54 protein-coding genes, 2 pseudogenes and 1 riboswitch (1 of these 57 only partly in view) are annotated in these 55,842 nt (G+C 64.9%); of the genes and pseudogenes, 37 read left to right on the forward strand and 19 right to left on the reverse strand.

The annotated features are described in order from the left end of the window. Nucleotides 1-690: 690 nt before the first annotated feature. The 7 genes from cheW to flhD form a co-directional block, all read right to left on the reverse strand. A complete protein-coding gene (gene cheW / locus BG61_RS24980) occupies nt 691-1,215 on the reverse strand; it encodes a chemotaxis protein CheW (RefSeq protein WP_051672779.1) in 525 nt (174 codons plus the stop codon). A 27-nt stretch (nt 1,216-1,242) separates the two neighbouring features. After that, nucleotides 1,243-3,567, reverse strand: coding sequence for a chemotaxis protein CheA (gene cheA / locus BG61_RS24985; protein ID WP_035942284.1), 2,325 nt, complete (start codon nt 3,565-3,567; stop codon nt 1,243-1,245). Between the two features lie 73 nt (nt 3,568-3,640). Further along, nucleotides 3,641-4,033 (reverse strand): response regulator, encoded by a 393-nt coding sequence (locus tag BG61_RS24990; protein ID WP_035942285.1) that lies wholly within the window; start codon nt 4,031-4,033, stop codon nt 3,641-3,643. 26 nt (nt 4,034-4,059) lie between these two features. After that, nucleotides 4,060-5,163 (reverse strand): flagellar motor protein MotB, encoded by a 1,104-nt coding sequence (gene motB, locus BG61_RS24995; protein ID WP_081868183.1) that lies wholly within the window; start codon nt 5,161-5,163, stop codon nt 4,060-4,062. Between the two features lie 40 nt (nt 5,164-5,203). Then, complete coding sequence (gene motA / locus BG61_RS25000; protein ID WP_035942287.1) at nt 5,204-6,064, reverse strand: flagellar motor stator protein MotA; 861 nt, start codon at nt 6,062-6,064, stop codon at nt 5,204-5,206. Between the two features lie 171 nt (nt 6,065-6,235). Then, on the reverse strand, nt 6,236-6,820 hold the full coding sequence (gene flhC, locus BG61_RS25005) for a flagellar transcriptional regulator FlhC (RefSeq protein WP_051672780.1): 585 nt from the start codon (nt 6,818-6,820) through the stop codon (nt 6,236-6,238). Nucleotides 6,821-6,840: 20 nt separating this feature from the next. After that, nucleotides 6,841-7,164: a flagellar transcriptional regulator FlhD gene (gene flhD, locus BG61_RS25010; protein ID WP_035942288.1), complete on the reverse strand. Its 324-nt coding sequence runs from the start codon at nt 7,162-7,164 to the stop codon at nt 6,841-6,843. A 624-nt stretch (nt 7,165-7,788) separates the two neighbouring features. Between flhD and BG61_RS25015 the strand changes: the two genes are divergently transcribed. After that, nucleotides 7,789-8,853, forward strand: coding sequence for a glycosyltransferase family 4 protein (locus BG61_RS25015; RefSeq protein WP_035942289.1), 1,065 nt, complete (start codon nt 7,789-7,791; stop codon nt 8,851-8,853). A 123-nt stretch (nt 8,854-8,976) separates the two neighbouring features. On the opposite strand, the pseudogene BG61_RS40345 reads toward BG61_RS25015, so the two are convergent. Then, a pseudogene (locus BG61_RS40345) lies at nt 8,977-9,277 on the reverse strand (H-NS histone family protein). 310 nt (nt 9,278-9,587) lie between these two features. Here BG61_RS40345 and aqpZ point away from each other — a divergent pair. Continuing rightward, nucleotides 9,588-10,284: pseudogene (aqpZ, locus tag BG61_RS25020) on the forward strand (aquaporin Z). Between the two features lie 326 nt (nt 10,285-10,610). Further along, nucleotides 10,611-10,919, forward strand: coding sequence for a PXPV repeat protein (locus BG61_RS25025; RefSeq protein ID WP_035942290.1), 309 nt, complete (start codon nt 10,611-10,613; stop codon nt 10,917-10,919). 91 nt (nt 10,920-11,010) lie between these two features. On the opposite strand, the gene BG61_RS25030 is transcribed toward BG61_RS25025, so the two are convergent. Together BG61_RS25030 and BG61_RS25035 are read right to left on the reverse strand one after the other, a co-directional pair. After that, nucleotides 11,011-11,850 carry a Cof-type HAD-IIB family hydrolase gene (locus tag BG61_RS25030; RefSeq protein ID WP_035942291.1) on the reverse strand — a complete coding sequence of 280 codons (840 nt, stop codon included), beginning with the start codon at nt 11,848-11,850 and terminating at the stop codon, nt 11,011-11,013. Nucleotides 11,851-11,895: 45 nt separating this feature from the next. Beyond that, on the reverse strand, nt 11,896-12,819 hold the full coding sequence (locus BG61_RS25035; RefSeq protein ID WP_129572366.1) for a glucosamine kinase nucleotide-binding domain-containing protein: 924 nt from the start codon (nt 12,817-12,819) through the stop codon (nt 11,896-11,898). A 112-nt stretch (nt 12,820-12,931) separates the two neighbouring features. On the opposite strand from BG61_RS25035, the gene BG61_RS25040 reads away from it, so the two are divergent. The 3 genes from BG61_RS25040 (at nt 12,932) to BG61_RS25050 (ending at nt 14,858) form a co-directional block, all read left to right on the forward strand. Then, nucleotides 12,932-13,573 (forward strand): DNA-3-methyladenine glycosylase I, encoded by a 642-nt coding sequence (locus BG61_RS25040; RefSeq protein WP_232256456.1) that lies wholly within the window; start codon nt 12,932-12,934, stop codon nt 13,571-13,573. A 483-nt stretch (nt 13,574-14,056) separates the two neighbouring features. Then, the gene (locus BG61_RS25045) at nt 14,057-14,482 is read left to right on the forward strand and encodes a hypothetical protein (protein WP_035942293.1); all 426 of its coding nucleotides are present in this window, start codon (nt 14,057-14,059) and stop codon (nt 14,480-14,482) included. Between the two features lie 16 nt (nt 14,483-14,498). Continuing rightward, nucleotides 14,499-14,858: a phospholipase D-like domain-containing protein gene (locus BG61_RS25050; RefSeq protein ID WP_035942295.1), complete on the forward strand. Its 360-nt coding sequence runs from the start codon at nt 14,499-14,501 to the stop codon at nt 14,856-14,858. A 114-nt stretch (nt 14,859-14,972) separates the two neighbouring features. On the opposite strand, the gene rpsU is transcribed toward BG61_RS25050, so the two are convergent. Beyond that, nucleotides 14,973-15,185, reverse strand: coding sequence for a 30S ribosomal protein S21 (rpsU, locus tag BG61_RS25055; protein ID WP_035942296.1), 213 nt, complete (start codon nt 15,183-15,185; stop codon nt 14,973-14,975). A 316-nt stretch (nt 15,186-15,501) separates the two neighbouring features. Beyond that, nucleotides 15,502-16,452 carry an aldo/keto reductase gene (locus tag BG61_RS25060; protein WP_035942299.1) on the reverse strand — a complete coding sequence of 317 codons (951 nt, stop codon included), beginning with the start codon at nt 16,450-16,452 and terminating at the stop codon, nt 15,502-15,504. Nucleotides 16,453-16,671: 219 nt separating this feature from the next. Here BG61_RS25060 and BG61_RS25065 point away from each other — a divergent pair, with 219 nt between their 5' ends. The 3 genes from BG61_RS25065 (at nt 16,672) to BG61_RS25075 (ending at nt 20,185) form a co-directional block, all read left to right on the forward strand. Continuing rightward, nucleotides 16,672-18,192, forward strand: coding sequence for a flagellin N-terminal helical domain-containing protein (locus BG61_RS25065; RefSeq protein ID WP_035942301.1), 1,521 nt, complete (start codon nt 16,672-16,674; stop codon nt 18,190-18,192). Nucleotides 18,193-18,340: 148 nt separating this feature from the next. After that, entirely contained in the window at nt 18,341-19,867 is a 1,527-nt protein-coding gene (fliD, locus tag BG61_RS25070; RefSeq protein WP_035942303.1) for a flagellar filament capping protein FliD, read from the forward strand. Nucleotides 19,868-19,885: 18 nt separating this feature from the next. Then, nucleotides 19,886-20,185 (forward strand): hypothetical protein, encoded by a 300-nt coding sequence (locus BG61_RS25075; RefSeq protein ID WP_035942306.1) that lies wholly within the window; start codon nt 19,886-19,888, stop codon nt 20,183-20,185. A gap of 129 nt (nt 20,186-20,314) precedes the next feature. Here the strand turns inward: BG61_RS25075 and BG61_RS25080 are convergent, their stop codons facing one another. After that, nucleotides 20,315-21,325: a sodium:calcium antiporter gene (locus BG61_RS25080; protein WP_035942308.1), complete on the reverse strand. Its 1,011-nt coding sequence runs from the start codon at nt 21,323-21,325 to the stop codon at nt 20,315-20,317. 89 nt (nt 21,326-21,414) lie between these two features. Then, nucleotides 21,415-21,584, reverse strand: a riboswitch (yybP-ykoY riboswitch). Between the two features lie 183 nt (nt 21,585-21,767). Here BG61_RS25080 and BG61_RS25090 point away from each other — a divergent pair. Continuing rightward, a complete protein-coding gene (locus tag BG61_RS25090; protein WP_035942314.1) occupies nt 21,768-23,354 on the forward strand; it encodes an ABC transporter substrate-binding protein in 1,587 nt (528 codons plus the stop codon). A 31-nt stretch (nt 23,355-23,385) separates the two neighbouring features. On the opposite strand, the gene BG61_RS25095 is transcribed toward BG61_RS25090, so the two are convergent. Then, nucleotides 23,386-24,459: an MBL fold metallo-hydrolase gene (locus tag BG61_RS25095; RefSeq protein ID WP_035942316.1), complete on the reverse strand. Its 1,074-nt coding sequence runs from the start codon at nt 24,457-24,459 to the stop codon at nt 23,386-23,388. Between the two features lie 99 nt (nt 24,460-24,558). On the opposite strand from BG61_RS25095, the gene BG61_RS25100 reads away from it, so the two are divergent. From BG61_RS25100 to bioB, 13 genes are all read left to right on the forward strand, one after another. Beyond that, entirely contained in the window at nt 24,559-24,981 is a 423-nt protein-coding gene (locus tag BG61_RS25100; RefSeq protein ID WP_035942319.1) for a MerR family transcriptional regulator, read from the forward strand. Nucleotides 24,982-25,070: 89 nt separating this feature from the next. Further along, nucleotides 25,071-26,885 (forward strand): bifunctional isocitrate dehydrogenase kinase/phosphatase, encoded by a 1,815-nt coding sequence (gene aceK, locus BG61_RS25105; RefSeq protein ID WP_035942322.1) that lies wholly within the window; start codon nt 25,071-25,073, stop codon nt 26,883-26,885. Nucleotides 26,886-26,909: 24 nt separating this feature from the next. Then, nucleotides 26,910-27,692 carry a carbonate dehydratase gene (gene can, locus BG61_RS25110; RefSeq protein WP_035942324.1) on the forward strand — a complete coding sequence of 261 codons (783 nt, stop codon included), beginning with the start codon at nt 26,910-26,912 and terminating at the stop codon, nt 27,690-27,692. Beyond that, nucleotides 27,685-28,878, forward strand: coding sequence for an acetyl-CoA C-acetyltransferase (locus tag BG61_RS25115; RefSeq protein ID WP_035942326.1), 1,194 nt, complete (start codon nt 27,685-27,687; stop codon nt 28,876-28,878). Before can ends, BG61_RS25115 begins: the two co-directional genes overlap by 8 nt. A gap of 63 nt (nt 28,879-28,941) precedes the next feature. Then, nucleotides 28,942-29,619: an SDR family oxidoreductase gene (locus BG61_RS25120; protein ID WP_035942327.1), complete on the forward strand. Its 678-nt coding sequence runs from the start codon at nt 28,942-28,944 to the stop codon at nt 29,617-29,619. 29 nt (nt 29,620-29,648) lie between these two features. Next, complete coding sequence (locus tag BG61_RS25125; RefSeq protein ID WP_035942329.1) at nt 29,649-30,257, forward strand: glutathione S-transferase family protein; 609 nt, start codon at nt 29,649-29,651, stop codon at nt 30,255-30,257. Further along, nucleotides 30,254-30,676, forward strand: a complete 423-nt coding sequence (locus BG61_RS25130) for a YchJ family protein (RefSeq protein WP_035942331.1) — start codon at nt 30,254-30,256, stop codon at nt 30,674-30,676. Before BG61_RS25125 ends, BG61_RS25130 begins: the two co-directional genes overlap by 4 nt. 296 nt (nt 30,677-30,972) lie before the next feature. Beyond that, complete coding sequence (locus tag BG61_RS25135; protein ID WP_035942332.1) at nt 30,973-32,211, forward strand: dienelactone hydrolase family protein; 1,239 nt, start codon at nt 30,973-30,975, stop codon at nt 32,209-32,211. 227 nt (nt 32,212-32,438) lie between these two features. Next, on the forward strand, nt 32,439-33,236 hold the full coding sequence (locus tag BG61_RS25140) for an enoyl-CoA hydratase/isomerase family protein (protein ID WP_035942334.1): 798 nt from the start codon (nt 32,439-32,441) through the stop codon (nt 33,234-33,236). Between the two features lie 40 nt (nt 33,237-33,276). Beyond that, entirely contained in the window at nt 33,277-34,605 is a 1,329-nt protein-coding gene (gene bioA, locus BG61_RS25145) for an adenosylmethionine--8-amino-7-oxononanoate transaminase (RefSeq protein WP_035942336.1), read from the forward strand. Beyond that, on the forward strand, nt 34,602-35,807 hold the full coding sequence (bioF, locus tag BG61_RS25150; protein WP_035942337.1) for an 8-amino-7-oxononanoate synthase: 1,206 nt from the start codon (nt 34,602-34,604) through the stop codon (nt 35,805-35,807). The genes bioA and bioF overlap by 4 nt, the downstream gene beginning before the upstream one ends. Further along, nucleotides 35,804-36,529, forward strand: coding sequence for a dethiobiotin synthase (bioD, locus tag BG61_RS25155; protein WP_035942339.1), 726 nt, complete (start codon nt 35,804-35,806; stop codon nt 36,527-36,529). The genes bioF and bioD overlap by 4 nt, the downstream gene beginning before the upstream one ends. A 26-nt stretch (nt 36,530-36,555) precedes the next feature. Continuing rightward, nucleotides 36,556-37,614 carry a biotin synthase BioB gene (gene bioB, locus BG61_RS25160; RefSeq protein WP_035942341.1) on the forward strand — a complete coding sequence of 353 codons (1,059 nt, stop codon included), beginning with the start codon at nt 36,556-36,558 and terminating at the stop codon, nt 37,612-37,614. 75 nt (nt 37,615-37,689) lie between these two features. Here bioB and BG61_RS25165 read toward each other — a convergent pair whose 3' ends face one another. Together BG61_RS25165 and BG61_RS25170 are read right to left on the reverse strand one after the other, a co-directional pair. After that, entirely contained in the window at nt 37,690-38,724 is a 1,035-nt protein-coding gene (locus BG61_RS25165; protein WP_035942342.1) for a sulfate ABC transporter substrate-binding protein, read from the reverse strand. A gap of 95 nt (nt 38,725-38,819) precedes the next feature. Continuing rightward, nucleotides 38,820-39,428 (reverse strand): RBBP9/YdeN family alpha/beta hydrolase, encoded by a 609-nt coding sequence (locus tag BG61_RS25170; protein WP_035942370.1) that lies wholly within the window; start codon nt 39,426-39,428, stop codon nt 38,820-38,822. A gap of 334 nt (nt 39,429-39,762) precedes the next feature. Here BG61_RS25170 and BG61_RS25175 point away from each other — a divergent pair, with 334 nt between their 5' ends. Genes BG61_RS25175 through BG61_RS25195 form a run of 5 tightly spaced genes read left to right on the forward strand, consistent with a single transcriptional unit; the run spans nt 39,763 to nt 43,706 of the window. Beyond that, entirely contained in the window at nt 39,763-40,704 is a 942-nt protein-coding gene (locus BG61_RS25175; RefSeq protein WP_035942343.1) for a 2-hydroxyacid dehydrogenase, read from the forward strand. 33 nt (nt 40,705-40,737) lie between these two features. Beyond that, the gene (locus BG61_RS25180; protein ID WP_035942344.1) at nt 40,738-41,661 is read left to right on the forward strand and encodes a hydroxymethylglutaryl-CoA lyase; all 924 of its coding nucleotides are present in this window, start codon (nt 40,738-40,740) and stop codon (nt 41,659-41,661) included. Nucleotides 41,662-41,683: 22 nt separating this feature from the next. Then, a complete protein-coding gene (locus tag BG61_RS25185) occupies nt 41,684-42,190 on the forward strand; it encodes a YbaK/EbsC family protein (protein ID WP_035942345.1) in 507 nt (168 codons plus the stop codon). Between the two features lie 2 nt (nt 42,191-42,192). Further along, nucleotides 42,193-42,798, forward strand: coding sequence for a DUF1289 domain-containing protein (locus tag BG61_RS25190; RefSeq protein WP_075584224.1), 606 nt, complete (start codon nt 42,193-42,195; stop codon nt 42,796-42,798). Next, the gene (locus BG61_RS25195) at nt 42,795-43,706 is read left to right on the forward strand and encodes an MBL fold metallo-hydrolase (protein ID WP_035942346.1); all 912 of its coding nucleotides are present in this window, start codon (nt 42,795-42,797) and stop codon (nt 43,704-43,706) included. The genes BG61_RS25190 and BG61_RS25195 overlap by 4 nt, the downstream gene beginning before the upstream one ends. 164 nt (nt 43,707-43,870) lie before the next feature. On the opposite strand, the gene BG61_RS25200 is transcribed toward BG61_RS25195, so the two are convergent. Then, the gene (locus tag BG61_RS25200) at nt 43,871-44,761 is read right to left on the reverse strand and encodes an alpha/beta fold hydrolase (RefSeq protein ID WP_035942373.1); all 891 of its coding nucleotides are present in this window, start codon (nt 44,759-44,761) and stop codon (nt 43,871-43,873) included. Nucleotides 44,762-45,044: 283 nt separating this feature from the next. Between BG61_RS25200 and BG61_RS25205 the strand changes: the two genes are divergently transcribed. Beyond that, nucleotides 45,045-46,007, forward strand: a complete 963-nt coding sequence (locus BG61_RS25205; protein WP_035942347.1) for an NAD(P)H-dependent flavin oxidoreductase — start codon at nt 45,045-45,047, stop codon at nt 46,005-46,007. Between the two features lie 102 nt (nt 46,008-46,109). Here BG61_RS25205 and BG61_RS25210 read toward each other — a convergent pair whose 3' ends face one another. After that, entirely contained in the window at nt 46,110-47,192 is a 1,083-nt protein-coding gene (locus BG61_RS25210; protein WP_035942349.1) for a porin, read from the reverse strand. A gap of 491 nt (nt 47,193-47,683) precedes the next feature. Continuing rightward, entirely contained in the window at nt 47,684-48,070 is a 387-nt protein-coding gene (locus BG61_RS25215) for a hypothetical protein (RefSeq protein ID WP_035942351.1), read from the reverse strand. A gap of 500 nt (nt 48,071-48,570) precedes the next feature. Here BG61_RS25215 and BG61_RS25220 point away from each other — a divergent pair, with 500 nt between their 5' ends. The 8 genes from BG61_RS25220 to BG61_RS25255 form a co-directional block, all read left to right on the forward strand. After that, nucleotides 48,571-49,587, forward strand: a complete 1,017-nt coding sequence (locus BG61_RS25220; RefSeq protein ID WP_035942352.1) for a bile acid:sodium symporter family protein — start codon at nt 48,571-48,573, stop codon at nt 49,585-49,587. A gap of 343 nt (nt 49,588-49,930) precedes the next feature. Further along, entirely contained in the window at nt 49,931-50,977 is a 1,047-nt protein-coding gene (locus BG61_RS25225) for an acyl-CoA dehydrogenase family protein (RefSeq protein ID WP_232256457.1), read from the forward strand. Beyond that, nucleotides 50,965-51,741, forward strand: a complete 777-nt coding sequence (locus BG61_RS25230; RefSeq protein WP_035942354.1) for a PIG-L deacetylase family protein — start codon at nt 50,965-50,967, stop codon at nt 51,739-51,741. Before BG61_RS25225 ends, BG61_RS25230 begins: the two co-directional genes overlap by 13 nt. Then, nucleotides 51,738-52,343, forward strand: coding sequence for a class I SAM-dependent DNA methyltransferase (locus BG61_RS25235; protein WP_035942355.1), 606 nt, complete (start codon nt 51,738-51,740; stop codon nt 52,341-52,343). The genes BG61_RS25230 and BG61_RS25235 overlap by 4 nt, the downstream gene beginning before the upstream one ends. 201 nt (nt 52,344-52,544) lie before the next feature. Then, on the forward strand, nt 52,545-53,552 hold the full coding sequence (locus BG61_RS25240; protein ID WP_035942357.1) for a LacI family DNA-binding transcriptional regulator: 1,008 nt from the start codon (nt 52,545-52,547) through the stop codon (nt 53,550-53,552). After that, the gene (locus BG61_RS25245; RefSeq protein WP_035942359.1) at nt 53,549-54,793 is read left to right on the forward strand and encodes an AGE family epimerase/isomerase; all 1,245 of its coding nucleotides are present in this window, start codon (nt 53,549-53,551) and stop codon (nt 54,791-54,793) included. Before BG61_RS25240 ends, BG61_RS25245 begins: the two co-directional genes overlap by 4 nt. A 5-nt stretch (nt 54,794-54,798) precedes the next feature. Then, a complete protein-coding gene (locus tag BG61_RS25250) occupies nt 54,799-55,710 on the forward strand; it encodes a carbohydrate kinase family protein (protein WP_035942360.1) in 912 nt (303 codons plus the stop codon). A 96-nt stretch (nt 55,711-55,806) separates the two neighbouring features. Next, nucleotides 55,807-55,842, forward strand: partial view of a hypothetical protein gene (locus tag BG61_RS25255; RefSeq protein WP_035942377.1) — the beginning only. 186 nt of this gene lie beyond the right edge of the window; 36 of the gene's 222 nt are visible here — the first part of the coding sequence; it begins with the start codon at nt 55,807-55,809; its stop codon lies beyond the right edge, outside the window.

A 55,842-nucleotide genomic window follows, 5' to 3' on the forward strand; every position in this document is an offset into this window, starting at 1 on the left:
ATCATACGGTGTTAGGACGTGACCACGTTTGATTCATTCAGAGTGGACCGACCGCGGGAGTGTCCGCCTCTGTATTTCACTCTGATAGGTACGCAGACCGACTGTGCCATCGCGCCCTTAAACGAAGTGACAAGGCAATCATTCCTCCGTCCTCGCTTCGCTCCGACGCAAGGTATGCCACAACCAATCGCTTCGCTCGTCTCGCATGTATCCAAGCCCTTTGCCCTGACCCTACCCCTCCGATCTACCTTTCGTCGGGCACGCAGTGCCGAGACGGATGAATGACTGCCTTACCACTTCGTTCGAGGGCGCGAGGGCGCAGTGGGTCCGCGTACCAAGCCCGGTGACATTCAGAGGTGGACACTCCTGCGGTCGGGCCACTCTGAAAAACTCGAACGTGGTCACGTCCTAACACCGCTGACCCAATAGCTGCTTTCTTTGGTTACTTTCTTTGCAGCAGCAAAGAAAGTAACTGCCGCCCCGCACAGGGGCGAGCTAATAGACCGCGAACAAATCAAGCTTCCTAGAAGCACAAGCGCATCAAACGGTTCTGACAAGCATCAACGCCAAACCGTGCGCCAGTGACTTCCGCCCCGCACTAGGGGCAAACCAGCCGGACTAGTGACAAAAACAAGCTCCATGCGGGCGCTAGCGCATCAAACGGTGTACACCTCACCCGCGGAACAGACCTCAAGCCGCAACCGCATCAATGAGCTCCATCTCCCGACTGGTCATGAGCTTCTCGATATCCATGAGAATGAGCATGCGCCCGTCGACGGTGCCGAGCCCGGTCAGGTATTCGGTCGTAAGCGTCGCGCCGAACTCGGGCGCCGGCATGACCTGTTCCGGCGTGAGCGTGAGCACATCCGACACGCCATCCACGACCATCCCCACCACGCGATGCGCGACGTTCAGAATGATCACGACCGTCTGGTTGTCATACTCGACGCGCCCCAGATTGAACTTGATGCGCATGTCGACGATCGGCACGATGATGCCGCGCAGATTGATCACGCCCTTGATGAACGCAGGCGCATTGGCGATACGTGTAACGTTGTCGTAGCCGCGAATTTCCTGAACCTTCAGGATGTCGATGCCGTACTCTTCCGCGCCGAGCGTGAAGACGAGAAACTCCTGTCCGGCCGCTTCGGCATGTTGCGCGTCGCGGCGTTGCGACTGAGCGGCGGTCTGGATGGATTGAATGTCTGCTGCCACGTGAGCCCCCAAGATATCGGCCGGGTGTTATGAAAGTGAGTGCGAGCCGTGCTGCGCGCGGCTTTCGCGATTCAGTGCTGCGACGTCGACGATCAGCGCGACACTGCCGTCGCCCAGGATGGTCGCGGCGGAAATGCCGTGCACCTTGCGGTAATTCGTTTCGAGGTTCTTCACCACGACCTGCTGCTGGCCGACCAGCTCGTCGATCAGCATCGCGAAGCGGCGTCCCTCGGCCTGCATGATCGTGACGATGCCCTGCGTGGGTTCGGTGCGCGCGCCGTCCACCGAGAAGACGTTGTGCAGCGCGACGAGCGGCAGATATTCGCCGCGCACGCGCACGACACGCTCGCCGTTCGCGACCGTATAGATGTCCTCGGCCACCGGCTGCAGCGACTCCATCACGAAGTTGAGCGGCAGGATGAAGATCTCGTTGCCGACCTTGACCGACATGCCATCGAGGATCGCGAGCGTGAGCGGCAGCACGATCTTCGTCGTCGTGCCCTTCCCCTCGCGCGACATGATCTCGACATGCCCGCCCATCGACTGGATGTTGCGCTTGACCACGTCCATGCCGACGCCGCGCCCGGAGATATCCGTCACCTGCTCGGCGGTGGAGAAGCCCGGCATGAAGATGAGCTGCCACACTTCCTCGTCGCTCATCGACTCGCTCACCTGCATGCCCTGCTTCTGCGCCTTCGCGATAATCTTGTCGCGGCGCAGGCCCGCGCCGTCGTCGCTCACTTCGATGACGATGTTGCCGCCGTGATGCGCCGCCGAGAGCACGAGCTGCCCGGTCGGCGACTTGCCCGCGGCACGCCGCGCATCCATGGTTTCGATGCCGTGATCGAGCGAGTTGCGCACGAGGTGCGTGAGCGGATCGATGATGCGCTCGATCAGGCTCTTGTCGAGTTCGGTCGCCTGACCGAACGTGACGAGCTCCACTTCCTTGCCGAGCTTGCCCGCGATGTCGCGCACGAGCCGCGGGAAGCGGCTGAAGACGTAATCCATCGGCATCATGCGGATCGACATCACGGCTTCCTGCAGGTCGCGCGCGTTGCGCTCGAGCTGCGCCATGCCGTTGAAAAGCCGGTCGTGCAGTGCCGGATCGAACGTGCTGGTGGTCTCGGCCAGCATCGCCTGCGTAATCACCAGTTCGCCGACGAGGTTGATCAACTGGTCGACCTTCTCCACGCCGACGCGAATCGAGCTGCCTTCCGCTGATGCCGCCGCAGCGGGGCGAGCCTTCTTTTCGGCATCCGCGGCGGGAGCGGCCACCTTCGCCGGCGCCTCCGCCGACGCGCCTGGAAACGCCTCTGCCTGGCGGATGCCGGCGGCGGCCTGCGCCGCCGCCGGTGCCGCTTCTTCTCCCTTGGGCGCTGGTGCCGCGGCCTCTTGTGCCTGCTCATGCCCTGCCACTGCGACCTGCGCCGCCGGCGCGCTGCTCCGAGCCGCGTCGGCCGCGTCGCCGCGCCCGACGGTGATCTGTGACTCGTCGATCACGAAACAGCACACGGCGATGATGTCGTCGGAAGACACATCGGAGTCGAGCCACAACACGAGGTCGCCGCCAGACTTCTTCTCGCCGACGACACTGCCCAGATTCCCGAGCTCCTCGGTCAGCAGTGCCTGGTCCTTCTCGCCCACCCCCCGTAGCGTAATTTTCAGGTGGGGTCCATCTTCCGCGGACGCCGCGCCGGTGTGTCCCGGCGTCGTGCTTTCCACGGACCCTGCATCCAGTGCCGAGTCGGCCGATTCAGCCGTTTCAGCCGCATCGAAAGCGCCGTCCCAGCCGCCTGCGTCCTCGATCGCGTCCCGCGCCTCTGCGATCACATGCGCGGGCGGTGCGTTCGGGCCGTCGGCGAAATAGGGCTCTTCCGCTGCGTCATCCGCGGCCGCGAACTGCAGTTCGAGTTCGGCTGCGGCTTCGTCTACGGCTTCGAGCGCGGGCGCCGCCATGAGCGCGTCCTCGTTCTTCAGGCGCTCCAGCTTCGCGCAGATCGCGGCGGCCGCGGCGGCGTCCGGCTCGGCGCTCGCGCGATACGCGGCGAGCTGGTCCGAGAGCACGTCCTTTGTCGCGAGGAAGGTGTCGATCATGTCGCGGCGCAGGACGAGTTCGTTGTTGCGCGCGCGGTCGAGCAGCGATTCCAGGATGTGCGTGGTCTCGGTGAGCGCGGTGAAGCCGAAGGTCGCGGCGCCGCCCTTGATCGAGTGCGCGGCGCGGAAGATCGCCGCGAGATCCTCGGGATCGGGATTCGCGATGTCGAGAACGAGCAGCAACTGCTCCATTTGCGCGAGCAGTTCATCGGCCTCGTCGAAGAAGGTTTGATAGAACTGGGTAATGTCGAGTGTCATGCTTGATTCATCGCAGAAATGCTGTTCAGTCGGCGCCGCTGTGCGCTCCGGTGTCGTGTTCGCTACTTCGTTTTCAGTCGAATGCCTGCCCGTGCTGCTGCGCGTCCGAAAGCGCCGCGACGAGTTCCGTCAGCAGTTCCGGGTCGAGCGGCTTTTCGATCCAGCCGGTCGCGCCGGCAGCGCGCGCCGCATCCTTGAACGGCTCGCCGTCTTCGGTCGTGAGGACGAGTATCGGCGTCGCCCTGTACGCAGGATTGCCGCGCAGCGCGACGATCAGTTCCAGCCCGTTCCTGCCCGGCATGTGCTGATCGGTCAGCACGAGATCGAACGGCTGCGCGAGCGCCGATTCGAGCCCTTCGATGCCATCCGCCGCGACGGTCACGTCGTAGCCGGCAGTGATCAGCGTCGCCGAGAGGATCTGCCGCATGGCGGCGGAATCGTCGATTGCCAGAATGCTCTTGATCATGAAAATCTCTTGCCTGTTATGTGCCGTCACTGATCGGCGGCAGGTGCCGGCACGGAGACGCGCTGCGCCACAGCCGACTCGTCCTCAGCCATCGCGGCGGGCGCGAGCGCGGCCTGCGGCGAGGGTTTCGGCGCGACCGTCACGGCGGGCGCCAGCTTGTCGAGGAGCGGCCTTGCACCCGCGCGAGGCGCGTCGCCCGTGGCGCCGGCGGCGTTGTCGAAGAGCGTCGTCGCCGAGGTGTCGTCGCGTGTCATCGCTTCCTCCGACTTGCGGTTGAGCACGATAATGCTGATGCGGCGGTTCTCCGGATCGAGCGCGTCCTTCTTGTTCAGGTTCTGCGTGGAGGCGAGGCCGAGCACGCGCAGCACCTTCGCTTCATCCATGCCGCCCGAGATCAGCTCGCGCCGCGACGCATTCGCACGGTCCGCCGACAGCTCCCAGTTGCTGTAGCCCTTCTCGCCGCCCGCGTACTGCACGGCGTCGGTGTGTCCCTGCACGACGATGCGGTTCGGCACGTCGTTCAGCGTCTTGCCGATCTCGCGCAGGATGTCGCGCATGTACGGCTGCACGTTGTCGCTGGAGAGCGCGAACATCGGCCGCTTCTGCGTATCGACGATCTCGATGCGCAGACCGGTCAGCGTCGAATCGATGCGGATCTGCTGCTTGAACTGCCGCAGCGTCGGATTCGCCTCGATCGCCGCCATCAGCTTCACCTGCAGGTCGTGCAGGCGCACCTGCTCGCGCCGCTCGAGTTCGCCCTGCGCGTCCTTCAGCGCCTGCTCGTCGGTCTTCGTGGAGGCGCGCTTGCCCCAGGTCAGCGTGCCGTCGCTCATGCGCGTCGTGGCCGGATCGGGGCTGGAGATGTCGCGTCCGCCGCCCTTCAGGATGGTCGAATCCATGCCGGTGCTCGGCCCGCCGAGAATCGCGGCCTTGAGCGGCATGTTGAAATACTCCGCGATACCGCGCCGCTGCACCGGCGACACCGAGCTCAGCAGCCACATCAGCAGGAAGAAGGCCATCATCGCGGTCATGAAGTCGGCGTAGGCGAGCTTCCACGCGCCGCCGTGATGCGCCTTCTTGCCGGAAACGACGCGCTTGACGAAGATCGGACGGTCTTTTTCGTTACTCATCGCGGTGCCCCTCTCGTGACGTGCGGCGCGCGTGCGCCCGTCACTTCGCCTTCACCCGGCGCACGTGCTCCTCCAGTTCGGAGAACGACGGACGCTCGGTGGAGAACAGCACCTTGCGGCCGAACTCGACCGCAATGGCGGGCGCGTAGCCGTTCAGGCTCGCGAGGATCGTCACCTTGATGCACTGGAACATCTTCGTCGACTCGGCGACGCGCTGTTCCGCCACGCTCGCGAGCGGGCCGATCAGGCCGTAGGAAAGCAGAATGCCGAGGAACGTGCCGACGAGCGCCTGCGCGATCATCTCGCCGAGCACCGCGGGCGGCTGGTCGGCGGAAGCCATCGTATGCACGACGCCCATCACCGCCGCGACGATGCCGAACGCCGGCATCGCGTCGCCCACCTTGTGCAGCGCCTGTGCCGGGCCTTCGCCCTCGGCGTGATGCGTTTCGATTTCCTCGTCCATGAGACTTTCGATTTCAAACGCATTCATGTTGCCGCCCACCATCAGGCGCAGGTAGTCGGTCAGGAACTCGACGATGTGCTTGTCGGCCAGGATTTTCGGGTACTGGTTGAAGATCGGGCTTTTCTCGGGATCGTCGATGTCGGCTTCGAGCGTGAGCGTCCCTTCCTTGCGCGCCTTCGCGAGCAGGACGTAGAGGAGCGCCATCAGCTCCATGTACACGTCCTTGTTGTACTTGGAGCCCTTGAAGAGCGTCGGAATGACTTTCAGCGTCGCCTTGATCGTCTTCGCGCCGTTGCCGAGAATGAATGCACCCACGCCCGCGCCCGCGATCATCAGGATTTCGACCGGTTGCACGAGCGCGCCCAGATGCCCGCCTTCGAGCGCATAACCGCCGAAGACCGACAACAGTGTCACGAGTGTTCCCACGAAAATCAGCACAGTCGAGTCCTCACGTTTCGATGCGGCAAGACCGCCGTTAAGTGGTTTACGGCACTCGATGCGAAAACTTTGGGGAAAAAAATCGGACGGGCAAACGGTAAACCCCGCACGGGGCGGGGCTCTCGCTTCTGACGAATGACGCGCCGGCCAGACGGCCCGGCGCCGCTTGCGCTAGGCAGCCAGTTCGGCGTCGCGGTCCGCCTGTCCGGCGGCCCCGGCGGCTTCGGCGCGCACGGCGCTCGCCTTGCGCGTCTTGCCCGCGCGCGACGGCGGCTGGCACAGCCCGCACACGAAGCCGTGCCTCGGGTCGTAGGCATGTGCGACAAAATGCCCCGTACAGCGGGTGCAGGTGGTGAGCTGCAGCATGCCCGAGTCGAAGAAGCGCACCAGCGTCCAGGCGCGCGTGAGACTCAGAACCGGCTCGTCGCCGTGCAGCTCCGTATGTTCGAGATAGAGGCGGTAGCTCTTCACGATCGACTGGATGTTCTCGCAGCCGCCGTGCTGGCTCATGAACCGGTAGATGTTGTAGAACAGCGACGAATGAATGTTCGGCTGCCACGTGATGAACCAGTCGGTGGAAAACGGCAGCATGCCTTTCGGCGGCGAGACGCCTTTCAGCTCCTTGTAGAGCTTGATCAGGCGATCGCGCGAAAGACTGGTTTCCGCCTCGAGCAGTTGCAGCCGGGCGCCGAGCTCGACCAGCTCGATCGCCAGGGTGATTTCGCGGACTTCCGCGACTACGCTTTTCGTCGCCATGTTCGCCGCCCCGAGTCCGCTCAGCCGATCTGAGCGGCGGGCTGGCCCGCCATCAGGATCGCCGAATGCGTCTGGGCGAGCGCGGCGTTCTTTTCCTTGTCGGCGAGCGACGAGAGGATCGCGTGGTCGTCGAAACGGAAGCGGCAGAGCAGCTGGCTCGATCCGGCAATCTTCACCACCTGCGGCAGACTGAGCGAAGACAGGACGTCGGCAAGCTGCTCCGAAATGCCCATCCGGAACATCGCGGATGGCCGGTCTTCCCGCAGAAGGCGCTGCGCGAGCAGCAAATACGACAGATTCACCTCGCGGATCTCCGCGAGCGTGCTGGTATTACTGGTCGTCATCTTTTCCCCGTCGATACTCGTGGCTGGTCAGGCCATTGCGGAAACGTTTGCTCGAATTCACGCATGAAAAGGCGAATCCGGCCGCGCTCCATAGTGTTGGAGCCGATTGTCGGTGAATGTAAGGCGCGGTGATATCGGACAAACGTGCCGATTTATCGGCAGAAAAACACGTAATCCCGTGTAGGAATAATTCCTACACGGGATTAATGTCGGGTTACCGTGGATTAATTCTGATTAACGGCACCGATCCCAATTACTGAAGCGCTCCGGCTTTCAACGTCCGCGTTGTGCGCAAAACGGGGCAGGCTCAAAAACTGCTCCCTGATCTCACGTCCGATCGACGAGAGGCTTTTGGAATTCGCCCGCGAAGCCGTGTTTGCTGGCTTTCGCCTGAATTTTGATCTTCGTAACAGGCGGTGTTTCGTCCTGTAACAAGGTTAAGCGATTGAAAAATGACTCGAAAACCTCGGCCCGATACCGATAATGAGCGTAAGGGATAACCCGGCTGATGTCCGGGCCGATCTTCGGACGGCGGCAAACACGTTGTCCGTCCGACAGGCATTCGCTTGGCGCTCGACAGGGGCGCGACCGTGCGATGCCCTCACGAAACAGGAGAGTCACGTTATGCGAATCGCCCAAATTGCACCGTTGCACGAAGCAGTCCCCCCGAAATTCTACGGCGGCACTGAGCGCGTGGTGTCCTACCTCACCGACGCGCTCGTCGACCTCGGCCACGATGTGACGCTTTTCGCAAGCGGCGATTCGCAGACGAAGGCAACGCTCGAAGCGGCGTGGCCGCGCGCGTTGCGCCTCGATCCGTCGATCCGCGACGCCCTCGCGCCGCACATGCTGCTGCTGGAGAGCGTCCGTCAGCGCGCGCACGAGTTCGACGTGCTGCACTTTCACCTCGACTACATGCCGTTTTCGCTGTTTTCCCAGCTCGACACGCCGTTCGTCACCACGCTGCACGGCCGCCTCGACCTGCCGGAACTACAGCCGATCTTCAACACGTTCACGAAGGCGCCGGTGATTTCGATCTCCGATTCGCAGCGCCTGCCGCTGCCGCAAGCCGCGTGGCTGAACACGATTTACCACGGTCTCCCGGAAAACCTCCTGACGCCCCAGACGCACAAGGAACCGGAATATCTCGCGTTTCTCGGCCGCATTTGTCCGGAAAAACGCGCCGATCTCGCCATCAAGATCGCTGCGCAAAGCGGTCTGCCGCTGAAGATCGCCGCCAAGGTGGACAAGGTCGACCAGGAATACTTCAAGACGACGATCGAGCCGCTGCTCTCGCAGGCGCACGTGGAGTTCGTCGGCGAGATCAACGAGGCGCAGAAGCCGGAGTTCCTCTCGGGTGCGAAGGCGCTGCTGTTCCCGATCGACTGGTCCGAGCCGTTCGGCCTCGTGATGATCGAGGCGATGGCGTGCGGCACGCCGGTGATCGCGTTCAACCGCGGTTCCGTGCCGGAAGTGATCGACCACGGCGTGACCGGCTTCATCTGCGAGGACGTGCAGGGCGCGGTGGGCGCACTGCAGCGCCTCGACGAACTGTCGCGCCCGGAAATCCGCGCGCAATTCGAACGCCGCTTCAGCGCGCGGACGATGGCGCAGAATTACGTCGAAAGCTATACGACGATGCTGCAGGCAGCAAAGCGTCCGGTGCTGCGCCAGGTCGCCGTGGGGTAATCCTGAAACGGCTTGCCGCTTCGGCAGCCGTTGCGCCAGCTGCGCGCCATATCGTCCGACAATACCGCCCGATTTCGGGCGGTATTTTTTTGCGCGGATATTTGCTGCCCGCGCCATGTGAATCTAGGCGCGGTCGATCAGAAACCGGTCGCGATTCTTCCCCGCGATCCAGCGGGGGCGGCTTGCCCCGCCCATTCCACGTCACGCCGGTTTTCGGGTCCTGATAGACGGGCGGCAGCGGTTCCTTTTTCGGCGGACGGCCGCGCCGTGCAAGGCCGAAACCCAGATCCCGCGCGGTGAGTCCGTATTCGACGATCTTCCGGCGAATGTCCGCGACCACGGCTTCGAGTTCCGCCTCACGGGCGCGATCCGCCTGCGCCTGAAGCTTTGTGATCTGTGCCTTCAGCTCGGTGTATTGGGACATTGTTTCTGCCTTTAATTGGAAATCGGAGTAATCGTAAAGACTAGCGATATCGAATAGAAGACGCAATTGGCGGCAAATGTTATTTGCAAATTGCGCCAAGTATTTGCGCCGAATATTTATTTCCCCTCCAAAGCCGCGCTGACGCTACTTGTCTCGAAAAAAGATCCACGCTTTATAAAGCCAGTTAACCATTTTTGACAAACTCGCGGGGCGGGCGACATTAAACTGCGCACCCGCACGGGACATTATTCTTTAGTCCGCTTTATTTAATCCCCGGCTTTATTTCATCTTTTTCAGGACAAGCAGAATCATGCAATTATCAAAGCGCCTCGGCGCAGAAATGTTCGGTACTTTCTGGCTGGTGCTGGGCGGCTGCGGAAGCGCCGTGCTCGCCGCCGCTTTCCCGCACGTCGGCATCGGCCTTGCGGGTGTCTCGCTCGCGTTCGGTCTCACCGTGCTCACGATGGCTTACGCGATCGGCCATATTTCCGGCTGCCACCTCAACCCGGCGGTGAGCATCGGCCTGGGTCGCCGGCCGCTTCCCGGCTCGCGATCTCGTGCCCTACATCGTCGCGCAGGTCATCGGCGCGACGCTCGGCGCGTACACGCTGTCGGTGATCGCCACGGGCGCGCCGGGCTTCGATCTCGTTGCGAGCGGCTTCGCCACGAACGGTTTCGGCGAGCACTCCCCCGGCCAGTACACGATGGTCGCCGCGCTCGTCTGCGAAGTCGTGATGACGTTCTTCTTCCTGTTCGTGATTCTCGGCGCGACCGACCACCGCGCGCCCTCGGGCTTCGCGCCTATCGCGATCGGCCTGTGCCTCACGCTGATCCACCTGATCTCGATTCCTGTCACGAACACGTCGGTCAATCCGGCGCGCTCGACCGGGCCGGCGCTTTTCGTCGGCGGCGCCGCGATCGGACAACTGTGGCTGTTCTGGGTTGCACCGATCATCGGCGCGGTCATGGCCGGCGTGGTTTATCCGCTTCTCTCCCGTGAGAAGTAAGCCGGACGGCATCGGCTGACCACGAAAATGGGCGCTTCGGCGCCCGTTTCTTTGCTGGCGCGGGCGCGAAGGGCCGCCGAATATGAATTCGGCGCGACAAATGTAATGCCCGTTTACAAGCGCCGACGCTTTTTCCTTCCCACGGCGCGTGACGCAAGCGCTCAAACAGGCCGCAGGCCGCTTGGCGCCAAGGCGGGCGCTGCGGTCACGCCGCACTCGAACCCTTACGAGACGCTTGCATCCCGTAACAACTCGTCGAAGCGTGTAAGACGGCCGCTGCTTACATTGGACTCATGCGACAGACGTCGCTTTCCAGGAGAAACAACATGAAGCGCATCGTCACCCATCTGCTCGTTGCCACCGGTCTCGCGCTTGGCGCCGCCGGCGCCGCTCAGGCACACACCGACCTGAACATCGGTCTGTCGCTCGGCGCTCCGGCTTATGCGCCGGCTTATGCGCCTACCTATGTGCGCCCCGCCCCGGTCTATGTCCGGCCCGCGCCGGTGTACCGCGCGCCGCACTGGCGCCACGCCGAACCGCGCTGGGACGGGTACGGCCATGACAACGGCCGCTGGAACCGCACGGGCTGGGATCACGGCCGCGGCCACGGCGGCGGCTGGGATCGTCGCGGATAACACGCCCGGCGCGACATGAACGAAAAAGGGAGCGACTGCTCCCTTTTCTGTTTGTGATGCCCGCATGGATTGCGATGCCCTCCGGTGACGCCTAGTCCGGCGCCTGCCCCGGCGACGCCAGTTCGTCGGCGATCCCGAACAGCTTGCGCAACTGGTGCGCGACACCCGCCTCGAAGTTGTTGCCGATGCGCGGCACGTGCGGCAGACGGCTGATCAGATGCGGGTTCGCGTTGTTCATCATGAACGGATGGCCGGCCGTCTCCAGCAGGTCGATGTCGTTCATGTTGTCGCCGAACGCAACGCAGTGCGCCGGATCGACGTCGAGCCGGTCCAGCACGAAGCGAAGCGCCCTTCCCTTCGATACATCCGCCGTCATCACCTCGAGACAGTCCGGCAGCGAATAGGTGACGTAGAGCGCGTCGCCGAACTCACGCCTCAGGTTGGCCGCCGTTTCCTCCAGATCCTTCGGCTCGCCGATGTACAGCACCTTCGCGATATCCTCGCCATCGTGCTCGCGCAGGTCCATCACCTCGTACTTGAAGCCCGAATCCTGGTGGAACACGAGCAGCTCGGGTGCGTGGCGGTCGATCAGCCAGGCGTCGTCGGCGAACAGATTGACGATCACCCGGCCCTCGCCGCCCGCCAGTTCGGGCTGCACGAGCTGGCGCACCGCGGCCGGATCGAGGTCGCGCGAGTAGACGCGCGTGTCGTCCGGCGCGTGAACCCGCGCGCCATTCGACGTGATCAGGTACGCGTCGATGCCGAGCACGTCGCGAATGCCCGCCACGTCGCGGTAATGGCGCCCCGTCGCGATCACGAAGCGCACGCCCTCCGATTCGAGTCGGCGAAGGGTTGCGACGGTGAACGCGTCGACCTGATGGTCGCTGTTGAGAAGCGTGCCGTCGAGATCGGTGGCAATGACTGGATACATGAACGCCTTTTTGCGGCAATGGCCGGTAGAACGAAGCTTGCTATTTTAACTTGCGCGCGAGTGCCCGGCCGGTGCAGCCGCCAGCGCGCGCCGCGCGAGTTGCAGCGCACCGGCCGCCGAATCGGCGGCGGGCGCGCGCAAGCGGTCCCGCAGCGCGGGCGGCACCAGCGGCTCGTACGGCTCGGCCAGCCCGCCGCACAGGGCGACTGGCAGCGCGCCTGCCGGGTCGAGCGCGGCCACGAGCCGCTCGATTTCGCGGCCCGCATCCGCGAGCAGGGCCGCGGCGAACGGGTGGCCGCGATGCTCGAACACGCTCGGCGCGAGCGTCGCGTAGGCGGTCTGGTTGGCTGCGCACAGCCACACGACGAGGTTGTCGCGATCCGTCGCGCCCGTCAGCGCGAGCAGCGCGTCCGACCATGCGTCGGCAGGCGCACGGCCGTCGAGCACCCGCTGCAGATGGACGACGGCGCGCAGGCCGAGCCAGGCCCCGCTTGCCTCGTCACCGCTCGGAAATCCGTAGCCGCCCGCGATCCGGCACGCGCCCTTTGCATCGAGCGCCGCCGCGATGCTGCCGGTGCCGAGCGCGACGATCACGCCGGGCGCGCCGCCATGAGCACCGAGAAGGGTCGTATAGGCGTCGCTTTCGACCGCGAGCGCACGCAGGCCGGGCGCGAGCGCGCGAAATTCCGCGAGCCAGCCGGCGTGGTTCACGCCCGCGAGCCCGCAGCCGAGCGAACATGCCGCCCAGTCCAGCGACAGGCCGGCCGCCGCGAAGGCGCGCTCGCAGGCGGCTTCGATCTCGCGCCACGCCCGCGCGACACCCAGTCCGAGCCCTGACGGGCCGCCCGCCGCGCGCGCCAGTTCGCGCCCGCGCGTATCGGCCAGCACGACGCGCGTGCCGCTGCCGCCGCCGTCGATGCCGATCAGATACCCCTGCGGGGCCATATTCGAATGCAATGAAGTAGTCATGCCCGCAAGCTTACCGGCGCGGCCACTCGCCGCCAATCGCCGCCAATCGGCCGAACGGACGATGTTGCCGGCGATGCCCATTCCGCTATGCTGACGCGACACGAAAATACCGATGGACGAGACCATGGATACAACAGCGCAACACCGATGCAGTTGGGCCACCACCGAAGCGATGGCGCACTACCACGACACCGAATGGGGCGTGCCGTCTCACGACGACCAGCATCTTTTCGAAATGCTGGTGCTGGAGGGCGCGCAGGCGGGGTTGTCGTGGTCGACGATCCTCAACAAGCGCGAAGGCTATCGCGCGCTGTTCGCCGGGTTCGACATCGACAAGGTCGCGCGCTTCACCGAGGACGACGTCGCGCGGATCGTCGTCGACGCCCGCATCGTGCGCAACCGCGCGAAGATCGAGTCCGCGATTCTCAATGCCCGCGCGATCCAGCGCATCCAGGCGGAGCACGGCTCGTTCGGGGCCTTCGTGTGGTCGTTCGTCGGCGACACGCCGATCGACACGCCGCGCGACTCCTATCACCACGCGCCGGCGTCCACGGCCGAATCCGACGCGCTGAGCCGCGCGCTCAAGCAATACGGCTGCAAGTTCATCGGCACGACCATCTGCTACGCGTTCATGCAGGCGACGGGCATGGTCAACGACCACGAGGCCGATTGTCTCGCGCGCACCGCGAAGAAGCCCGCCAGGAAGGCAGCGGCCAAGGCGCCGCGCAAGACTGCCCCGAAGGCGGCGAAATAGCGGCGCCTTCCGGTTTTATCAGGCGAAGATCTTTGCTTTTTCGCAACGCTTCCGGGTGCTTCTTCCCCCGCCTACGGGAAAATCCCGATAGAGCCTGCTTTTTTTGCGGTGAAGCACGCCGCGTTGCTTGTCCTGCAATGAACCAATGGATTCTTGCCGCACTGCACGATCGTTCGCTCCGTGTCAAAATTGCGCGCTCGCGTGTGCTAGCGCACCTTTTAACCGGGGCGAATCGTTATAACTGACGGTGAGGCGAACCCTTCAACGAAGTGTGGGAGCCGTCGCGAGCACACGAGGCGCTGTGAGACCGTGCGCCAGATGGTGGCAAAACCAAGTGCTCGAAGCGGTCCGCGGACACGAAGCGCGTCTTCTTTTTATTGCTGGCAACGGTCTGGCAACGACGCTCGAATCCGGGACTGCAAGTGCAGGTTGCTCGATATTCAACGATTGGCCGCTGCGCCAGAGGCGCAGGGGAGAACGAACATGAAAAGCCTTAACTTCCTGACACATCAGGAGATTTTCAACAGCGCCGTGCAGCATCTTTTCGGCCAGGGGCAAACGGCTTTGCTGCCTCACGGGGGCGGCGCGTATCGCGGTTACTGCGGGGGCTGCCCGGTCGGCAGGTTCATCAAGCCGCGTGACTACATGACGGCGATGGAAGGGGTGCCGATCCGCTACATCGCGAAAGCGCCGGAGGCCGTGCCGGCGTATATGGATGTCGGCGTCGCGGCGCTCAAGCGCGCGCTCCTTCGCTCGCGGATCAACGTGTTCGACCCGACCACCGTCGAACTGCTGAGCTGCCTGCAGAACGTGCACGACGTGTTCGGCAGATGGGAATGGCGCGAGCGGCTGGCGTCGATCGCGCGACAATTCGGCCTCTCGGCCGAGCTTCTGAAAACCGCTGCGTGAGGTTGCAGGTGTTGTGATGTTGAGTGCCAGAGAGATTTACGAGCGCGTGAGCGCGCATCTGCTGAAACAGCGCGCCGTGTCGGAAGACGACAACGGCTCATGCCGGCTGCGCAGCGCGCACGGGCGCAAATGCGCGATCGGCTCGCTCGTGAGCGACGACGTATATGACCCGGACATCGAGGGCATCGGCATCTCGTATTACCGCCACGCACGGGACGGCAAGCTGCTGCAGGCGCTGTACGCATCGAATGTAAACGCGTACGACCCGAGCATCGTCGAGTTGCTGATCGAACTGGAGCAGGTTCACGACGACGCCAGCGTCGACCAGTGGCCCCATCTGCTCAACGCGCTCGGCAGGCGGCACGCGTTCATCTAGCCGGGCGCAAGCCACACGCATACGGGCAAAACAAAGCAAAACGGCGGTGCGCCCTTTCGGGTCGCACCGCCGTTTTGCTTGCCGCAGCCGTTTTCGGCCGCGGCTTGAAGATGCTCAGTGCATCTTCTTCGGCAGCATCTGGCTGCGCAGGCGCTTGCGCAGACGGCTCACCGCGGCGGCCTTCTTGCGCTTGCGCGCCGTGGTCGGCTTTTCGTAGGACTGGCGTTCGCGCAGTTCGGCGATCAGGCCGTTCTTTTCGATCGTGCGACGGAAACGGCGAATCGCCACGTCGAACGGCTCGTTTTCTTTCAAAACAATAGTGGTCATGGAATTCCTAAATCGCTAAACGTATTTGTGACTGCGTCGAGCCGGGCCTTGCGGTCCAGTACCACGCGCCGGCACTCCGATCGTCCGCCCGACACGGCGGACACGAGCAAAGCGGCCACGGAGGCCGGAAAAGAGAGAGTTGGGATTCACCGCCGAAAACGGCATGCGCATTCGAGAAAAACACTGAAATGGCGCACTTTGGGCCGCCGGGCGCCGCCTGAAAACGCCGCGCCGTCGGGCAAAAATCTCGATTCGGGCGCGATGTTACCAGAACGAAGCGCGCCCGCCAACCCTTCCAACTATCTGATGTGATTCATTATTTCGACGCTGCGCTGGCTTCGTCGAGCGCCGCGAGGTCCTCGGGGGGAAGCGCGAGGCGCGTCGCCGCAGCCAGGCTTTCGAGCTGCGCGACCGACGTGGCGCTCGCAATCGGCGCCGTCACGCTCGGCCGGGCGATGATCCAGGCGAGCGCGACCGTCGCGGGGGTCGTGTCGTTGCGTCTGGCCACGTCGACGAGCGCATCGATGATCCGGAAGCCCCGGTCGTTCATGTACTTCTCCACGCGTGAGCCGCGCGCCGCCTGCTCCGTGTCCGCCTTCGAGCGGTATTTGCCGCTCAGAAAGCCGCTCGCCAGGCTGAAATACGTGACGACCGCCAGCTTGTGCGCCTGCGCGACCGGCTCGATGTCGATTTCGTAGCCCTCGCGGTTGTAAAGGTTGTACTCGGGCTGAAGCACCTGATAGGCCGGCAAGCCCGCCTCCTTCGACACCGCGAGCGCCTCCGCGACCCGCTCGCCGGTGTAATTCGACGCCCCGATCACCCGCACCTTGCCCGCCTTGACGAGCTTCTGGTAGGCGCCGAGCGTCTCCTCGAGCGGCGTCGCGGCGTCGTCGATATGGGAGAAATAGACGTCGATGTAATCCGTTTTCAGGCGGCGCAGCGAATCGTTGACGGCCGCCTCGATGTTCGCCGCCGACAGCCCCGCGCGCGTGCCCAGCATGCCGACCTTGGTCGCGAGCACGATCTTGTCGCGCTTGCCGCTCTCCCTGAACCACTTGCCGATGATCGTCTCCGACTCGCCGCCCACGTGGCCGTCGATCCAGGCGGAGTAGACATCTGCGGTGTCGATGAAATTCAGGCCGTGGTCGACAAACGCGTCGAGGATGGAAAACGACGTGCGTTCGTCGGCGGTCCAGCCGAAGACGTTGCCGCCGAACATGAGCGGCGCGACTTGAAGTTCCGAGGTTCCGATGGTGCGGCGTGGCATGACGCTCTCCTGTCGATTGAATACCGGACAAGAAGGATACGCGCGATTGCGGGCGGTTGCCGGCCGCCTCCTATTCATTACACAAATCGTTTGCGAGCCCCTCAAGTTTTTTTTTCATGGGCCGCTAACCACAAGTAGGCGGCCGGCTATCACACGCAGCGCGGGACCGCCAGGCAACAAGACGGTGTATTCGCCAATAGATCTCTCAGGAGAATTCATATGATCGGTATCAATAGCAATATCAACTCGCTGGTCGCCCAGCAGAACCTGAACGGCACGCAGAACGCACTGTCGTCGGCAATCACGCGTCTGTCGTCTGGCAAGCGCATCAACAGCGCAGCGGACGATGCAGCGGGCCAGGCGATTGCGTCGCGCATGACGTCGCAGATCAACGGCTTGAACCAGGGTGTGTCGAACGCGAACGACGGCGTTTCGATGACGCAAACCGCATCGAGCGGCCTGAACCAGATTACGGACAACCTGCAGCGTATCCGCCAGCTGGCGGTGCAGGCTTCGAGCGGCTCGCTGTCGGCGACCGACCAGGCGGCGCTCCAGAAGGAAGTGACGCAGCGTATCGCTGAAGTGAACCGTATCGCTTCGCAAACGACGTACAACGGCACGAACGTGCTCGACGGCTCGGCTGGCAATGTGACGTTCCAGGTTGGCGCGAACGTCGGCCAGACGATCAACATCGACCTGACCAAGGGCGTGTCGGCGGCCCAGCTGGGCGGCGGCGTGGCGCAAAAGGGTTCGACGATCGGCTCGATCACGGGCGTCAGCCTGCAAGCCGACGGCACGGCATACACGGGCACCGGCACGGCTGCCGTCACGACGATCAACGTTCTCGCTGACGGCAAGGGCGGCTTCACGTTCACCGACCAGAACAACCAGGCTCTGTCGTCGGCGGCTTCGACCGCGCTGTTCGGTGCGGCCACGGCAGGCAGCGGCCAGCCGCTGACCCTGAAGGCTACCGCCGCCGGCGCTTTCGGCACGACGGTGCAGGCGACGGCTCAGACGGCCGCAGCAGCCACGCTGACCACCCTCAGCACGGCCAACGGCGCGACCCTCGGCACGACGGCTTCGCCGTACGCCGGCAACAACGCCAAGCTCGGCACGATCACCGGCGTGCTGCTCAACGCCGACGGCACGGCCGCCACGGGCTCGACCGCGGCGATCACGTCGATCAACGTCCTCGGCGACGGCAACGGCGGATTCAAGTTCACCGACCAGGACGGCAACGCACTGAGCGGCAGCGCAGCAGCACTCTTCACCATCACGCCGGGCACGGGCACGCCGCCCGCAGGCAGCACGATCGCCTTCACGGCCGGCGGCGCACTCGGCGCCACCGCACCGACCGGCTTCGGCACGACGAACGAACTGGCAGGCCGCGCCGGTGTTGCTACGGCCAACGCGCAGAACAACCCGGTCCAGGTGTCGGCAATCGACCTCACGACGGCAAACGGCGCCAATATCGCGATCGAATCGATCGACAACGCGCTGAACACCGTGAACGCGCTGCAAGCAAACCTCGGCGCTGCGCAAAACCGCTTCAGCTCGATCGCTTCGACGCAAACGGCCCAGGCGACCAACCTGTCGTCCGCTCAATCGCAGATCACCGACGCGAACTTCGCGCAGGAAACCGCGAACCTGAGCAAGGCGCAAGTGCTGCAACAAGCCGGTATCTCGGTGCTGGCTCAGGCGAACTCGCTGCCGCAGCAGGTCCTGAAGCTCCTCGGCTAAGCATCGCCGACGCTGTAACCGGCGCGCAATGCAACGCAGCTAGAATGCGCGCCGGATGAAGCAAAAAAGAAAACGCTGGGGGGCTTGCCTCCCAGTCCGCGTTTCCAGAACATTTCAACGATCCGCAGTGCCACGAACGGAGTAATTGATGACCACCGTAACCAGTACATCGGGTTCCACTGTCGATCCGAACAGCGCGGTACAGCAGGCAGCGCAGTCGATCATCAGCGGCTCGACCAACTCGTCGATGGACGTGAACTCCCTCGTCAGCGCGATCGTCAACGCCAAGGTGGCGGGTCAGACCGACACGCTCAACGCGAAGCTGAACAGCGACAACACGCAACTGACCGCCGTCGGTTCGCTCAAATCGGTCCTGTCGCTCCTGCAAAGCTCGCTGAAGTCGCTCTACGACGGCACGACGCTCTCCGCATTCACCGCCACCGCCGACGGCAAGGGCGTGACGGCAACCACGGCGGCCGGCGCCGTCGCGGGCAGCTACGCGGTGAACGTTACGAACATCGCCACGTCGCAGTCAATCACGTCCGGCGCGTTCAACGCGACAGACAAGCTCGGCACCGGCACGATGAAGCTGTCGGTGGGCGGCAAGGACATGACGATCAACATCACCGACGGCAACAACACTCTGTCGGGCATCGCCTCGGCAATCAACTCGGCGCCGGACAATCCGGGCGTCACGGCGGCCATCGTCAACGGCAAGGACGGCGCGCATCTCGTGCTGCGCTCCTCGTCGACAGGTCTCGCGAACGGCATCGACATCGACGTCACCTCCAGCGACGCGGCGCTCAACAAGCTCGACGTCACATCGAGCACCTCGACCACCGGTCCCGATCCGGACGACCCGACGAAGACGATCACCGTGCCGGAACATACGGTCGTCGACGGCTCCGGCAACTGGACGCAGAGCGTCGCCGGACAGGACGCGCTCTTCACGATCGCGGGCACCGAAGTCACGAGCGCAAGCAATACGGTCAAGGACGCGATCTCGGGCGTCACGCTTACGCTCACGTCCGAATCGGTCGGCGATCCGCAGACGCTCACCATCGGGCAGGACACGGACGGCCAGAAGACGGCGATCGAAGCCTTCGTCACCGCGTACAACAACTACGTCAGCACGGCGTCCTCGCTGACGACCTTCGATGCAACGCAGGCAAAGGGCTCGCAAGGCGGCGCGCTGCTCGGCGACTCGATGATGAACACCATCAAGAACACGCTCGCAACCATCATCAGCAAGGGCGTGGGCACGGGCAAGGATCAGGTCAATCTCGCGTCGATCGGGATCACGCTGCAGCCGGACGGCACACTCAAGACCGACGAAGACGCGCTTACCGCCGCGATCTCCAGCAACTCCGGCACGGTCGCATCGCTCTTCAACTCGGTGACCGGGGTCGCGGCCACGCTGAACAACAGCCTGTCGTCGTTCCTCTCGACCGGCGGCATCATCGACACCCGCACCACCGCGCTCAACGCCGACCTGAAGAGCATCGCCGACCAGCAAACGCAACTCGCTGCGTACACCGCCGACCTCACCACGTCGTACAACCAGCAATTCACCGCGCTCAACACGCTGATGTCGCAGATGGCGAACCAGTCGAACTACCTGACGCAGCTCTTCGGCGGCACCAACAGCGCCGGCGCGCTCGCGACCAACAAGTAACCGCGGAGCGACGAGGCCATGAACCAGCAGGATGCAATCCAACAAGCCTGGTCGCTGACCGAAGCGATCGAAGCCGCCGCAGCTGCGGGCGACTGGCCGCGCGCCGCGCACCTCGCCGAGGCGCGCTCGCCGTATCTGATGTCGCTGGAGGCAGACCAGGATGCCTACGCGCTCGCGACGATCCGCCGGATCCAGTCGAGCACCGCATCGATGATGCAGGCGGCCCAGACGGCTCAGGCGGCGCTCGTTGCGAATCATCGGCGCTCGATGGATCAGGCGAACGCGGCGGGCCTCTATCAGCAGGCCGCACGCTTATGAAGGACACCCGGTAACAAAAAGAACAACGCGCCGGTAGCAGCGGCGCGGTGCTTCGCCTTCGATGCCCGCCATGTGCGGGCATTTTTTATCGCCCCTCACGCGGCGCCGGGTCGCCCCGCGATTCGGCGCTCAGCGCCCGAGCGTCAGCCCGAGATAGGCCCCGTAGAGCACGCCGTTACCGAGCAGCGCCCACAGCACGACGCCGTTGCGGCGCGCATTGAAGCGCAGCCACGCCGCCGCCGCGATCGTGATCAGCACGCCCGTCAGCACTTCGACGCGCGGCTCCCAAGGCGTCAGCATGATGCCGATGGCGGGCAGCAGCGTGCCCTGGAACACCATCGCGCCCGTGATGTTGCCGAACGCGAGCGTATCCTTGCCGCGCCGCGCCCACAGGATGCTGTTCACCTTTTCTGGCAGTTCGGTCGCGATCGGGATGATGATCAGCGACAGCAGCAGCGCCGAGACGCCCAGCGCCTGCGACACGCCCTCGACGCCGTGGATGAAGCCCTTCGCGCCGCCGACCAGAAGCGCGATGCCAAAACAGAACTGCAGCACGATGGTGGCGAGCGTCGTCGGGAGGCCGAGCCGCGCAATGAAGAGATGCTCCGGCGCCTCGGTGACATGCCCGTTCTCCACGAGCCCCGCCGACGCCCTAAATGTCGAGATCACATAGATCACATACAGCCCGACGAGACCCGCGGCGAACAGCGCCCGCACCTGCCACGCGTGATGCGGCACGAACATCGCGCCGGCCGCGATCAGGAACGCGCAGAGAAAGAAGTTGAGGTCGCGCTTGAAGCCGCTGCGCTCGGGGCTGATCACGCCTTTCATGCCGCGCGACTTCAGGATCGCGAGCGTCATCAGGCAGGTTGAAAGCGTCGCGAGCATGAGCGGCGCGCCGAGAATCGCGCCCACGCCGATCTCCTCGTTGACCGCGCGGCTCGCCGTGCCGCCGAGGAGCGCGATGATCGGCACGGTAGTCTCGGGCAGCGCAGTGCCGACCGCTGCGAAGAGCGAGCCGGTCACGCCTTCGGAGATGCCCAGCCTGTCGCCGAGATGTTCGAGCGCGTTGGTGAAGAGCTCCGACGCCACGAGAATGACGGCGAGCATCAGCGCGAGTTCGATGAACAGCGTCGTCATGCGGCACCTCGTGCGGAAACGGGCACGGACGCGATGGCGCGCAGCAGGGAAAGTATTGTAAGTTTTGGGGACACGATGATTCCACGGTCGGACGTCTGCGAACCACGATGCACCACGCGCCGTCCGACCAGGAACGACACGATGCATCGATGGTCTCGCCAGACCTGACCGGCCGAACGCGCCACGGCAGAAAAGCCGAGGATGTTGACGCGTTCTCCTCCCATGAGCGGAAGGAAGGCTACTCCCCAAAGACGGGGTCGAGTTTATCCCGCGGGGCGCAATTCGGCAAGGCGCGCGTCGTTGATCACGAACAGGGATATGTCGATATGCGGATCGCGTCGTTGTCGCGGCCGCCGCGCTTCGATAATCTACCGGCGCGGGTGCGCGCCTTGCGTTAAAGGCGCCGCGCCCTTCGAACAACAAGGAATGACCGGGAGATCCCATGCGCTTCAACCTGCTCGCGGCGGCAGTGCTGCTTGCCACACCCATGCTCGCAACGGCCAAGCCGCTCACCGTCTGCACGGAATCGAGCCCGGACGGCTTCGACGTCGTGCAGTTCAATTCGCTCGTCACGACGAATGCATCGGCGGACGTGATCTTCAACACGCTCGTCTCCTACGACGAAGCATCGAAGAAAGTCGCGCCGTCGCTGGCGGAAAAGTGGGACGTCAGCGGCGACGGCCTCACCTACACGTTCCATCTGCGGCCCAACGTGCAGTTCCAGACCACCGACTACTTCAAGCCAACCCGCACGCTCGACGCCGACGACGTCGTGTTCACGTTCGAGCGCATGCTCTCCGACAGCAACCCCTGGCACAAGGTCGCGGGCGCAAGCGGCTTTCCGCATGCGCAGTCGATGGGGCTCGTGAAGCTGATCAAGTCGGTGAGCAAGGTGGACGACAGCACCGTCAGGTTCGAACTCAACGAACCGAACGCCACTTTCCTGCCGATCCTGACGATGGGCTTCGCGTCGATCTATTCGGCGCAGTACGCCGATCAGCTGCTCAAGGCGAACCGCCAGACCGATCTGAACGCGAAGCCGGTGGGCACCGGCCCGTTCGTGCTGAAGAGCTACACGAAGGACGCGGTGATCCGCTACGACGTGAACCCCGCGTACTGGGGACCGAAGCCGAAGGTGGACCGCCTGATCTACGCGATCACGCCCGACGCATCGGTGCGCGCGCAGAAGATCAAGGCGGGCGAATGCCAGATTGCGCTCTCGCCGAAGCCGCAGGACGTGCTCGATGCGAGGCGCGACAAGGCGCTGAAGGTCAGCGAGACGCCCGCGTTCATGACTGCGTTCGTCGCGCTGAACACGCAGAAAAAGCCGCTCGACAACCCGAAGGTGCGCCAGGCGCTCAACGAGGCGTTCGATCGCTCGACGTATCTCAAGGCCGTCTTCGACAACACGGCGACGCCCGCCGTGAATCCGTTCCCGCCGAACACGTGGAGCTATGACAAGTCGGTGAGCGCGTACGCGTATTCAGCCGACAAGGCGAAGAAGCTGCTCGCCGAAGCGGGCTTTCCGAACGGCTTCGAAACGACGATCTGGGTTCGCCCGAACGGCAGCGTGCTGAATCCGAATCCGAAGGCCGGCGCCGAACTGCTGCAGGCCGACCTCGCGAAGATCGGCGTGAAGGCCCAGGTGAAGGTGATCGAATGGGGCGAACTGATCCGGGAAGCGAAGCAGGGTCAGCACGACATGCTGTTCATGGGCTGGGCCGGCGACAACGGCGACCCGGACAATTATCTGTCGCCGCTCTTCAGTTGCAGCGCGGTGAAGTCGGGCATCAACTTCGCGCGCTATTGCGACCCGCAGCTCGACAAGCTCATCGCCGACGGCAAGGCCACGCCCGATGTCGCGAAGCGCACGAAGGCCTACGTGGATGCGCAACGGATCATCCACGATCAGGCGCTGTGGATTCCGCTCGCGTATCCGACGGCGGCCGCGCTCACGCGCACCAACGTGAGCGGCTACCACGTGAGCCCGTTCGGACGGCAGAACTTCGCGGGCGTGTCGGTGCAGTAGGCCTTCCCGCAGCAGCCCGGTGATTGCGTGATCAGGCCGGGGAAAAGCGGATCACGTGATCGTCGCCGACACGCCGCACCAGTTCTCCGTCGAGCCACAAGAGATGCAGGTGCGCGAGCGCTTCGCCGAGCGCGAAGGTCATCTGGTGAATGTCGAGCTTGCGCTTGAACATCATCGGCACGATGTCCGCCGCGCTTTGCGCCCTGCTCGCGCAGGCCTCGCGCACCTCGGCAAGCCGCGCCCTGTGGTGATCGCGCAGTTGCGCGATGCGCGTATGCATGCCGCGAAACGGCTTGCCGTGCGAGGGCAGCACGAGCGTGTCCGCGGGCATCGTTTCGTAGCGTCCCAGCGATTCCAGATACAGCGCGAGCGGATTGCCTTCCGGCTCGATGTCGAAAACGGAGACGTTCGTCGAAATGCGCGGCAGCACCATGTCGCCCGAGATCAGCAGCCTGGCCTCCGCGCAAAAGAGCGCGCTATGTTCAGGTGAATGCCCATAGCCCGACACGACTTCCCACTTGCGCCCGCCGATGGTCAGCGTGTCGCCGTCGCGCATGCGCCGAAACTGAGGCGCAATGGAAGGCACGAGCGTCGGGTAGTAGCTGTCGCGCTTGCGCAGCGTTTCGAGCGACGCTTCGTCGGTGAGGCCGTGCCTCGCGAAATGCCGCGCCGCCCGCTCGCCGCCCGCGTTCGAGACGTCGCCGACGGCCATCACGCGGCCCATCGCGTATTCGCCGAGCGAGATCCACAGCCGCGCGTGCCAGCGCTTGCGATCACCGCCGTTGCAGATCCAGTCCGCGAGGCCGAGATGATCCGGATGGCAGTGCGTGACGATCACGCGCAGCACCGGCAGGCCATCGAGCACCGAATCGAACACGCGTTCCCAGTTCGCCCTGATCGTGTCGCTCGCGATGCCGCAATCGACGATGGTCCAGCCTCGCTCGCCGTCGACTTCGTCGCGCAGCAGCCAGAGATTGATGTGATCGAGCGCGAACGGCAGCGGCATGCGCACCCAGAACACGCCGGGTGCCACTTCCATGACGCCGCCGGATTCCGGCAGCGTGTCGGCAAAAACGTAATCGAGTTGATGTTCGAGGGCGTTCATTCGAGCCATGTCTCCGGGTTGCCGCGCCGTTGCATTTTGGCGAGGTTGACGATAACGTAAACGTACATTTTAACGTCCGCGAAGGTTTCGCGCATCGCGATGAATCAACAGACGCAATACACGATCACCGAGCTCGCGCGCGAATTCGACGTCACGCCGCGTGCCATTCGCTTTTACGAGGATCAGGGACTGCTCGCCCCGACCCGCGAAGGATCGAGCGGGTTGCGCCGCGTGTATTCGCCGCGCGATCGCACGCGGCTGAGGCTCACGCTGCGCGGCAAGCGGCTCGGCTTCACGCTCTCGGAAATCCGTACGCTGCTCGACCTCTACGATTCGCCGACCGGCACCGTCTCGCAACTGCATGCGTTTCTCGACACGATCGCGGCGCACCGCAAGGTGCTGGAGCGGCAACGGGAGGACCTGGACGCCACGCTCGCCGAGCTCGACCAGTACGAGCGACAAGGGCGCGCGCTGCTTTCAGCAAGCGCTGAAAAGCGCGCGCGCAAGTCGCGCGCCGCATAGCAGGAAGCCGTGACGATGAGGATGACCCTCATGGCGGCGATACAATATCGTGCGAAGAAACCACGCGACACCACACGCGCAGGGCCGACATGAATCACTTTCCCAAGCTGCTTTCGTCGCAAATCGGCTTCGACGTCGCGCAGACGATGCTCGAAGGCTTCGATCGCCACTACCGGGTGTTTCGCGACGCCGCGGTCAGGGCGAAGTCGCTCTTCGAGAAGGGTGACTGGGTCGCGCTGCAACAGCTCGCGCGCGACCGGATCACCTCGTACGACGACCGTGTCGATGAATGCGTGGCGCTGCTCGAAGACGAATACGACGCGGAGAACATCGACGACGAAGTCTGGCAGCAGATCAAGCTTCACTACATCGGGCTGCTCACGTCGCATCGCCAGCCCGAATGTGCCGAGACGTTCTTCAACTCGGTGTGCTGCAAGATCCTGCATCGCTCGTACTTCAACAACGACTTCATTTTCGTGCGTCCGGCCATTTCGACCGAGTACATCGAAAACGGCGAACCTGCCGCGAAGCCGACCTATCGCGCGTATTACCCGGGCAAGGACGGCCTCGCCGCGACGCTCGAGCGAATCGTCACGAACTTCCAGCTGGAGCCGCCGTTCGAGGACCTCTCCCGCGACGTGCAATGCGTGATGCAGGCCATCTCCGAAGCCTTCGGCGAATTCAAGGCCGCGCCGAATTTCCAGATCCACGCGCTGTCGTCGCTGTTCTATCGCAACAAGGCCGCGTATATCGTCGGGCGCATCATCAACGGCGACCTCGTGATTCCGTTCGCCGTGCCCGTGCGCCATACGCAACCGAACCTGCTCGCACTCGACACCGTGCTGCTCAATCGCGAGCAGTTGCTCATCATCTTCAGCTTCGCGCACTCGTACTTTCTCGTCGACATGGAAGTGCCCTCGGCGTACGTGCAGTTCCTGCGCTCGATCATGCCGGGCAAGCCGAAGGCGGAAATCTATACGTCCGTGGGGCTGCAAAAGCAGGGCAAGAACCTGTTCTATCGCGACCTGCTGCACCACCTCTCGCACTCCAGCGACCAGTTCATCATCGCGCCCGGCATCAAGGGGCTCGTGATGATCGTGTTCACGCTGCCGTCGTTCCCGTACGTGTTCAAGCTGATCAAGGACTACTTTCCCCCGCCGAAGGAAACCACGCGCAGGAAGATCCAGGACAAGTATCTGCTGGTGAAGCGCCACGACCGGCTCGGACGCATGGCCGATACGCTCGAGTATTCGAGCGTCGCGCTGCCCGTCGCGCGGCTCGACGACGCGCTGATCCGCGAGCTGGAGAAAGAGGCGCCGTCGATGATCGAATACGAAGGCGACAACCTCGTGATCAAGCATCTGTACATCGAGCGCCGCATGGTCCCGCTCAATCTCTTCCTGCAGAATGGCAGCGACGCGGACATCGAGCATGGCATCAGGGAATACGGCGATGCGATCAAGGAACTGATCCAGGCCAACATCTTTCCGGGCGACATGCTGTACAAGAACTTCGGCGTGACACGGCACGGGCGCGTGGTGTTCTACGACTACGACGAGATCGAGTACCTGACCGACTGCAACGTGCGCAAGGTGCCCGAGCCGCGCAACGAGGAAGACGAACTCGCGGGCGAGCCGTGGTACACGGTCGGCGCGCACGACATCTTCCCGGAGACGTACGACACGTTCCTGCTTGGCGACCCGCGCGTGCGCGAGGTGTTCATGCGCCATCACGCCGATTTCTTCGATCCCGCCCTCTGGCAAAGACACAAGGATCAACTGTTGCGCGGCGAACTCGCCGACTTCTTTCCCTATGACAAGTCCGCGCGATTCTGCGTCCGCTACCCGGAACGCTTCGCGCAGACCCGCGACCCGGACGCCGACGCGTCCGCACGGGCCGCATGACCGCGGCCGCACCGACCTGACAACATGAATACGACCGACGACAAGACCGACGCTCCCAACCCGCTCTCGCACCTGTTCGACAATAACTCGGCATGGGTCGAGCGCATGCTCGGGGAGGACCCCGAATACTTCTCGCGCCTCGCGCATCAGCAGGCGCCGGAGTATCTGTGGATCGGCTGCTCCGACTCGCGCGTGCCGGCGAACCAGATCATCGGCCTGCCGCCGGGCGAAGTGTTCGTGCACAGAAACATCGCGAACGTGGTGGTGCCATCGGACCTGAACTGCCTCTCCGTGATCCAGTTTGCCGTGGACCTGCTCAAGGTGAAGCACATCATGGTGGTCGGACACTACGGGTGCTCGGGCGTGGGCGCGGCGCTCGTGGGCCGCCGCGTGGGGCTCGCGGACAACTGGCTGCGCCACGTCGAGGACGTGCGCGAAAAACATGCCTCGCTGCTCGACGAATGGCCGATGGGCAGCGCGCGACATCGGCGGCTCGTCGAACTGAACACGATCGAGCAGACCATGAACGTGTGCCGCACGACCATCGTGAACGATGCATGGGCGCGCGGCCAGCAACTCACCATTCACGGCTGGACCTACGGCGTGCACGATGGCCGCGTGCGCAACATGGGCATGATGATCGGCGCGCCCGAGGAGATGGAATCGACGTACCGGTCCTGTATCGCAGCCCTTTCACGCGGCGGCGCGCATTCCACGGAGAACGACGTGCTCGCCTCCGATGCCGCGCGCCTCGGCGACATTCCCGCCATTGTCGAAGGCGTCATCAAGGAGTTGAATCATGAGTGAGACAAATCGTGATCCGGTCGTCATCGTGTCGGCAACACGCACGCCGATGGCCGCGTTCCAGGGCGACTTCGCATCGCTCACCGCGCCGCAGCTCGGCTCGGTCGCGATTGCCGCGGCACGCGAGCGCGCGGGCCTCTCTCCCGAGCAGATCGACGAGGTGGTGTTCGGCTGCGTGCTGCCCGCGGGACAGGGACAGGCGCCCGCACGGCAGGCGGCGCTCGGCGCGGGGCTGCCGCTTTCGACGGGCAGCACTACCGTCAACAAGATGTGCGGCTCCGGCATGCGCGCTGCGATGTTCGCGCACGACATGCTCATTGCCGGCTCGATCGACGTGATCGTCGCGGGCGGCATGGAGAGCATGACGAATGCGCCCTATCTGCTGCCGAAGGCGCGCGGCGGCATGCGCATGGGACATGGGCAGGTGCTCGATCACATGTTCCTCGACGGCCTCGAAGACGCCTACGAAAAAGGCCGCCTGATGGGCACGTTCGCCGAGCAGTGCGCGTCGTCGTATTCGTTCTCGCGCGATGCGCAGGATGCGTTCGCCATCGAGTCGCTGCGCCGGGCGAAGGGTGCGAACGAAGACGGCTCGTTCGCGTGGGAGATCGCGCCCGTCACCGTGCAGGGCCGCAAGGGCGACACCGTGATCGATCGCGACGAGCAGCCGTTCAAGGCGAACATCGAAAAGATTCCTTCGCTCAAGCCTGCGTTCGCCAAGGACGGCACGGTGACGGCGGCCAATTCCTCGTCGATTTCCGACGGCGCCGCGGCGCTCGTGATGATGCGCGAATCGACGGCCAAACGCCTCGGCGTCACGCCGCTCGCGCGCGTGGCGGGCCACAGCACGTTCGCGCAGCAGCCGGCGCTCTTCACGACGGCGCCCGTGGGCGCGATCCGCAAGCTCTTCGAGAAGAACGGCTGGCGCGCGAACGAAGTCGATCTCTACGAAATCAATGAAGCGTTCGCCGTCGTCACGATGGCCGCGATGCGCGAGCACGACCTGCCGCACGACAAGGTGAACGTGCACGGCGGCGCGTGCGCGCTCGGGCATCCGATCGGCGCATCGGGTGCGCGCATCATCGTCACGCTGATCGGCGCATTGAGGGCGCGCGGTCTGAAGCGCGGCGTCGCGAGCCTGTGCATCGGCGGCGGCGAAGCGACGGCAATGGGCATCGAACTCGTCTGAGCCCCGAGGTTCGGACCTTTCGGTCCGAACCCTCGAATCTGAGCCCTTGAATCAGGGATCGAAATGAAAACGGTACTGATCGTCGGAGCTTCGCGTGGCATCGGCCACGAGTTCGCACGCGCGTACTGCCGCGACGGCTGGCGCGTGCTCGCCACCGCGCGCGACAAGGCCTCGCTGTCGGCGCTCGACGCCATGGGCGCGCAGACCTTCTCGCTCGATGTCACGCAGCCGGAGCAGGTCGCCGCGCTCGCGTGGCAACTCGACGGCGAAGCGCTCGATGTCGCGATCATCGTGTCGGGCGTCTACGGTCCGCGCACGGAAGGCGTGGAGACGGTCACCGCCGAAGACTTCGATCAGGTGATGCAGACCAACGTGCGCGGCCCGATGCAGCTGATTCCCGTGCTGCTGCCGCTCACCGACGCCGCCGGCGGCGTGCTCGCGGTGCTGTCGAGCAAGATGGGCAGCATCGGCGCGGCGAGCGGCACGACGGGCTGGCTCTATCGCGCGAGCAAGGCCGCGCTGAACGCGACGCTGAAGGTGGCGTCGCTGGAAACGCGGCGCTCCGTATGCATCGCGCTGAATCCGGGGTGGGTGCGCACGGAGATGGGCGGCTCGTCGGCGGCGATCGACGCGGCGCACAGTGTGAGCGGCATGCGCGCGATGATCGCCGAGGCGGCCGCGATGCGCGAGCGCTTCAACGGCAGCTTCGTGCAATACGACGGCACGATGCTCGACTGGTGACGACAACTTCAAACTCGAAAGGATCACTCGTGACTTATCAGGTACATGGCGTTGCTTCATCGGGCAATTGCTACAAGGTCCGGCTCGCGCTCGAACAGCTGAATCTGCCCTACGCATGGCATGAAGTCGACATGATGCACGGCGCGACGCGCACGGAGACGTTCCTCAAGCTCAATCCGAACGGCAAGGTGCCGGTGCTCCGTATCGACGACATGACCTGCCTCTGCGAGTCCGGTGCGATTCTCTGCTATCTCGCCGAGGGCACGCCGCTGATGCCCACCGATCGCCTCGCACGCGCGCAGGTGTTGCAGTGGATGTTCTTCGAGCAGTACAGCCACGAGCCGAATGTGGCCGTGGCGCGCTTCATCCTGCAGTTCCTCAAGCGTGCCGACGATCCGCGCCTGCCTGAAAAGACCGCGGGGTCGTATCGCGCGCTCGACGTGATGGAAGCGCATCTCGCGACGCGCACGTTTTTCGTCGGCGAGCGCTATACGGTCGCGGATATCGCGCTCTACGCGTACACGCACGTCGCGGATCAGGCGAATCTCGATCTGTCCCGCTATCCGGCGATCCGCGCGTGGCTCGGGCGCGTGCGCTCGCAGCCGCGCCACGTCGAGATGCCGGCGGTCGATCAATGAACGCCATGCCGTGCCCTTGCGCGGGTGCGTCGCCCGAGCGTCGCCAGCCTGATCGCGCCCCGCTATTCGCCGAGTGTTGCGGACGATTCATCGAAGGCGGCGCGACGCCATCGAACGCGATGGAACTGATGCGCTCGCGCTACACCGCCTACGTGCTCGGCGACACGGCGTACCTGCGTGAGACGTGGTCTGAGGAAACGCGTCCCGCCGACCTCGACGCGTCCGCCGATCCCGCGAGGCGATGGCTCGGGCTGCAGATCAAGCGCCACGTCCCGCTCGACGCGGACCATGCGGAAGTCGAATTCGTCGCGCGCTACAAAGTGGGCGGACGCGCCCACCGGCTCCACGAAACGAGCCGTTTTGTCCGCAATGAAGCAGGTCGCTGGCTGTATGTCGACGGCATCGTAAGTGAAGCGTAGGCTTAATTACATCGGTATAAATTCCCGGCTTCGACTCGTATGATTAAGAGAGTAGTTACAGGGGTTCTCTCTAATTGTGCAGATGCTTTTTGACCGGTTAATCTCGCTCTAACGCCTGACGTTGCAGTTCGATGTCCAGGCGCCGTATTGAAGCCAATTGTCCTGTCTTTTCAAGGCATGACTCCCGGAACCCAGACTGCATACTGCTCCCAGGATGAGCAGTGAGATCGGTTTGTGACTTCAATTCGGGCCTCATCGCATTAGCGCCTCGTCAAAGAGCAGTCGGAGTCACAGGGATGGCAATTAAAACCTGGTTGGTCGGATTCAGCATCCTGTGCTCACTCGGCGCGATGCAGTCGATCGCACATGCAGACCCGGTCGGCGGCACGCGACAATCTGAAGGCCTCCAGGCACCCGTTTTCGGGCAGATCCCCGACGCGATCGATTCGACCCTCCCCGTTGTGGACAATAGTCTGAACGAAACGGTAATCCGCGTTCCGTCCGGCGATGTCACGCTCGAAACCACGATCTTCAAGCCGGATGGCACCGGCCCCTTCCCGATGATCGTGTTCAATCACGGCAAGCTCCCCGGCGACTCGCACAGCCAGCCGCGCAATCGTCCGCTCGCGCTCGCGCGCGAATTCGTGCGCCACGGCTATGTGGTCGTGGTGCCGAATCGCCGCGGTTTTGCCGGCTCGGGCGGCGACTACGCCGGCAGCGGCTGCAACGTCGAAGCGAACGGCTACGCGCAGGCGCGCGACGTGACCGCGACGGTTGCCTATATGAGCGAACAGCCGTATGTGGACAAGACGCACATCGTCGTTGCAGGCACGTCGCATGGCGGCCTGACGACGATGGCCTACGGCGCGCGCGACGCCGTTTCCGCACCCGGCGTGCGCGGGCTCATCAACTTCTCCGGCGGCCTGCGTCAGGACGAGTGCGCGGGCTGGCAGAAAAACCTCACCAGCGCATTTGGCGCATACGGTGAAGAAGTGCGGCTCCCGTCGCTGTGGCTGTACGGCACGAACGATTCCGTGTGGCAGGGCGAACTCGCGAGCCAGATGTATTCGGCCTACACCGAGCACGGCGCCGCCGCGCAGATGTTCGATTTCGGTGCATACAAGAACGACGCGCACCGGCTCGTCGGCGATCGCGACGGCGTGCAGATCTGGTGGCCGCGCGTGAAGACGTTCCTCGCGAAGATCGGCATGCCGACGTCGGTGCAGTATCAGGTCTCGGAGCCGCATGCACCGAAGCCCACCGGCTATGCGACCCTGGATGCCGTGGCGGCGGTCCCGTTCGTCGACGAAAACGGCCGCGCCGGCTACCGCAACTTCCTCCACCAGTATTCGAGCCGCGCGTTTGCCGTGTCGGATTCGGGCGCGTGGTCGTGGGCCGAAGGCGGCGACGATCCGATGTCGGTCGCGCTCGCCGGCTGCCAGAAGCAGAGCAACGATCCGTGCCGCCTCTATGCGGTGGACGACGCTGTGGTCTGGCACGACAACAACGCCCAGACGCAAACGGCATCGCGCTAGGCGGGCCCCTCAAGCAGATTTCCCGCGCCGGCTCCAAGCCGGCGCTTTTGCATTTTCGCGCGCCAATCGTCATAACAAGCCGGCGCGTTGCACGAAGTTACGCGCGATATCGGCACCGCCGCAGCACCGTCCCGGTCCCTGCGCGCGAGCGCGAGCCGTGCCGGAATCGAATTGCATCTCAAATTTAGCGATAATCGGCTTCTCGTCGTCCACTTCGAAGAATTTCCATGACCGACGCACTCAATCTGCAGCGCCTGAAGCTCACCGTCGACGGCCACGTTGCGCGCGTGACGCTCGACCGGCCCGACGTGCGCAACGCGTTCGACGACGCGACCATCGTGGAACTCACCGCCGCCTTCCGCGCGCTCGACGACGACGCCACCGTGCGCGCGATCGTCCTCGCCGCCAGCGGCCCGGCATTTTGTGCGGGCGCGGACCTGAACTGGATGAAGCGCATGGCGGGCTACTCGGACACCGAGAACCGCGCCGACGCGCTCGGCCTCGCCACGATGCTCAACACGATCTACGCGTGCAAAAAGCCCGTGATCGCGCGCGTGCAGGGCGACGCCTACGCGGGCGGCATGGGGCTGGTCGCCGCATGCGACATCGCAGTGAGCGCGGACACGGCGAACTATTGTCTGTCGGAAGCGAGGCTCGGCCTGATGCCCGCGACGATCGCGCCCTATGTCATCCGCGCGATGGGCGCACGCGCGGCGCATCGCTACTTCGTCAGCGCCGAGCGGTTCGATGCGGCGGAGGCGCTGCGCATCGGCTTCGTGCATCAGGTCGTGAAGGCCGATCAGCTCGATGCGACCGTTGACGCGCTCGCGGCAGCGATCGCCGCGAACAGCCCGAACGCCGTGGCCGAATGCAAGCGTCTCGTGGTGGATCTGGCCGACAAGGCGATCGACGAAGTGCTGATTGCGGACACCGCCGACCGTATCGCACGCATTCGCGCATCCGACGAAGGACGCGAAGGCGTGCGCAGTTTCCTGGAAAAACGCAAGCCGTCCTGGCTCGCGTGAAGCACTGGGCCCGCGCCCACGCGCAGGCCATGGAGTCGTTTTGAACACAGAAGCCAACGAAGCCTGGGTCGCGCGGTCGCTCGCCGCGGTCTGGCATCCCTGCACCCAGATGAAGCATCACGAGCGGTTCCCGCTCGTGCCCGTCGCACGCGGCAAAGGCGCGTGGCTGTATGACCGCGAAGGCCATCGTTATCTCGACGGCATCAGTTCCTGGTGGGTCAACCTGTTCGGTCACGCGAATCCGGACATCAACGCCGCGCTCAAGGATCAGCTCGACACCCTCGAACATGCGATGCTCGCGGGCTGCACGCATGAGCCGGCCGTGCTGCTCGCCGAGCGTCTTTTCGCGCTGACCGGCCGCACGCTCGGCCACGCGTTCTTCGCATCAGATGGCGCATCGGCCGTCGAAATCGCGCTGAAGATGAGCTTTCACTTCTGGCGCAACAGCGGCAAGCCGCAGAAAAGCGAGTTCGTGTGCCTCGCGAACAGCTATCACGGCGAGACGATCGGCGCGCTTGGCGTCACCGATGTCGCACTGTTCAAGGACGCCTACGACCCGCTGATCCGTCACGCGCATGTGGTCGCGTCGCCGGATGCGCGCAAAGGCGACGATGCCGCAGAACACGCACTCGCCGCGATGCGCACGCTTTTCGAGGCCCGCGCGCAGCATCTTGCAGCCGTCATCGTCGAGCCGCTCGTGCAGTGTGCCGCCGGCATGGCGATGCACGATGCGTCGTATCTGAAGGGACTTCGCGCACTGTGCGACGAATTCGGCGTGCATCTGATCGCCGATGAAATCGCCGTCGGGTGCGGGCGCACCGGCACGTTCTTCGCGTGCGAACAGGCTTCGATCTGGCCGGATTTCATCTGCCTCTCGAAAGGGATCAGCGGCGGCTACCTGCCGTTGTCGATCGTGCTGACGCGCGACGAAATCTACCGCGCCTTCTACGACGACGACATCACGCGCGGCTTTCTGCATTCGCACTCGTACACGGGCAATCCGCTCGCGTGCCGCGCGGCGCTCGCCACGCTCGATCTGTTCGAAAGCGCGGACGTGCTCAACGAGAACCGCCGCAAGGCATCGCTCCTGCGCGCCGCGCTGGCGCCGCTCACGGATCATCCGAACGTGCGCAATCTGCGCGAGCGCGGCACGATTTTCGCCTTCGATACGGCACTCGCCGACACGGCGCAGGCCCGCACCTTCTCGCGCCGCTTCTTCGAAAACGCCCTGAAACAGGAGCTTTTGCTGCGCCCGATCGGCACGACGGTGTACCTGATGCCGCCCTACATTCTCGACGACGAAGAACTCATGCTGCTCGTCGAGCGCACGCGCGTGACCTTCGAAGCCACGCTCGCGGAGGCCGCATGAGCCGCACCGCCGACGCGCTCTTCGATGCGCTCAAGCAGGGTCTCGCCGATATCGACCGGCACGGCCTGCGCCGCCGGCGCCGCATCGCGGACAGCGCCTGCGCCGCGCACATGACGGTGGACGGGCACGAGATCGTCGGCTTCGCGAGCAACGATTACCTCGGGCTCGCGGCGCACGAGACGCTGCGCGCGGCGCTCGCCGAAGGCGCGCGCCTCTACGGCGCGGGCAGCGGCGGCTCGCATCTGCTCGGCGGCCATTCGCGCGCGCACGCGCAACTCGAAGACGATCTCGCCGCGTTTTCCGGCGGCTTCGTCGACAACCCGCGCGCGCTGTATTTCAGCACCGGCTACATGGCGAACCTCGCGGCGCTCACGACGCTCGCCGGCCGCGGCACGCTCGTCTTCTCCGATGCGCTGAACCACGCGTCGCTGATCGACGGCGTGCGGCTCTCGCGTGCCGAGGTGCAGATCTATCCGCACGCGGACGTGGAGGCGCTCGATGCGATGCTCGACGCGTCGTCGGATGAAGCGGTCACGAAAGTGATCGTCACCGACACGGTCTTCAGCATGGACGGCGACATCGCACCGCTCGCCCGTCTGCTGGAACTGGCCGAGCGCTACGGCGCGTGGCTCGTCGTCGACGATGCGCACGGCTTCGGCGTGCTCGGGCCGCAAGGGCGCGGCGCGCTGGCTCAGGCGGCGCTGCGCTCGCCGCATCTCGTCTATGTCGGCACGCTCGGCAAGGCCGCGGGCGTGGCGGGCGCATTCGTCGCCGCGCACGAGACCGTGATCGAATGGCTCGTGCAGCGCGCGCGTCCTTACATCTTCACGACCGCGTCGCCGCCCGCCGTCGCGCATGCGGTGTCCGCGAGCGTCGCGCTGATCGCGAGCGACGAGGGCGATGCGCGCCGCAGGCATCTCGCGTCGCTGATCGAGACGACCCGCGCGATGCTCAAACGCACGCGCTGGCTGCCGGTCGATTCGCACACGGCGGTGCAGCCGCTCGTGATCGGCGGCAACGACGAAACGCTCGCGCTCGCCGCCGCGCTCGACGCGAAGGGCCTGTGGGTGCCCGCGATCCGGCCGCCCACCGTGCCCGCCGGCACCTCGCGTCTGCGCATCTCGCTGTCGGCGGCGCATAGCGGCGAAGACCTTGCTCGTCTCGATGACGCGCTCAACACGTTAAGCGGGCCTCGGCCATGAACGCGCCGCTCTCCTTTTTCGTCGCGGGCACCGATACCGAGATCGGCAAGACGCTGGTGTCGGCGGCCTTTCTGCATGCTTTCGCGCAGCAGGGCTTGCGCGCCGCCGCGATGAAGCCGATCGCGGCCGGCGCCTTCCTGCGCGACGGCGTATGGCACAACGAGGACGCGGATCAGCTCGACGCCGCCGCCAACGTGCCGCTGCCGCCCGAGATCCGCACGCCATTCCTGCTGAAGGAGCCGATCGCGCCGCATATCGCCGCTGCACGCGAGAACGTGTCGCTCGATATCGCGCGCATCGTCGATGCGCACAAGCTCGCCGTGGCGCAAGCTGATATCGTGGTGGTCGAGGGCGTCGGCGGATTTCGCGTGCCGCTCACCGACGTGCACGACACGGCCGACCTCGCGTTCGCGCTGAACCTGCCGGTGGTGCTCGTCGTCGGCATGCGGCTCGGCTGCATCAGCCATGCGCTGCTGACGGCCGAAGCCATCGCCGCGCGCGGATTGCGGCTCGCGGGCTGGGTGGCGAACCGCATCGACCCGGACATGCTGTTTCCCGGCGAGAACATCGAGGCGATCGGGCTCAGGCTCGACCGCCAGTACAACGCGCCGCTCATCGGCACGATTCCGTTTCTCGCGCCGCCGGATGCGGCGCAGGCGGCGGCTCACATCGATTCGACCTTGCTGTTGCAGACGCTTCGCGCAGTCGACGCAGGTCACTGACTCACGCTTTAGAAAAGGATTGCCCCATGACGCAAGCACAAACCGTCGAGACTTCGAATCAGGCCGCTTCACAGACGCAAACGCAGGAGCAAACGCAGGCACGCTGGCGCGTCGCCGATGTCGTCGCGCTCTACGAACTGCCGTTCAACGATCTGCTCTATCGCGCGCAGACCGTGCATCGCGAGCACTTCGACCCGAACGCCGTGCAGCTCTCGACGCTGCTGTCCATCAAGACGGGCGGCTGCGAGGAGGATTGCGCCTATTGTCCGCAGTCGGTGCATCACGACACGGGCCTGAAGGCCGAGAAGCTGATGGCCGTGGACGAGGTGCTCAAGGCCGCCGGGGTCGCGAAGTCCAACGGCGCGACGCGCTTCTGCATGGGCGCGGCCTGGCGCAATCCGAAGGACCGCCATCTCGAGCCGATCAAGGAAATGATCCGCGGCGTGAAGGCGATGGGCCTGGAAACCTGCGTGACGCTCGGCATGCTCGAAGCGCATCAGGCGGCGGGCCTCCGCGAAGCGGGCCTCGACTACTACAACCACAATCTCGACACGTCGCCCGAGTTCTACGGACAGATCATCTCGACGCGCACGTACCAGGACCGTCTCGACACGCTCGAACACGTGCGCGATGCGGGCATCAACGTGTGCTGCGGCGGCATCGTGGGCATGGGCGAATCGCGGCGCGAACGTGCCGGCCTGATCACGCAGCTGGCGAACATGGAGCCGTATCCGGAATCGGTGCCGATCAACAATCTGGTGCAGGTGGAAGGCACGCCGCTCACGGGCACGGCGCCACTCGATCCGTTCGAATTCGTGCGCACGATCGCGGTTGCGCGCATCACGATGCCGCGCGCGATGGTGCGTCTCTCCGCGGGCCGCGAGCAGATGGACGAAGCGTTGCAGGCGCTGTGCTTCGCGGCGGGCGCGAATTCGATCTTCTACGGCGACCAGTTGCTCACGACGAGCAACCCGCAAGCGGAAGCCGATCGCAAGCTGCTGGAGCGGCTCGGCATTCGCGCCGAAACGTCGCAGCAGATGGAAGAGTCGCCAGCCTGCGACGCGAAGTGCGGACACGCGCACTGACGCACCGGCCTCCGAAAAAAAAGCCCGCGCTTTCGATGAGCGCGGGCTTTTTTCCTTAATCGATCAGCAATGGCGTCACCGTTTGTCGGCGACGACCTGATCGAACGTGCCGCCATCGGAGAAGTGCGCCTGCTGCGCCTTCTGCCAGCTTCCGAACACCTGCTCGACGGTGAACGTCTTCAGCGGCTTGAACTCGCTCGCATGCTTCGCGAGCACCTGAGCGTTGCGCGGGCGCAAGTGGTGCTGCGCGATGATCTCCTGCCCGGCGGGCGAGTACAGAAAGTCGAGATACGCCTGCGCCTCCTTGCGGGTGCCGCGCTTGTCCACCACCTTGTCGACGATCGTCACCGGCGGCGCGGCAAGCAGGCTCATCGACGGATACACGGCATCGAAGTCCTTCGCGCCCACGCCGCTGTCGATCAGCGCAACCTCGTTTTCGAACGTCACCAGCACGTCGCCGATACCGCGCTGCGTGAAGGTCGTCGTGGCGCCGCGGCCGCCCGTGTCGAGCACCGGCACGTTTTTGAAGATCGCGCGCTCGAAGTCCTGCGCCTGCGCGTCCGTCGCACCCTGCTGCTTCTTGTACCCCCACGCGGCGAGATACGTATAGCGTCCGTTGCCCGAAGTCTTCGGATTCGCGATCACCACCTGCACGCCGGGCCGCGCGAGATCGCTCCAGTCCCTGATGTTCTTGGGATTGCCCTGGCGCACGAGGAACACCATCGTCGTCGTGTAGGGCGCGCTGTCGTCCGGCAGGCGCGTGCGCCACGTGGCGGGCACGAGCTGGCCGCGCTCGGCGAGCAGGTCGATGTCGTTCGGCTGGTTCATCGTCACGACATCCGCCTGCAGGCCCTGCGTCACCGAGAGCGCCTGCGCGCTCGAAGCCCCGTGCGACTGCCGGATCGACACGGTCTCGCCGGTCTTGTTCTTGTAGTCCGCGATGAACGCAGTATTGATGTCCTTATACAGTTCGCGCGTCACGTCGTAGGAGACGTTGAGCAGCGACGTATCCGCGTGCGCCATGCCTGCCGCCGATCCCAGCATCAGTGCCAGCACCAGCCCCCGTGCCGCTACCCGTGCCGTTACCTGCGTCTTCCTGAATCCCGCCATGAACTCCCCCGATGTCAGATGCGAAGCCAGTCAAAAAAAACGAAGGCCGCTCGAAAGCGGCCGTGAAGCGGGAGGCTATCGTAATGCCGTGCCGGTCAGCCATAGGCATGCTGTGTTCCCGGGCCGGCCGGATCGCGCTCCACGTCAAGGCGCAGCGGCGCCGCGTAGTGCGTCAGTGTATCGATGAAATGCTTCGCGCGCGGCCACGGACCGAATCCCGCCGCCGTGTTGATGTGCCCCGCGTCGCCGAGATTGACGAACGCGCTGCCGAAGCGCCGCGCGAGTTCGTGCGCGCGATCGAAGGGCATCCACGGATCGGTCTCGCTCGCGACGAGAATGGACGGCACGTTCAGACGCCGCGCATCGAACGTCCCGGCAAAGCGGAATTTTTCCGGACTGGCGGGCGCGACGAACAGCACGCCCGCGACATCCGCGCCGTGTGCCTGCGACAGCGCGTGCGCCGTCGCGAGACAGCCGAAGCTGTGCGCGGCGATCACGACCGGGCCGCGCTGCTTCGCGAGCAATGAGCGCAGCGCGCCCGCCCAGGTATCGAGGTGCGGCGCGTCCCAGTCGTCCTGCTCGACCCGCGCGGCCCTCGGATACTGCCGCTCGAGCCATGTCTGCCAGTGCGCGCCTTCGCTGCCATGAAGGCCAGGCACGGTCACGAGCCTCGGCGGCCAGTTCGATTTGCTGCATCCGCTCATCTCGCCCCCGCTGCCGGCATCGGCCGGCGTTTCACGAGTGATCATTCTCCGGCGTGCCCGCGGCCGGACGAACCAATATTTCGTCATTTGTTTATGGGCGCCCGCGCTCGGCGGCGCGCGCAGGCGCGGGCAAGACCGTAAAATGGAAGCTTCCCTGCGGAGGTCTTATGTCTGACCTGGCCGAAGTGTTCAGCGGTCGTCGGGATGCGTCGAGAGCACGGTGCACGCTGCAGCCGCTCCACTTTGCTTTCGCCGTCACGGGCTTCGATCACGCGCGCGCTGGACGCGGAAGGCTTCAGGCATATCGGCCGGCTGTTCACAAAGTAAGGCAAGCATGAAAATCATCTTCTACGAGCAACACGCGGACGCAGCCCTGTGGATGCGCGATCTCGCCCACGCCCTGCCCGAGGCCGACTTGCGCGAGTGGCAGCCCGGCGACACGGCGCCCGCCGACTACGCGATCGTCTGGCGCGCGCCGCGCGAACTGTTCGCGAACCGTCCGGACCTGAAGGCCGTGTTCAATCTGGGTGCGGGCGTCGATGCGATTCTCGACGTCGAGCGCACGCAGCCCGGCACACTGCCGGCGAACGCCATGCTCGTGCGGCTGGAAGACACCGGCATGTCGCAGCAGATGGTGGAGTACGCGACTCACGCGGTGCTGCGCTACATGCGCCGTTTCGACGAATACGAAACGCTCCAGCGCGAAGGCCGATGGGAAAAACTCAAGGCGCATCCGCGCGCGAGCTTCACGGTGGGCGTGCTCGGACTGGGGGTGCTCGGCACCCAGGTCGCGCGGGCGCTGGCCGCGTTCGGCGTGCCCGTGCGCGGCTACAGCCGCGGCGAGAAACGGATCGAAGGCGTGACGACCTACGCAGGCGAAGCCCGTTTCGACGCCTTCCTCGACGGCGTCAAGGTGCTGATCAACCTGCTGCCCCACACCCCGGACACGGAAGGCATCCTCAACGGCCGCACGTTCGCGAAGCTCGCGCGCGGCGCCTATCTCGTGAACCTGGCGCGCGGCCCGCATCTCGTTGACGAAGATTTGCTCGACGCACTCCGAAGCGGCCAGATCGCGGCTGCGACACTCGACGTCTTCCACACCGAGCCGCTGCCGCACGATCATCCGTTCTGGCGCACGCCGCGCATCACCGTCACGCCACATATTTCCGCGGAAACGCTGCGCGAGGAAAGCGTCGTGCAGATCGCGCAGAAGATCCAGGCGCTCGAGCGCGGCGAGCCGGTGAGCGGCGTCGTCGACCCGAAGCGCGGCTACTAGAAGCAACGAAGCTGGACCAAGGAGGAGACACACATGATTCCCGCCAAAGTGAAGATCGTCGAAGTCGGGCCGCGTGACGGCCTGCAGAACGAAAAGGATTTCGTCGCGACGGCAACGAAGATCGAGCTCGTGAACCGGCTGTCGCGAGCGGGGTTGCAGAACGTGGAGTCGGCGTCGTTCGTATCGCCGAAATGGGTTCCGCAGATGGCCGACGGCGGCGCGGTGCTGGCCGGCATCGAGCGGCGGCCCGGCACGATCTACTCGGTGCTCACGCCGAACATGCGCGGTTTCGAGGGCGCGCTGGAGGCGAAGGCCGACGAGATCGTCATCTTCGGCGCGGCGAGCGAGGCGTTCTCGCAGAAGAACATCAATTGCAGCATCGCCGAAAGCATCGCGCGCTTCGAGCCGGTCGCCAAGGCCACGAAGGACGCGGGCCTGCGCCTGCGCGCGAGCATTTCGTGCGCGCTCGGCTGCCCGTACCAGGGTGAGGTGCCGGTGGCGGCGGTCGTCGACGTCGTCGAGCGCATGAAGGCGCTCGGCTGCGACGAGATCGATATCGCCGACACCATCGGCGTCGGCACGCCCGCGCGCACGCGCGAAGTGCTGGCCGCGGCGTCGCGGGTGTTTCCGCGCGAGCGCCTGTCGGGCCACTTTCACGATACCTACGGCCAGGCCATCGGCAACATTTACGCGGCGCTAGAGGAAGGCATCGAGATTTTTCACGCATCGGTGGCCGGGCTCGGCGGGTGTCCCTATGCGAAGGGCGCGACCGGCAACGTGGCGACCGAGGACGTCGTGTATCTGATGAACGGGCTCGGTATCGAAACCGGCGTGAATCTGGATCAGCTGGTCGAGATCGGCGACTTCATTTCGCGCGCGATCGGCAAGCCGAGCGCATCGCGTGCGGGCAAGGCGCTGCTCGCGAAGAAGCTCGCCGGCGCCGCGCCCTGCGTCTGATTTTTATCCGGGTAAGGAAACGATGAACGACATGCACAACATCGATGCGCTGCCCGATTCGGCGCGGCGCGTCGCCCGCCTGTTGCAGGAGCGCGGCCATTCGCGGCCGGTCGTGATGCTGCCGGAAACAGGCAAGACGTCGGCGGAAGCGGCGGCCGGGCTCGGCTGCTCGGTCGCGCAGATCGCCAAGTCGATCCTGTTTCGCCGCCGCGCGGACGACGCGCCGGTGCTCGTGATCGCGAGCGGATCGAATCGCGTCGACGAAGCGAAGGTCGCGGCGCGCGTGGGCGCGCTCGCGCGGGCGGACGCGAAGTTCGTGCGCGAAAAGACCGGCTATGCGATCGGCGGCGTATGCCCGATCGGCCATGCCACCGAGCCGGTCACGCTGATCGACGAAGACCTGCTTTCGCTCGACAGCCTCTGGGCCGCCGCCGGGCATCCGCACGCGGTGTTCAATCTCACGCCGCGCGAACTGGTCGCGCTCACGGGCGCGCCGGTCGCCGACGTCGCCCTGCGCGAACCGGCGTGAGCATGCCGCCCGACGACGCCGTCGCCTCGCCGTGCATCGACCTCTGCAGGATGAATGCCGCCACCGGATTCTGCGACGGGTGTCTGCGCACGATCGATGAAATCGCCGGCTGGGCATCGTTCGACGACGCCCGCAAGCAGGCCGTGCTGGCGCGCACGGCGAGCCGGCGCAAGGGGGCGCGCGTCGTCATGATCGGCGAGCGGTTCTCGGCCACGCTCACGCTTTTGCCGGAATCGATCAAGAGCTTCGCGACGCTCGTCAACGACCTGAACCCGCTGCATCACGACGAAGCTTATGCACAGGCAAGCCGATTCGGTTCGCTGATCGCGTCGGGCACTCAGCCCACCGCGCATCTGATGGCGATGCTCGCCACGCACTTTTCGCAATACGCGCAGCCGCTCGGCCTCGAATTCGGCATCAGGCTCACGCGCGCGGTGAAGGCCGGCGACACGCTGAGCATGAAGTGGCAGGTCACCGACGCGAAGTGGAAAGCGAGCCTCAACGGCGACCTGGTGAAGCTGGAAGGCGAGGCGTCGAACCAGCACGGAGAGAACGTGATGAAAGCGAGCGCGACGATTGTCGTAATGGAGAGGGAGGCGGCGCCATGATCGCCCTGCCCGCGTCGATGCGCGTGTTCGAGCGCGGCTGGCTTTCGGCGAACAACGTGCTCTTCGTCGACGGCGAGCAGAGCGCGCTCGTCGACACCGGCTACGCGGCGCACGCGCCGCAGACGCTCGCGCTCGTGCAGCAGGCGCTCGGCGCGCGCAGGCTCGATCTGATCGTCAACACGCATCTGCATTCGGATCATTGCGGCGGCAACGCGACGCTGCAGGCGGCCCACGCGTGCGCGACGCTGATTCCCGCGAGCGAAGCGAACGCCGTGCGCGACTGGGACGAGGAAGCCCTGACGTTTCGCGCGACGGGTCAGCGCTGCGAGCGCTTCGGCTTCACCGGCACGATCGCCCCGGGCGCGACGCTCACGCTCGGCGGGCTCGCGTGGTCGGTGCTCGGCGCACCCGGCCACGATCCGCATTCGCTGATGCTGTACAGCGCGGACGAGCGGCTGTTGATCAGCGCCGACGCGCTGTGGGAAAACGGCTTCGGCGTGATCTTCCCGGAACTGGAAGGCGAGAGCGGCTTCGCGGAACAGCGCGCGGTGCTCGACCTGATCGCGACGCTCGACGTCCGTGCGGTCATCCCGGGCCATGGTGCGCCGTTCGCCGATATCGGGCGTGCACTCGACGCCGCGTCGTCGCGGCTCGACTACCTGCGCGCCGACCCCGCACGCAATGCGAAGAATGCGCTCAAGGTGCTGATCGTGTTCAAGCTGATGGAAACGCGCGCGATGTCGTTCGATGTCCTGCTGCGCATGACAGAAGCGGCACGCTCGATGCGCGCCGCCGCCCACATGCTGGCGGCGCCCGGCGAACTGCCGGCGTTGCTTGCGAAGTGTGTCGGGGAACTGGCGCGCAGTGGCGCGGTGCGTGTCGATGGCGACACGGTGTTCGTCGCCTGACAAAAAGAAAGCCGCTTGTCAGCTAAGGCAAGCGGCAGAATCGTAGACGTGATCAGCGTCGATTGCATCGTAACGCGATGCCTGTGTCACACGCATCCGTGCTTTCCCTACAAAAGAATAACGGCCGCCCGCAGAGCGCAGAGCGACGCGGCGGCAAACCCCGCTCAGCGCTCGCTTGCCTCGAAGAACGAGAGGATTTCTTCGAGTAGCGCCTGAGGCTGCTCTTCGGGAATGTAGTGCCCGCACGGCAACGCCCGGCCGCTCACGTCGCGCGCCACGCGGCGCCATTCGTCGAGCGGCCTGAAGCAGCGCTCGATCACGCCCTCCTCGCCCCACAGCACTCGCAGCGGACACGCGACCTTGTGTCCGCGTTCGAGGTCGGCGCGATCGTGTTCGAGATCGATTGTCGCGGACGCGCGGTAGTCCTCGCACATCGCGTACACGGCTCCGGGAGAGGCAAGTGCGTCGCGATACGCCTGCAACGCATGCGGTGCGAACGGCGCAAGCCCCGCGTGACGGCTGCCCATCACGCGCTCGATGTACGCATTCGTATTCCCGCCGATCAGCAACTCGGGCAACGGCGACGGCTGGATCAGGAAGAACCAGTGGAAATAGGCCGTGGCGAACTCGCGAGTAGTGGCTTCGTACATCGCGAGCGTCGGCGCGATGTCGAGCAGCATCAGGCGCTCCACGGCGTCGGGGAAATCGAGCGCCATGCGGTGCGCGACGCGCGCGCCGCGGTCGTGCGCGCAGACGAGAAAGCGCTCGAAGCCGAAGTGGCGCATGACCGCGATCTGGTCGGCGGCCATCGTGCGCTTCGAATACGGCGTGTGCTGCGCGTCGCTCTCGGGTTTCGCGGAAGCGCCGTAGCCGCGCAGATCCGTTGCGATCACGGTGAAGTGCTGCGCAAGTGCGGCCGCGCATTTGTGCCAGATCTGATGCGTCTGCGGATGGCCGTGCAGCAACAGCAGCGGCGGACCGCTGCCGCCCTTCATCCCGAAAATATCGACGCCCGCGGCGTCGACGTGAAATGGCTGGTAGGCGTCGAAGGGCATGATGGCGTGCGGGTCGTGACGGTTGCGGATCATTGTATGCGCCGCACTCGCTGGTTACATGCATGCCACAGGACACATTCGTGAAAATCGAGCACTTCCTCGGAATCGTATTTTGCACTTTCGGCCGCACCGCAAGGCTATAATAGAACGATCGTTCGCAAAGATGCCGGTGGCTGCCGCCAGAGGCGGCCATTTCTCAAAAACGGAATGCGCGGCAGGCCCGCAAGGCGCCGACAGTAAAATCATCGAACAGCGTCGAACGTCATATCAGGAGACTCGTGCCATGGCATTACCCACCGTCCTGCAACATCTTGCGCTGCCCGTCGTCGCCTCGCCGATGTTCATCGTCAGCTATCCCGAACTCGTGCTCGCGCAGTGCAAGGCGGGCATCGTCGGCTCGTTTCCGGCGCTCAATGCCCGGCCCGCCGGGCTGCTCGACGAGTGGCTCACGCAGATTCAGGCGTCGCTCGCGGCGCACAAGGCCGCGCACCCGGACGCCGTGATCGGGCCGATCGCGGTGAACCAGATCGTGCATCAGTCGAACGCGCGGCTCGAACAGGACGTGCGCGTGTGCGTCGAGCACGAGGTGCCGATCTTCATCACGAGCCTGCGCGCGCCGGTCAAGGAAATGATCGACGCGGTGCACAGCTACGGCGGCATCGTGCTCCACGACGTGATCAACCTGCGGCACGCGCAGAAGGCGCTGGATGCGGGCGTCGACGGCCTGATCCTGGTCGCGGCCGGCGCGGGCGGCCATGCGGGCACGACGTCGCCGTTCGCGCTCGTCGGCGAGGTGCGGCGCATCTTCGACGGGCCGATCGTGCTGTCGGGGTCGATCGCGAACGGCGGCTCGATTCTCGCCGCGCAGGCAATGGGCGCGGATCTCGCGTACATGGGCACGCGCTTCATCGCGACTCGCGAGGCGCACGCGCACGAAAGCTACAAGAACGCGATCATCGACTCGAACGCCTCCGACATCATCTACACGAACCTCTTCACCGGCGTGCACGGCAACTACATCCGCAAGAGCATTCTGAACGCGGGCCTCGATCCCGACGCGCTGCCCGCATCGGACAAGACGGCGATGAACTTCGGCGACGGTTCGAGCAAGACCAAGGCGTGGAAGGATATCTGGGGCGCCGGTCAGGGCGTCGGGCTGATGCACGACGTGCCGAGCGTCGAGGAACTGGTTGCGCGGCTCAAGCAGGAATACGCCGAAGCGAAGGCGCGAATCGGCGTTCGGTGAAGCGCCGGCGCCGTGGTCCGCAATGAAAAACACCGCGTCCGGAAAGCCGGAACGCGGTGCATTGATTGAGCGCCGGTGCGACGGTGCGCGCCGAGCGAGCGCTCAGAACTTCGCGCGCACGCCGACGCCGTAGGTGTCGCCCGACGACATGCTCGTGTACTTGTCGTTCAGGTAGGCCGCGTAGACGTCGGTGCGCTTCGAGAGCGGATAGTCGTAGCCGACCGCCCAGCTCTTGTGCGTCTGGTCGAGCCCGCCGTTGCTGCGCGAATACGCATACGACGCCATCACCGAACCCGGTCCGAGCGGCACCGTCACACCGCCCTGCGCCGTGTTCACGTGGAAGGAGCCGACGTCGATATCGTTGTTCGTGTACATGTACTGCCCGAAGAACTTCACGTACTTCAGGTCGTATGAGAGGCCGATCTGCGCGACGCTCTGGCTTTTGTAGCCGGTGATGAACGTGCTGAGGTCGCCCGGGTTGTTGTTGAAGTTCACGTACTGATAGACGCCCGTCGCCGCGAACGGCCCGCGGAAGTACAGGAACTGCGCGCTGTACTTCTTCGAGCGGCCGTCGCCCGGCTGGTTGCCGAAGCTGTACATCGCGCTGCCGGAGAGGCCGTTGAAGTCAGGCGTCGTGTACTGCACGGAGTTGTTCCAGCCCGAATCGCCGACTACGCCCTGGTCCGTCGTGTAGGTCGGGAAGGTGCCGAGCCCGAGGAATACGTGGTACACCATCGGCGAGAACACGTACGAATCGACGAACGGGTTGAAGAGGATCGTCGATACGAACAGCTGCGTCGTAAGGCGGCCAGCCGTAAATGTTCCGTAAGGCGCCTGAATGCCGACGTACGAGTTGCGCGCGAAGAAAGTGTCGCCCTGGAAGCGGCCGAACTGGCCGTTCTGCGCACGGAAGAAGCTCTCGAGAGCGAAGATCGCCTTGTAGCCGTTGCCCAGATCCTCGGCACCCTTCAAGCCCCAGTAGGACGTGGACATGCCGCCGCCGCTCACGTTCCACGCCCGGTCGCTGCCCGGGAACTTCGTTGCGCCCACCCATTCGTCGACCTGACCGTAAAGCTGCACGCTCGATTGCGCATTCGCCGCCCCGGCGGCAAAGAGGCCAAGCATGCCGGCGATTACAGTGGCCTTAACCGTTGCCTTCAGCGCACGGTTGACGGTTGGCTTCATGAACTCTCCTGTCTTTGTCAAAGTTAAAGCGTCGGCGGGCAAGGGGCATGACCTCGCCTCGTCAGACCGGCGTAATGTTCCGCGGGGCAAGCGGCCTTTTGTTGGAGCGCGACCATCTTTACGGACCATTTTTCCGGTCAAAAATGTTTTTGGTTATTGCCGGTATAGCGATTCGGATAGCTGACGCTTGCGCCTTATGCGCGAGCAGCTTGAATCACGCGCGAGCCGTGCATCGAGCTGAAGCGGGCCGCGCCCCGCGATACGCGATGGCGTCGGGCTTTAGCGACTTCAGGGACGCAAACTGCAATCAGGGAGGACGCGATGTCGCGCGCAGGGCGCATTGTCCTTGCGCGGAAAAAGAGGGGAATGTTTAAGAAGATTCGCGCACGCGACTGTGGCGCGCTTGCGTCACCGCAGCGCGTGGTCTGGACGGACAAATAATTTCTCGCTCTCGACGCGAGGGGGTCCAGGCGGGAAGTGAATGACTCGCGTCAGTTGCGGTAGTTCGCGTTCGAAGGGGCGCGGGTATCGTCCGTCGGACGGCCTTGCGGACGCGGGACGCTGCGCTCTTCGTTGTAGCGGGTGATATCGGCGCGGATGGAACCGGCTCCGCGGATCGGGGCCGATTGCTCGGCGCGCGGCACGGCACGCACTTCCGTGCTGACCGGCGTCAGCCCGTCGCCCTTCGCACCGGTTTGAACGTAGCGTTGCGACTGGGTGGATTGCACGGCGTCGACGCGCGTGGCCTCTTCACTGGAACCCGACAGCCAGTTGGCTGCCGGCTGTGCGGCGAGTGCAAGCGATGCCGCCACCGTGACCGAACCGATCACAGTGGAAACCAGCCATCGAGTACTCGTGCGTAAGCCTTTGAGCGCCATTTCGAAACTGCGGATGTCCGACTCGATTCGACTTGCCGCGAAGGACGTTTCGTCCGGCGAGCAAGCGACCGGGCGTCGTCGGAGCGTTTCGGTTGCACCGTCTGGAAAACGGGCACCCGCCGACCGGTCTATGAACAATTTATGGTGGGAAGCCTGGAGAGTCGAGCCAAAAAGTGTTAGACCTGCTCAATGGTTGTAACACCATGTTACTAATGGGTTTTTCAGCATTTCCGGGGTCCGTGAAAACGCGGATTTGTGTGAGTTGAAGGCCGCCCGCGCGCTGGCTCAAACGTTGCATCAGATACACGTCGCGCGACGCTCGCTCATACCTCAAGCGCATTAATAGATCATTTAAATGAATTTGCCTATTTAATCAAAAAGGGGCGAAAATACTGGTTTTCCTTACTTGACGTTTAGCAGCGTTGTGCATTCAAGCCAACGCCGATTCAGCAAACGTCGAGGCGTTCATAACCGAATGCACGTTCGAGTAAGAGATTTCGATGGCGCGCCCCAAATTTCTCCCCGATAACTTCACGCTGGCCCTTGTCGGCACCGTCACCCTCGCCAGCCTGCTTCCATGCCGCGGCAGCACGGCGGTCGCCTTCGACTGGCTCACCGACATCGCCATCGGGCTGCTGTTCTTCCTCCACGGCGCAAAGCTGTCGCGCGAAGCAATCGTGGCGGGGGCCACGCACTGGCGGCTGCATCTGGTCGTGCTGCTCAGCACCTTCGCGCTCTTTCCGCTGCTCGGGCTCGCGCTGAAGCCGGTTCTCTCGCCGCTCGTCACCCCGGCCCTGTACACGGGCATCCTGTTTCTGTGCACGCTGCCCTCCACGGTGCAGTCGTCGATCGCCTTCACCTCGATGGCCAAGGGCAACGTTCCCGCCGCCGTCTGCAGCGCGTCCGCCTCGAGCCTGCTCGGCATCTTCATCACGCCCGCGCTCGTCGGGCTGGTGGTGAGCAACCACGGCGAGATGACCGGTTCGCCCTGGCACACGGTCGGCAATATCGTGCTGCAATTGCTCGTGCCGTTTATCGCCGGGCAACTGCTGCGCCCCGTGATCGGCAAATGGGTCGACCGCAACCGCACGGTGCTGCGCTTCGTCGATCAGGGCTCGATCCTGCTCGTCGTCTACGTGGCCTTCAGCGAGGCCGTGAACGAGGGCATCTGGCACTCGATTTCGCTTTCCACGCTTGCCGGACTCGTGGTCGCCAACATCGTGCTGCTCGCGCTCGCGCTTTTTTCCACTGCTTTTGCCGCAAAGCGCCTCGGATTCAGCCGAGCCGACCAGATCACCATCATCTTTTGCGGCTCTAAAAAGAGTCTCGCCGCCGGAATCCCGATGGCGAAGGTGATCTTCGCTTCGAGCACGGTGGGCGCCGTGGTGCTGCCGCTCATGCTGTTCCATCAGATCCAGTTGATGGTGTGCGCCGTGCTCGCCCAGCGGTGGGGCGCACGCAAGACGGCCGCGGACAAGTCACACAAGAGCGAGGCTGCCGCCGCCGTGCGCCGCTGAGGGGCGTTGCGCTCCGTCCCCTGGAGCGCTGCATTGAAAGGACACCCCGTTCCCCAAAGCCGGAAAGCCGCCTCGTGCGGCTTTTTTGCTATTTGACCCGGTAACGGGCGGGGTGTCGATTCGGCCGGAAGGCATAAGCAAGAACGTATTTCTGCCAGCGAGCGCGGCGCGGCGGCGCACCCGCTTTTCATGCGTCTTGCCTATTGCTTTCGGCCAGCTGGCGCCCGGGCATGTGCCTTGCCACACTGGTTCCATACAGAACCACGCGGCACGCCGACAGGGAGAGCGTCATGCAGATCAGTTTCAGCCGCACCGGCACCCGCGGGTGGCTTCGAGGTCCGCCATGGCATACGTGATGAGCGCGCCTGCGCGCGCCTGCGCCACCGAGCTGAAGGCATTCCTGCGCGAACTGAACATCGAACGAGGCACACCTGCCGAAGCCGCGCATGCGTTGCGAACGTTGATCGACGCCGGGCTCGACCGCATTGACCTGCCCGGCAAGGGCGCGACGCTCGAGCGATGGAGGATTCTCGGCGCGGTGGCCGCTTTTGACCTGTCCCTCGTGAAGCTGTACGAGGGCCACACCGATGCCCTCGCGATTCTCGCCGAACTGGAGTGCATCGAAACCGGCAGCGGTGAGGCCTGGGGCGTCTGGGCCGCGGAGCCGCCGTCCGCCCGCCTCGCTGCGATGACGACTCGCGCGGACCGCCGGATCAGGCTTCGAGGCACAAAAGCGTGGTGCTCGGGCGCGGCGTTTCTCACGCACGCGCTCGTGAGTGCATGGAACGAGCGGGACGAGCCGATACTCGCCGCGGTGGATCTGCACCAGCCCTCGGTTTGCGTGACGAACGAAGGCTGGAAAGCCGTGGGCATGAGTGCAAGCGCGAGCGTCGACGTGCATTTCGACAACGCGGCCGCCGTGCAGATCGGCGCGCCGCGTGCCTATCTGGATCGGCCGGGTTTCTGGCAAGGAGGCGCAGGCATCGCGGCGTGCTGGTTCGGCGCGGCTGCGGCCATCGGAAATTTCGTCAGGCAGGAAGCCGCCCGGCGGCCGGACCCGTACAGGCTCGCGCATCTGGGCGCGATCGACACGGCGCTCGCGAGCGCCGCAAGCCTGATGCGCGAAGCGGCGGCGCAAATCGACCGCGAACCGAAGGCCGACGCCATAGTGCCCGCGTTGCGCGCGCGGCTCGCGGTGGAACGCGCTGCCACAACGGTGATGGAACACGCGGGACGCGCACTCGGTGCCGCTCCGCTTTGCCGCAACGAGCATTTCGCCCGCCTGATGGCCGATCTCCCCGTGTTCATCCGGCAAAGCCACGCTGAACGCGACGAAGCCGCGCTCGCGGAGCGCATCGTCGAAGAGGAGCGCGGCTCATGGCCACTGTAATCAGCAAGACACACAAGGACCGCGTGCTCGCCGGCACGGGTACGCCCGAATCCTCATGGCAGAACTGGGCGAGGCTTGGCGCGCTGCCCGAGGTCAAACCCGCCGAACTCGTGCCGCCCGGCGCGCGGGCGGTCGTTGTCGCGCCGCATCCCGACGACGAGGTCCTCGGCACCGGCGGCCTGCTCGCCCACCTGTCCGCGCTCGGGCGCAGGGTGCTGATCGTCGCCGTGACGGACGGCACTGCGAGTCATCCGGATTCGCCGGCATGGCCCGTCGAGCGCCTCGCGGCGGTCCGTCCGCAGGAAACGCGCGAAGCGCTGCAGCGTCTTCACATGCGGCAGGTGCAACTCGCGCGGCTCGGCCTGCCCGACGGCGGCGGCAAGCGGTTCGAGGCGCAACTCGCGGCGTCGCTCGCCGATCACCTTGGCCCGGGCGACGTCGTCTTCGGCACGTGGCGCCACGACGGCCATCCGGACCATGAAGCGGTAGGGCGAGCGGTATCAATGGTTGCGGGGAGCCTCGATGTCCCCTTCGTCGAAGTCCCGGTATGGACGTGGCACTGGGCGACGCCCGAAGATCCCCGCGTGCCGTGGAGCCGTGCGCGGCGCATCGTGCTGGATGCCGCGACGCACGCCCGCAAGCTCCACGCGGTGGAGGCGTTTCGCAGCCAGATGGAACCGGATGTCGCGACAGGCCGCGCGCCGATCCTGCCGGATCATGTGCTGGCGCGGCTCACGCGACCCTACGAGGTGGTCCTGATATGATCGGCGGGCCGCCAGCACGGCAATACTTCGACGGCCTGTACGCGCAAAGCGACGATCCCTGGCTTCTTCGCGAGCGCTGGTACGAGCGCCGCAAGCGCGCGCTCACGCTCGCCATGCTTCCGGACGAGCACTACGTGCGCGCTTTCGAGCCGGGCTGCGCGAACGGTGAGCTGACGGCCGCGCTGGCGCCCCGCTGCGGCGCGCTGCTCGCCGCCGATCTCAGCGAAGAAGCGGTCGCGCTCGCGCGCCGCCGCGTCGCGCATCTGAGCCACGTGCATGTCGAGCGGCGAGCAGTCCCCGACGACTGGCCGGACGGCCGCTTCGATCTGATCGTCATCAGCGAGCTCGCCTACTACCTCGACCCCGCGCAGGTGTCGCGGCTGATCGAGCGCGTGACGGCAACCCTCGCTCCCGGCGGCACCCTGCTCGCCTGCCATTGGCGACGGCCAATCGAAGGCTGGTCATACACGGGCGATACCATCCACGCCGAACTGATGGACAAGCTCGCGATTCCGCTCCTCGCCCACTATCAGGATGACGACGTGGTCATCCATGTCCTGTCGTCCAACGCCGCCTCGATTCATCAGCGCGAAGGGCGGTGACCGGCGCTGTTTAAGCCTTTTTACTAAACAAAAGCAAGCCAACAAAACCCATACACAACAAGCATCTACTGGTTTTCTCTAGTCTGCCGCCGAGCGTTTTCGCGCCATTTTTACTATACAATCGCCGCAGCGAAGCGAACGTATGACACGCAAGTAAACAAGCGCAGAACCAGTCATCTTCCGGAGACAGAGAACACCACGATGGGCACCACCATTCGCGATGTCGCGCGTGCGGCCAGCGTCTCGATCGGCACTGTGTCGAGGGCGCTGAAGAACCAGCCGGGCCTGTCCGAAGCGACGCGCGTTCGCGTCGTCGAAGTGGCGCAGCAGCTCGGCTACGATCCCGCCCAGTTGCGCACGCGCATCCGCCGCGTCACGTTCCTGCTGCACCGGCAGCACAACAACTTCGCCGTCAGCCCGTTTTTCTCGCATGTGCTGAACGGCTTCGAGGAAGCGTGCCGCGAGCGACGTCTCGTGCCCTCGGTGCTCACGGCCGGTCCCACGCAGGATCTCGCGCAGCAGATGCGCCTGCATGCGCCCGACGCCATCGCGGTCGCCGGTTTCGTCGAGCCCGAACTGCTCGCGCATCTGCATTCGCTGAACCGGCCGATCGTCCTCATCGACCTGCGCGCGCCCGGCTTCCGCTCGGTCAATATCGACAACGTCAAGGGCGCGTCCCTCGCGATGCAGCATCTCTTCGCCCTCGGGCGGCGGCGCGTCGCGTTCATCGGCGGGTCGCTCGCGCATCACAGCATCGCGCAGCGCGCGCTCGGCTACCGGCGCGCCTATTTCGAGGCGGGCCTGCTGTTCGATCCGATGCTCGAAGTCACGACGCAGCCCGGCCTCGCCGCCGATCTCGCCGCCGCCGACGCGATGGAGCGGCTGATCCGCGACGCACGCGCGCAATCGAGTCCCCTCCCCGACGCCGTTTTCGCCTATAACGATGCAGCGGCCCTCGCCGCGATGCGCGTCTGCCTTGCGCATGGCTTACGGGTGCCGGAAGACATCGCGTTCGTCGGTTTCGACGACATTCCGGCCGCCGCGCAGAGCACGCCGCCGCTGTCGACCGTAACGGTCGACAAAGAGGCGCTCGGCAGGCGCGGCGTGGAGCTGCTGCTGGAGGACAGCCCGAATTCCCCCGACCCGGCCGACACGCTGGTGCCGGTAAATTTCATCCCTCGCGCGAGCTCCGGCTCGACCACGACATGAACTCGACCGCTTCGACCGTTGCCGCCACCAACGCGGACATCGACTTCCGCAGCCGCGACTTCCTGCTCTCGCACGTGCGCGACACGCTCGCGTTCTACGCGCCGACCGCCCGCGATCCGTCGGGCGGCTTCTTCCACTTCTTCAAGGACGACGGCCGCATCTACGACAGCACGACACGCCACCTCGTCAGCAGCACGCGTTTTGTCTTCAATTACGCGATGGCCTATCGCCACTTCGGCGACGTCTCCTATCAGGACGACGCGCGTCACGCCTTCAAATTCCTGCGCGACGCCCACTGGGACGCCGCCCGCGAAGGCTACGACTGGGAAATCGAATGGCGCGACGGCGCGAAGCGCACGCTGGACGGCACGCGCCACTGCTACGGGCTCGCGTTCGTGCTGCTCGCCTGCGCGCACGCGTCGATGGCGGGCATCGAGGAAGCGACACCGCTGATCAGCGACACGTTCCATCTTCTCGAGCGCCGTTTCTGGGACGCCGAAGCCGGCCTCTACGCCGACGAAGCCACGCCCGACTGGCAGTTGTCCGACTATCGCGGGCAGAACGCGAACATGCACGCAACCGAGGCACTGCTTGCCGCGTACGAGGCGACCGGCCATGTGATCTATCTGGACCGCGCGGAGAAAATCGCGGGGAACATCACGCTGCGGCAGGCGAAGCTCTCGAACGGGCTCGTCTGGGAGCACTTCCGCCCGGACTGGTCGGTCGACTGGCACTACAACGAATCGGACAGCTCGAACATCTTCCGTCCGTGGGGTTTCCAGCCCGGCCATCAGACGGAGTGGGCCAAGCTCCTCCTGATTCTCGAACGGCATCGCGCGCTGCCGTGGCTCGCGCCGCGCGCCGTCGAACTGTTCGACGCCGGCTTCAACCGCGCCTGGGACAGCCGCCACGGCGGCCTCTACTACGGCTTCGGCCCCGACGACACCATCTGCGACCACGACAAGTATTTCTGGGTGCAGGCCGAAAGCTTCGCCGCCGCCGCGCTGCTCGGCGCACGCACGGGGCGCGAGCGCTTCTGGGATTGCTACGACGAACTATGGCGCTATAGCTGGGCGCATTTCGTCGATCACCGGCACGGCGCGTGGTACCGCATCCTCACGTGCGACAACCGCAAGTACGGCGACGAAAAAAGCCCCGCCGGCAAGACCGACTACCACACGATGGGCGCGTGCTACGAGGTGCTGAACGCCCTTACCGCCCCGGACACGAGCAAACGGTGAGAAAGATGGCAGCAGAACAGCAGACTCTTCCGAAATTCGTCTCAGCCGGCGACATCCTCACCGACATGATCCGCACCGACACGTCCACCTGGCTCTCGCGCCCGGGCGGCGCCGGGTGGAACGTCGCGCGGGCGGTCGCGCGGCTCGGCGTGCCTACCGCGTGCGCGGGGTCGCTCGGCGTCGACAATTTCTCCGATGACCTGTGGGACGCGAGCGTCGCGGCCGGTCTCGACATGCGCTTCATGCAGCGCGTCGAGCGTCCGCCCCTGCTTGCGATCGTCCACAAGACCCAGCCGCCGACCTACTACTTCATGGGCGAGAACGGCGCCGATCTCGCGTTCGATCCGTCGACGCTGCCGCAAGGCTGGATGGACCAGGTGAAGTGGGCGCATTTCGGCTGCATCAGCCTCGTGCGCCAGCCGCTCGGCGCGACGCTCGCCGCGCTCGCCGCGCAGTTGCGCGCGCACGGCGTGAAGATCAGCTTCGATCCGAACTACCGCAACCTGATGGAAACCGGCTACGAGCCGATCCTGCACAACATGGCGTCGCTCGCCGACCTGATCAAGGTATCGGACGAAGACCTGCACATGCTCTTTCGCGGCATCCCGGAAGCCGATGCGCTCGCTGAGGTCCGCGCGATGAACCCGCGCGCCACGGTCCTCGTCACGCGCGGCGCGAACGAGGCGGCGCTCTATGTCGGCGATGCCGTCCATCGCGCGAAGCCGCCGCAGGTGCAGGTCGCGGATACGGTCGGCGCGGGCGACGCGTCGATCGGCGGCCTGCTCTACAGCCTGATGGCGCGCGAAGGCGAATGGCCCGATCATCTGCGCTTCGCGCTCGCGTCCGGCGCGGCGGCGTGCCGATTTTCGGGCGCGCATTCGCCGTCGCTCGAAGAGGTCGAGGATTTGCTGACGTAGCGCGCCGCGCCCGTGAGCACTCCGGCGGCCATGCTGTTCACACGCTTTGCATATCAGCGTGCTAGCATGAATTTTCGTCAACGCCTGAGCCGCATCATGGACGACACGACCTACACGAAAGGCATCTACACC

The sequence above is a fragment of the Caballeronia glathei genome, assembly GCF_000698595.1.
Taxonomy (GTDB): Bacteria; Pseudomonadota; Gammaproteobacteria; order Burkholderiales; family Burkholderiaceae; genus Caballeronia; species Caballeronia glathei.

Bases quoted from the DNA above. Each gene is read 5' to 3' on its own strand.
- fliD (WP_035942303.1), top strand. From the start codon at position 18,341: ATGACCACCGTAACCAGTACATCGGGTTCCACTGTCGATCCGAACAGC.
- BG61_RS25075 (WP_035942306.1), top strand. From the start codon at position 19,886: ATGAACCAGCAGGATGCAATCCAACAAGCCTGGTCGCTGACCGAAGCG.
- BG61_RS25210 (WP_035942349.1), bottom strand. From the start codon at position 47,192: ATGAAGCCAACCGTCAACCGTGCGCTGAAGGCAACGGTTAAGGCCACT.
- BG61_RS25170 (WP_035942370.1), bottom strand. From the start codon at position 39,428: ATGAGCGGATGCAGCAAATCGAACTGGCCGCCGAGGCTCGTGACCGTG.
- bioD (WP_035942339.1), top strand. From the start codon at position 35,804: ATGAACGCGCCGCTCTCCTTTTTCGTCGCGGGCACCGATACCGAGATC.
- BG61_RS25220 (WP_035942352.1), top strand. From the start codon at position 48,571: ATGGCGCGCCCCAAATTTCTCCCCGATAACTTCACGCTGGCCCTTGTC.
- BG61_RS25195 (WP_035942346.1), top strand. From the start codon at position 42,795: ATGATCGCCCTGCCCGCGTCGATGCGCGTGTTCGAGCGCGGCTGGCTT.
- BG61_RS25115 (WP_035942326.1), top strand. From the start codon at position 27,685: ATGAGTGAGACAAATCGTGATCCGGTCGTCATCGTGTCGGCAACACGC.
- BG61_RS25165 (WP_035942342.1), bottom strand. From the start codon at position 38,724: ATGGCGGGATTCAGGAAGACGCAGGTAACGGCACGGGTAGCGGCACGG.
- BG61_RS25235 (WP_035942355.1), top strand. From the start codon at position 51,738: ATGATCGGCGGGCCGCCAGCACGGCAATACTTCGACGGCCTGTACGCG.
- BG61_RS25250 (WP_035942360.1), top strand. From the start codon at position 54,799: ATGGCAGCAGAACAGCAGACTCTTCCGAAATTCGTCTCAGCCGGCGAC.
- BG61_RS25015 (WP_035942289.1), top strand. From the start codon at position 7,789: ATGCGAATCGCCCAAATTGCACCGTTGCACGAAGCAGTCCCCCCGAAA.
- flhD (WP_035942288.1), bottom strand. From the start codon at position 7,164: ATGACGACCAGTAATACCAGCACGCTCGCGGAGATCCGCGAGGTGAAT.
- BG61_RS25230 (WP_035942354.1), top strand. From the start codon at position 50,965: ATGGCCACTGTAATCAGCAAGACACACAAGGACCGCGTGCTCGCCGGC.
- BG61_RS25065 (WP_035942301.1), top strand. From the start codon at position 16,672: ATGATCGGTATCAATAGCAATATCAACTCGCTGGTCGCCCAGCAGAAC.
- BG61_RS25240 (WP_035942357.1), top strand. From the start codon at position 52,545: ATGGGCACCACCATTCGCGATGTCGCGCGTGCGGCCAGCGTCTCGATC.
- BG61_RS25035 (WP_129572366.1), bottom strand. From the start codon at position 12,819: ATGACTACTTCATTGCATTCGAATATGGCCCCGCAGGGGTATCTGATC.
- BG61_RS25200 (WP_035942373.1), bottom strand. From the start codon at position 44,761: ATGCCCTTCGACGCCTACCAGCCATTTCACGTCGACGCCGCGGGCGTC.
- BG61_RS25135 (WP_035942332.1), top strand. From the start codon at position 30,973: ATGGCAATTAAAACCTGGTTGGTCGGATTCAGCATCCTGTGCTCACTC.
- flhC (WP_051672780.1), bottom strand. From the start codon at position 6,820: ATGGCGACGAAAAGCGTAGTCGCGGAAGTCCGCGAAATCACCCTGGCG.
- motB (WP_081868183.1), bottom strand. From the start codon at position 5,163: ATGAGTAACGAAAAAGACCGTCCGATCTTCGTCAAGCGCGTCGTTTCC.
- BG61_RS25025 (WP_035942290.1), top strand. From the start codon at position 10,611: ATGAAGCGCATCGTCACCCATCTGCTCGTTGCCACCGGTCTCGCGCTT.
- bioB (WP_035942341.1), top strand. From the start codon at position 36,556: ATGACGCAAGCACAAACCGTCGAGACTTCGAATCAGGCCGCTTCACAG.
- BG61_RS25130 (WP_035942331.1), top strand. From the start codon at position 30,254: ATGAACGCCATGCCGTGCCCTTGCGCGGGTGCGTCGCCCGAGCGTCGC.
- BG61_RS25140 (WP_035942334.1), top strand. From the start codon at position 32,439: ATGACCGACGCACTCAATCTGCAGCGCCTGAAGCTCACCGTCGACGGC.
- BG61_RS25190 (WP_075584224.1), top strand. From the start codon at position 42,193: ATGCCGCCCGACGACGCCGTCGCCTCGCCGTGCATCGACCTCTGCAGG.
- BG61_RS25225 (WP_232256457.1), top strand. From the start codon at position 49,931: ATGGCATACGTGATGAGCGCGCCTGCGCGCGCCTGCGCCACCGAGCTG.
- BG61_RS25215 (WP_035942351.1), bottom strand. From the start codon at position 48,070: ATGGCGCTCAAAGGCTTACGCACGAGTACTCGATGGCTGGTTTCCACT.
- can (WP_035942324.1), top strand. From the start codon at position 26,910: ATGAATACGACCGACGACAAGACCGACGCTCCCAACCCGCTCTCGCAC.
- cheA (WP_035942284.1), bottom strand. From the start codon at position 3,567: ATGACACTCGACATTACCCAGTTCTATCAAACCTTCTTCGACGAGGCC.
- BG61_RS25120 (WP_035942327.1), top strand. From the start codon at position 28,942: ATGAAAACGGTACTGATCGTCGGAGCTTCGCGTGGCATCGGCCACGAG.
- BG61_RS25205 (WP_035942347.1), top strand. From the start codon at position 45,045: ATGGCATTACCCACCGTCCTGCAACATCTTGCGCTGCCCGTCGTCGCC.
- BG61_RS25095 (WP_035942316.1), bottom strand. From the start codon at position 24,459: ATGAACGCCCTCGAACATCAACTCGATTACGTTTTTGCCGACACGCTG.
- BG61_RS25175 (WP_035942343.1), top strand. From the start codon at position 39,763: ATGAAAATCATCTTCTACGAGCAACACGCGGACGCAGCCCTGTGGATG.
- BG61_RS24990 (WP_035942285.1), bottom strand. From the start codon at position 4,033: ATGATCAAGAGCATTCTGGCAATCGACGATTCCGCCGCCATGCGGCAG.
- aceK (WP_035942322.1), top strand. From the start codon at position 25,071: ATGAATCACTTTCCCAAGCTGCTTTCGTCGCAAATCGGCTTCGACGTC.
- bioF (WP_035942337.1), top strand. From the start codon at position 34,602: ATGAGCCGCACCGCCGACGCGCTCTTCGATGCGCTCAAGCAGGGTCTC.
- BG61_RS25100 (WP_035942319.1), top strand. From the start codon at position 24,559: ATGAATCAACAGACGCAATACACGATCACCGAGCTCGCGCGCGAATTC.
- BG61_RS25180 (WP_035942344.1), top strand. From the start codon at position 40,738: ATGATTCCCGCCAAAGTGAAGATCGTCGAAGTCGGGCCGCGTGACGGC.
- BG61_RS25090 (WP_035942314.1), top strand. From the start codon at position 21,768: ATGCGCTTCAACCTGCTCGCGGCGGCAGTGCTGCTTGCCACACCCATG.
- BG61_RS25245 (WP_035942359.1), top strand. From the start codon at position 53,549: ATGAACTCGACCGCTTCGACCGTTGCCGCCACCAACGCGGACATCGAC.
- BG61_RS25080 (WP_035942308.1), bottom strand. From the start codon at position 21,325: ATGACGACGCTGTTCATCGAACTCGCGCTGATGCTCGCCGTCATTCTC.
- BG61_RS25050 (WP_035942295.1), top strand. From the start codon at position 14,499: ATGTTGAGTGCCAGAGAGATTTACGAGCGCGTGAGCGCGCATCTGCTG.
- BG61_RS25185 (WP_035942345.1), top strand. From the start codon at position 41,684: ATGAACGACATGCACAACATCGATGCGCTGCCCGATTCGGCGCGGCGC.
- rpsU (WP_035942296.1), bottom strand. From the start codon at position 15,185: ATGACCACTATTGTTTTGAAAGAAAACGAGCCGTTCGACGTGGCGATT.
- BG61_RS25040 (WP_232256456.1), top strand. From the start codon at position 12,932: ATGGACGAGACCATGGATACAACAGCGCAACACCGATGCAGTTGGGCC.
- BG61_RS25045 (WP_035942293.1), top strand. From the start codon at position 14,057: ATGAAAAGCCTTAACTTCCTGACACATCAGGAGATTTTCAACAGCGCC.
- BG61_RS25060 (WP_035942299.1), bottom strand. From the start codon at position 16,452: ATGCCACGCCGCACCATCGGAACCTCGGAACTTCAAGTCGCGCCGCTC.
- BG61_RS25030 (WP_035942291.1), bottom strand. From the start codon at position 11,850: ATGTATCCAGTCATTGCCACCGATCTCGACGGCACGCTTCTCAACAGC.